Source organism: Pseudomonas tolaasii NCPPB 2192 (assembly GCF_002813445.1).
In the GTDB taxonomy this organism is placed as follows: domain Bacteria; phylum Pseudomonadota; class Gammaproteobacteria; order Pseudomonadales; family Pseudomonadaceae; genus Aquipseudomonas; species Aquipseudomonas tolaasii.
Genome location: NZ_PHHD01000001.1, coordinates 5780692 through 5837503, shown reverse-complemented (window position 1 = coordinate 5837503; position 56812 = coordinate 5780692). Strand labels below are relative to the sequence as shown.

General features: G+C 60.5%; 51 protein-coding genes and 1 pseudogene (2 of these 52 running past the window's edge). 24 read left to right on the top strand and 28 right to left on the bottom strand.

Going from position 1 to position 56812, the window contains the following annotated elements; genetic code table 11:
- From ATI14_RS26525 to ATI14_RS26510, 5 genes and pseudogenes are all read right to left on the bottom strand, one after another.
- Window positions 1-114 carry the 5' end (the start) of a hypothetical protein gene (locus tag ATI14_RS26525; protein WP_016974647.1) on the bottom strand. Its footprint begins 276 nt before the window's first position, so 114 of the gene's 390 nt are visible here — the first part of the coding sequence; its start codon is at window positions 112-114; its stop codon lies beyond the left edge, outside the window.
- A complete protein-coding gene (locus ATI14_RS31275) occupies window positions 114-413 on the bottom strand; it encodes a polymorphic toxin type 47 domain-containing protein (RefSeq protein ID WP_196775050.1) in 300 nt (99 codons plus the stop codon). The genes ATI14_RS26525 and ATI14_RS31275 overlap by 1 nt, the downstream gene beginning before the upstream one ends.
- Before the next feature lie 149 nt (window positions 414-562).
- Window positions 563-700 (bottom strand): annotated as a pseudogene (locus tag ATI14_RS32030) (RHS repeat-associated core domain-containing protein); the annotation flags it as partial.
- A gap of 70 nt (window positions 701-770) precedes the next feature.
- Entirely contained in the window at window positions 771-1175 is a 405-nt protein-coding gene (locus ATI14_RS26515) for an Imm50 family immunity protein (RefSeq protein WP_080520462.1), read from the bottom strand.
- Window positions 1172-5890, bottom strand: coding sequence for an RHS repeat-associated core domain-containing protein (locus tag ATI14_RS26510; protein ID WP_100831522.1), 4719 nt, complete (start codon window positions 5888-5890; stop codon window positions 1172-1174). The genes ATI14_RS26515 and ATI14_RS26510 overlap by 4 nt, the downstream gene beginning before the upstream one ends.
- A 282-nt stretch (window positions 5891-6172) precedes the next feature.
- Between ATI14_RS26510 and ATI14_RS26505 the strand changes: the two genes are divergently transcribed.
- Complete coding sequence (locus tag ATI14_RS26505; protein ID WP_016973443.1) at window positions 6173-7258, top strand: DUF1615 domain-containing protein; 1086 nt, start codon at window positions 6173-6175, stop codon at window positions 7256-7258.
- A 130-nt stretch (window positions 7259-7388) separates the two neighbouring features.
- Here the strand turns inward: ATI14_RS26505 and ATI14_RS26500 are convergent, their stop codons facing one another.
- Genes ATI14_RS26500 through ATI14_RS26490 form a run of 3 tightly spaced genes read right to left on the bottom strand, consistent with a single transcriptional unit; the run spans window position 7389 to window position 9974 of the window.
- On the bottom strand, window positions 7389-8570 hold the full coding sequence (locus ATI14_RS26500; protein WP_016973442.1) for an acetyl-CoA C-acetyltransferase: 1182 nt from the start codon (window positions 8568-8570) through the stop codon (window positions 7389-7391).
- An 11-nt stretch (window positions 8571-8581) separates the two neighbouring features.
- The gene (locus tag ATI14_RS26495) at window positions 8582-9241 is read right to left on the bottom strand and encodes a CoA transferase subunit B (protein WP_010211320.1); all 660 of its coding nucleotides are present in this window, start codon (window positions 9239-9241) and stop codon (window positions 8582-8584) included.
- Between the two features lie 34 nt (window positions 9242-9275).
- Window positions 9276-9974, bottom strand: a complete 699-nt coding sequence (locus ATI14_RS26490) for a CoA transferase subunit A (RefSeq protein WP_016973441.1) — start codon at window positions 9972-9974, stop codon at window positions 9276-9278.
- Window positions 9975-10105: 131 nt separating this feature from the next.
- Between ATI14_RS26490 and ATI14_RS26485 the strand changes: the two genes are divergently transcribed.
- Window positions 10106-11011, top strand: coding sequence for a LysR family transcriptional regulator (locus ATI14_RS26485; protein ID WP_016973440.1), 906 nt, complete (start codon window positions 10106-10108; stop codon window positions 11009-11011).
- Window positions 11012-11083: 72 nt separating this feature from the next.
- Here the strand turns inward: ATI14_RS26485 and ATI14_RS26480 are convergent, their stop codons facing one another.
- The 6 genes from ATI14_RS26480 to ATI14_RS26455 all read right to left on the bottom strand — a co-directional run bounded on the left by ATI14_RS26480 (window position 11084) and on the right by ATI14_RS26455 (window position 18949).
- Entirely contained in the window at window positions 11084-11413 is a 330-nt protein-coding gene (locus ATI14_RS26480) for a hypothetical protein (RefSeq protein WP_016973439.1), read from the bottom strand.
- 604 nt (window positions 11414-12017) lie between these two features.
- Window positions 12018-12863, bottom strand: a complete 846-nt coding sequence (locus tag ATI14_RS26475; RefSeq protein ID WP_016973438.1) for an NAD-dependent protein deacetylase — start codon at window positions 12861-12863, stop codon at window positions 12018-12020.
- Window positions 12864-12871: 8 nt separating this feature from the next.
- Window positions 12872-13312 (bottom strand): CBS domain-containing protein, encoded by a 441-nt coding sequence (locus tag ATI14_RS26470; protein WP_016973437.1) that lies wholly within the window; start codon window positions 13310-13312, stop codon window positions 12872-12874.
- 129 nt (window positions 13313-13441) lie between these two features.
- Window positions 13442-15391 (bottom strand): DNA topoisomerase III, encoded by a 1950-nt coding sequence (locus tag ATI14_RS26465; protein WP_026083050.1) that lies wholly within the window; start codon window positions 15389-15391, stop codon window positions 13442-13444.
- Window positions 15392-15614: 223 nt separating this feature from the next.
- Window positions 15615-17237, bottom strand: coding sequence for an MFS transporter (locus ATI14_RS26460; RefSeq protein WP_016973435.1), 1623 nt, complete (start codon window positions 17235-17237; stop codon window positions 15615-15617).
- A 65-nt stretch (window positions 17238-17302) separates the two neighbouring features.
- Window positions 17303-18949 carry a GMC family oxidoreductase gene (locus ATI14_RS26455; protein ID WP_017254511.1) on the bottom strand — a complete coding sequence of 549 codons (1647 nt, stop codon included), beginning with the start codon at window positions 18947-18949 and terminating at the stop codon, window positions 17303-17305.
- Between the two features lie 283 nt (window positions 18950-19232).
- On the opposite strand from ATI14_RS26455, the gene ATI14_RS26450 reads away from it, so the two are divergent.
- Complete coding sequence (locus ATI14_RS26450; RefSeq protein ID WP_016973274.1) at window positions 19233-20126, top strand: LysR family transcriptional regulator; 894 nt, start codon at window positions 19233-19235, stop codon at window positions 20124-20126.
- 63 nt (window positions 20127-20189) lie between these two features.
- Here the strand turns inward: ATI14_RS26450 and ATI14_RS26445 are convergent, their stop codons facing one another.
- The 5 genes from ATI14_RS26445 to ATI14_RS26425 all read right to left on the bottom strand — a co-directional run bounded on the left by ATI14_RS26445 (window position 20190) and on the right by ATI14_RS26425 (window position 27602).
- Window positions 20190-22049: a DUF3857 domain-containing transglutaminase family protein gene (locus ATI14_RS26445; protein ID WP_016973275.1), complete on the bottom strand. Its 1860-nt coding sequence runs from the start codon at window positions 22047-22049 to the stop codon at window positions 20190-20192.
- 147 nt (window positions 22050-22196) lie between these two features.
- Window positions 22197-23297, bottom strand: coding sequence for a DNA alkylation repair protein (locus ATI14_RS26440; protein WP_016973276.1), 1101 nt, complete (start codon window positions 23295-23297; stop codon window positions 22197-22199).
- Window positions 23298-23320: 23 nt separating this feature from the next.
- Window positions 23321-24667 carry a glutamine synthetase family protein gene (locus ATI14_RS26435; RefSeq protein WP_016973277.1) on the bottom strand — a complete coding sequence of 449 codons (1347 nt, stop codon included), beginning with the start codon at window positions 24665-24667 and terminating at the stop codon, window positions 23321-23323.
- Window positions 24668-24678: 11 nt separating this feature from the next.
- A complete protein-coding gene (locus ATI14_RS26430) occupies window positions 24679-25236 on the bottom strand; it encodes a helix-turn-helix domain-containing protein (RefSeq protein WP_016973278.1) in 558 nt (185 codons plus the stop codon).
- 209 nt (window positions 25237-25445) lie between these two features.
- Window positions 25446-27602, bottom strand: coding sequence for a WG repeat-containing protein (locus tag ATI14_RS26425; RefSeq protein ID WP_016968807.1), 2157 nt, complete (start codon window positions 27600-27602; stop codon window positions 25446-25448).
- 104 nt (window positions 27603-27706) lie between these two features.
- On the opposite strand from ATI14_RS26425, the gene ATI14_RS26420 reads away from it, so the two are divergent.
- Window positions 27707-28015, top strand: a complete 309-nt coding sequence (locus ATI14_RS26420) for an RcnB family protein (protein ID WP_016968806.1) — start codon at window positions 27707-27709, stop codon at window positions 28013-28015.
- Between the two features lie 75 nt (window positions 28016-28090).
- The gene (locus ATI14_RS26415) at window positions 28091-29284 is read left to right on the top strand and encodes an MFS transporter (RefSeq protein ID WP_016968805.1); all 1194 of its coding nucleotides are present in this window, start codon (window positions 28091-28093) and stop codon (window positions 29282-29284) included.
- Here the strand turns inward: ATI14_RS26415 and ATI14_RS26410 are convergent.
- On the bottom strand, window positions 29247-29519 hold the full coding sequence (locus ATI14_RS26410) for a DUF1652 domain-containing protein (RefSeq protein ID WP_016968804.1): 273 nt from the start codon (window positions 29517-29519) through the stop codon (window positions 29247-29249). The genes ATI14_RS26415 and ATI14_RS26410 overlap by 38 nt on opposite strands.
- A 102-nt stretch (window positions 29520-29621) precedes the next feature.
- The gene (locus ATI14_RS26405; protein ID WP_016968803.1) at window positions 29622-31118 is read right to left on the bottom strand and encodes a PAS domain S-box protein; all 1497 of its coding nucleotides are present in this window, start codon (window positions 31116-31118) and stop codon (window positions 29622-29624) included.
- A gap of 175 nt (window positions 31119-31293) precedes the next feature.
- On the opposite strand from ATI14_RS26405, the gene ATI14_RS26400 reads away from it, so the two are divergent.
- The 13 genes from ATI14_RS26400 (at window position 31294) to ATI14_RS26335 (ending at window position 44966) form a co-directional block, all read left to right on the top strand.
- A complete protein-coding gene (locus ATI14_RS26400; RefSeq protein ID WP_016968802.1) occupies window positions 31294-32262 on the top strand; it encodes a hypothetical protein in 969 nt (322 codons plus the stop codon).
- Window positions 32263-32346: 84 nt separating this feature from the next.
- The gene (locus ATI14_RS26395) at window positions 32347-33150 is read left to right on the top strand and encodes an AraC family transcriptional regulator (protein ID WP_031319347.1); all 804 of its coding nucleotides are present in this window, start codon (window positions 32347-32349) and stop codon (window positions 33148-33150) included.
- 185 nt (window positions 33151-33335) lie between these two features.
- Window positions 33336-34154 carry an ABC transporter ATP-binding protein gene (locus tag ATI14_RS26390; RefSeq protein WP_016968800.1) on the top strand — a complete coding sequence of 273 codons (819 nt, stop codon included), beginning with the start codon at window positions 33336-33338 and terminating at the stop codon, window positions 34152-34154.
- Window positions 34151-34915, top strand: coding sequence for an ABC transporter permease (locus ATI14_RS26385; RefSeq protein WP_016968799.1), 765 nt, complete (start codon window positions 34151-34153; stop codon window positions 34913-34915). Before ATI14_RS26390 ends, ATI14_RS26385 begins: the two co-directional genes overlap by 4 nt.
- A 25-nt stretch (window positions 34916-34940) precedes the next feature.
- The gene (locus ATI14_RS26380; protein ID WP_016968798.1) at window positions 34941-35981 is read left to right on the top strand and encodes an ABC transporter substrate-binding protein; all 1041 of its coding nucleotides are present in this window, start codon (window positions 34941-34943) and stop codon (window positions 35979-35981) included.
- A complete protein-coding gene (locus ATI14_RS26375) occupies window positions 35978-36862 on the top strand; it encodes a PhzF family phenazine biosynthesis protein (protein WP_016968797.1) in 885 nt (294 codons plus the stop codon). Before ATI14_RS26380 ends, ATI14_RS26375 begins: the two co-directional genes overlap by 4 nt.
- Entirely contained in the window at window positions 36859-37317 is a 459-nt protein-coding gene (locus tag ATI14_RS26370; RefSeq protein WP_016968796.1) for a RidA family protein, read from the top strand. Before ATI14_RS26375 ends, ATI14_RS26370 begins: the two co-directional genes overlap by 4 nt.
- Before the next feature lie 72 nt (window positions 37318-37389).
- Window positions 37390-38010 carry a transglycosylase SLT domain-containing protein gene (locus tag ATI14_RS26365; RefSeq protein ID WP_080520673.1) on the top strand — a complete coding sequence of 207 codons (621 nt, stop codon included), beginning with the start codon at window positions 37390-37392 and terminating at the stop codon, window positions 38008-38010.
- 241 nt (window positions 38011-38251) lie between these two features.
- Window positions 38252-38596, top strand: coding sequence for an FKBP-type peptidyl-prolyl cis-trans isomerase (locus ATI14_RS26360; RefSeq protein ID WP_016968794.1), 345 nt, complete (start codon window positions 38252-38254; stop codon window positions 38594-38596).
- Window positions 38597-39138: 542 nt separating this feature from the next.
- Window positions 39139-39855, top strand: a complete 717-nt coding sequence (locus tag ATI14_RS26350; protein ID WP_016968793.1) for an MgtC/SapB family protein — start codon at window positions 39139-39141, stop codon at window positions 39853-39855.
- A gap of 302 nt (window positions 39856-40157) precedes the next feature.
- On the top strand, window positions 40158-40784 hold the full coding sequence (locus tag ATI14_RS26345) for a response regulator transcription factor (RefSeq protein ID WP_016968792.1): 627 nt from the start codon (window positions 40158-40160) through the stop codon (window positions 40782-40784).
- Window positions 40785-40790: 6 nt separating this feature from the next.
- Window positions 40791-44411, top strand: a complete 3621-nt coding sequence (locus tag ATI14_RS26340) for a transporter substrate-binding domain-containing protein (protein WP_080520179.1) — start codon at window positions 40791-40793, stop codon at window positions 44409-44411.
- Between the two features lie 132 nt (window positions 44412-44543).
- Window positions 44544-44966 (top strand): ANTAR domain-containing protein, encoded by a 423-nt coding sequence (locus tag ATI14_RS26335; RefSeq protein WP_080520180.1) that lies wholly within the window; start codon window positions 44544-44546, stop codon window positions 44964-44966.
- Here ATI14_RS26335 and dkgB read toward each other — a convergent pair.
- Window positions 44963-45781: a 2,5-didehydrogluconate reductase DkgB gene (dkgB, locus tag ATI14_RS26330; protein ID WP_016968789.1), complete on the bottom strand. Its 819-nt coding sequence runs from the start codon at window positions 45779-45781 to the stop codon at window positions 44963-44965. The genes ATI14_RS26335 and dkgB overlap by 4 nt on opposite strands.
- Window positions 45782-45976: 195 nt before the next feature.
- Between dkgB and ATI14_RS26325 the strand changes: the two genes are divergently transcribed.
- Window positions 45977-46372, top strand: a complete 396-nt coding sequence (locus tag ATI14_RS26325; protein WP_016968788.1) for a carboxymuconolactone decarboxylase family protein — start codon at window positions 45977-45979, stop codon at window positions 46370-46372.
- Window positions 46373-46378: 6 nt separating this feature from the next.
- Here the strand turns inward: ATI14_RS26325 and ATI14_RS26320 are convergent, their stop codons facing one another.
- From ATI14_RS26320 to ATI14_RS26305, 4 genes are read right to left on the bottom strand one after another with little or no spacing between them, the layout of a single operon-like run.
- Window positions 46379-47194 (bottom strand): PP2C family protein-serine/threonine phosphatase, encoded by an 816-nt coding sequence (locus tag ATI14_RS26320; protein WP_016968787.1) that lies wholly within the window; start codon window positions 47192-47194, stop codon window positions 46379-46381.
- On the bottom strand, window positions 47191-48636 hold the full coding sequence (locus ATI14_RS26315; RefSeq protein WP_016968786.1) for a serine/threonine-protein kinase: 1446 nt from the start codon (window positions 48634-48636) through the stop codon (window positions 47191-47193). The genes ATI14_RS26320 and ATI14_RS26315 overlap by 4 nt, the downstream gene beginning before the upstream one ends.
- Window positions 48637-48646: 10 nt before the next feature.
- A complete protein-coding gene (locus ATI14_RS26310; RefSeq protein WP_080520181.1) occupies window positions 48647-49525 on the bottom strand; it encodes a c-type heme family protein in 879 nt (292 codons plus the stop codon).
- A 30-nt stretch (window positions 49526-49555) separates the two neighbouring features.
- Window positions 49556-50404, bottom strand: coding sequence for a hypothetical protein (locus tag ATI14_RS26305; RefSeq protein ID WP_016968784.1), 849 nt, complete (start codon window positions 50402-50404; stop codon window positions 49556-49558).
- A gap of 262 nt (window positions 50405-50666) precedes the next feature.
- Between ATI14_RS26305 and ATI14_RS26300 the strand changes: the two genes are divergently transcribed.
- The 3 genes from ATI14_RS26300 (at window position 50667) to ATI14_RS26290 (ending at window position 52968) form a co-directional block, all read left to right on the top strand.
- Window positions 50667-51365 carry a hypothetical protein gene (locus tag ATI14_RS26300; protein ID WP_016968783.1) on the top strand — a complete coding sequence of 233 codons (699 nt, stop codon included), beginning with the start codon at window positions 50667-50669 and terminating at the stop codon, window positions 51363-51365.
- Window positions 51366-51522: 157 nt separating this feature from the next.
- Complete coding sequence (locus tag ATI14_RS26295; RefSeq protein ID WP_016968782.1) at window positions 51523-52074, top strand: DUF3455 domain-containing protein; 552 nt, start codon at window positions 51523-51525, stop codon at window positions 52072-52074.
- Window positions 52075-52200: 126 nt separating this feature from the next.
- Complete coding sequence (locus ATI14_RS26290) at window positions 52201-52968, top strand: outer membrane protein (RefSeq protein WP_016968781.1); 768 nt, start codon at window positions 52201-52203, stop codon at window positions 52966-52968.
- Window positions 52969-53056: 88 nt separating this feature from the next.
- Here ATI14_RS26290 and ATI14_RS26285 read toward each other — a convergent pair whose 3' ends face one another.
- Together ATI14_RS26285 and ATI14_RS26280 are read right to left on the bottom strand one after the other, a co-directional pair.
- Window positions 53057-53635, bottom strand: a complete 579-nt coding sequence (locus tag ATI14_RS26285; RefSeq protein WP_080520182.1) for a helix-turn-helix domain-containing protein — start codon at window positions 53633-53635, stop codon at window positions 53057-53059.
- Window positions 53623-55578: an oxidoreductase gene (locus ATI14_RS26280; protein WP_080520183.1), complete on the bottom strand. Its 1956-nt coding sequence runs from the start codon at window positions 55576-55578 to the stop codon at window positions 53623-53625. Before ATI14_RS26280 ends, ATI14_RS26285 begins: the two co-directional genes overlap by 13 nt.
- A 131-nt stretch (window positions 55579-55709) precedes the next feature.
- Between ATI14_RS26280 and ATI14_RS26275 the strand changes: the two genes are divergently transcribed.
- Together ATI14_RS26275 and ATI14_RS26270 are read left to right on the top strand one after the other, a co-directional pair.
- Entirely contained in the window at window positions 55710-56468 is a 759-nt protein-coding gene (locus tag ATI14_RS26275; RefSeq protein ID WP_016968778.1) for a class II aldolase/adducin family protein, read from the top strand.
- A 41-nt stretch (window positions 56469-56509) separates the two neighbouring features.
- A protein-coding gene (locus ATI14_RS26270; protein ID WP_016968777.1) for a TetR family transcriptional regulator C-terminal domain-containing protein crosses the window boundary here: on the top strand, window positions 56510-56812 show its beginning. 336 nt of this gene lie beyond the right edge of the window; 303 of the gene's 639 nt are visible here — the first part of the coding sequence; the start codon lies at window positions 56510-56512; its stop codon lies beyond the right edge, outside the window.

The following is a 56812-nucleotide window of genomic DNA, read 5'->3' as shown; positions in this document are numbered from 1 at the left end:
GAACGTTTTGGTCAAGGCCTTTATTAAAATGATGAGCTCTTTAGCCGCTAACTGCCTGGAGTCGATTTTCAATGCAATGAAGGCTTCGTTTATTTCCTCTTCCAGATAATTCATCAGGGAATACCTATTTTTGCTCGACTGACGGGTACCAGCTCGAGAAGTATGTGACCTCTCCTGGCACCTCCGCCAGCTCTCTTTCCTGGTGTTTGATAACCAATATGTGGTGATTTTTGGCCTTCTTTACTTGGAACAAGCATTGGGTCGTCAATATTCACCTCAGCCCCTCTATTTGGACCCCTTTGTACGCGCCACTCTGTAGGAAATGACTTTTCATTTCGATCCATTTCGATCTTTATCCCATTTGGATACGCTGAATTCGTCTTTGGAAATGCCTGTTCTACGGAAGGATTCATCTAATCCCCTCATGCACTTTTTTCGTAACTGCTGCCGCTCTGTATTCGCCAGTCCAAGTCCACTTCGGGATTAAACATCTCAAATGTTTTTGGCGCGTTATTGAGCGCAGTTTTCAGACGCAAGGTAAACCCGGCGGATCCACCTATTCCGTAGGGTTAGGCACGTACTGGTAAGCATTGACCCTACCGGCCAGCTTGAGCGAATCCGGCGTCACGTAGCGACCCAGATTCGGATTGTAGTAGCGGTGGCGGTTGTAGTGCAGGCCGCTTTCGGGATTGAAGTATTTGCATGCCCTTTTGGCACGAACATAATCTAACTAGCTTGGGTTAATCAGACTATGTGCGCATCTTCTTGTGTTAATAGCAAGCTGAGTCCGGATCATTGATATATACAGAGGGGCCGCAAAGCGAAATATACTTGGCTCTGAATTCAATGGCTGATGTTTTGGAGTTGGCTTGTAAGTGATAAAAGTTTTCGTATTTGGTTATCACCATTCTCAGCGGTTCGTCGGTAGGAACATTAATAATTTTTATATCGCTGAGTCCTCCGCAGTCCAAGCCTATCCGGCATGTATTGAATCCTTCCGTAACCCACTTCTTTGGTGGTGCGTCAGGAAGCTCGGAAATATCGAACCCTAAACCGATATTGGGTCTGTCATTGTCAATAGTTACAGAGAAAAGTGTTATTTTTCCTATTTCTACTGGGTAGGTAAATACCTTGTTAAAAAAAATAGCGTTCTCTAGTTCGTTCCAAAATTTCATGTTTTACCTCGAAAGTAGTAGTGATCTTTGGCACCCTCTAATTTGCCATTTTTTGGCCTTTCTTTTGGTCGAAGATTGAAATGTGGTGGTTGATCGCCATGTCCTTCAGGTGCAAAGAATTTATGTCCAGCACCGTGATCTTGAATCAACACTTTAGTGCCGTTGGCGCGAGTGAATTCATACTCTCGCGTCATTACTGGCATGCCTCGCTCATTTACAACTTCATTATTTTGCTTGTCCCTCATAGAAACCAATGAATATTGTCTTGTTTTCCCCAATCTAGGGTCAAATGCCGGGTCAGGGTGTTGCGTGCGCGGAATTCCCGCGTCGGCTTTAGCTTGTTTGAAAGCACCATTCCTTGAAACCTCCGGAGCATAAAGTTCTTCAGGTCTGTCACATTCTAGATTTTTCCTACCTTTCGGTGGGCAGTTTGCGCTCAACCCCAGCGGATCCACCCACCCCGTAGGATTAGGCACGTACCGATACGCATTGATCCCACCCGCCAGCTTCACCGGATCCGGTGTCAGGTAACGGCCCAGATCCGGATTGTAGTAGCGATGGCGGTTGTAGTGCAGGCCGCTTTCGGGGTCGAAGTATTGGCCCTGGAAGCGCAGCGGGTTGTCGATTTTTCCGACGTCCAACCGGCTGATTTTGCCGTAGGCCTTGTAGTGGGCGGACCAGACGATTTCACCGTTGGGGGCGGTGAGTTCCTGTGGGGTGCCGAGGTGGTCTAGCTGGTAATAGAAAGGCTGGGTGGCTTTTGGGCCGAAGCCGTCGAGCAGGGCCAGCGGGCGGAAGCTGTCGGGTTCGTAGATATAGCTGCGATGGCGATCGGCGTGGTGTTCGGCGATGAGTTTGTCGCCTTGCCAGAAAAATTCGGTGGTTTTGCCGTCGACGGTTTTGCTGATGCGTCGGCCGAACGGGTCGTATCTGTAACTGGCGGTTTGGCCGTCTGGTCGGGTGATGCCGATCAGCCGGTGTTGGCAGTCGTAGCGGTATTCGGTGATTAACCGATGTTCACGCCCGCGCCGTTCGCGGATCAGATTGCCGAACGCGTCATAGTCGTAATGATGATCCCCCTGTATCGCCAGCCGATTGCCCGCCACGATGTCCGGGCCGGGGCGGTCCTGCATCAGCAGGTTGCCCGCCGGGTCGTGGCCGAAGCGTTCCTGTCCGTCTTGTGTGTGATCGACGCGGGTCAGGCGGGCGAGGGGGTCGTATTGGTAACGACGTTCGCCCTTGCGGGTGTCGAGGATGCGGCTGAGGTTGCCGGTTTTGTCGTAGTGGTAGTGGCGCTCATAGAGATCATGTCTCTGCTGAGTGACGGCGTGGGCGTGCAGGCGGTTTTGTTCGTCGTAGCCGTAGTGGCTGATGAGCTGGCCTTGCTGGCGCTGGCGCTCGCGGCCTGCCTTGAACAGGTGGGAGGTGAGCGGAGTGCCGTTCAGGTCGACGGTACTGAGGTCGCCGCCTTTTCCGTGGTGGAAGGTGAGCCGGTTATTGTCCGGCAGGCGCAGGTTTTTCAGTTGGCCGCAGGCGTCGTAGCCATAGCGCAGGGTGCCCCAGCCCTGGTGTTCGGCGGTGAGGCGATTTTGACTGTCGTACTCGTAGGCCAGCGCCCAGTGGCCGTCGTTGACGCCGAGGAGGTTGCCTTGGCGGTCGTAGGTGTAATCGACGGTTTTGCCATCGGGGAGGGTTTTTCTGACAAGGCGGCCGGCGTGGTCTCGCGTGTAGCGGGTAACCAGCTGACTGCCATCGTCGCCGTGTTCGGTTTTTTCCTGCAGGTTGCCGTTGAGGTCGTAGAGGTAGGCGGTGCGCTGGCCGTCAAAGCCGGTTTCCTGCTGGATCAGGCCGTTGGGGTGGTAATTCAGGCGATAGGTTTCGCCGACTTCGTTTTCAATCTCGGTCAGCAGCAACCGAGTGTTGTCGTAGCGATACTTGACCTGGGTGCCGTCCGCGTTGATGCGGCGGCTGATCAGGTGCAGGCCGTCGCCGTATTCGTAGCGGGTGACATGCCCCAGCTCATCGCGTTCGGCGGTGATTTTTCCGTAGGGGTTGTAGCTGTATTCCCGCGTCGTACCACCCGGCAGAACCACACGAATCAGCCGGCCCACACTGTTCAGCTGGTACTGCGTCAGCGCGCCGTATTCATCCTCCCGCCCAACCTGCCGCCCCAAATCGTCATAGCGATACCGCCTGACCCCACCATTGGGCAGCTGTTCCTCAACCAACTGCCCACGCTCATTCCACACCAACCGATGACAGCTGTGGTCGGGGTACCAAACGCCGGTCAACTGCCCGTATTTGTTGTAGCTGTAGTCGGTAACGCTGCCATCAGGATCGATCTTGCGCGTGACATCGCCCTGATCATTACGCTCGTACTTCCACGCCGCCTCCCCACGCCGCACAACCCGTACGAAACCGTTGTCATGCTCGTAGGAAGTCGGCTCGTCGTCGCCGGGAAACAACGCCACCAAGCGCCCGGCGTCGTCGTATTGATACGCCGTCACCGCGCCCAGCGGGTCTTGCTCGACCGTCAGCCGGCCCTTGTCGTCGTAGGATTTGAAATGCTCGGCGCCATCCGGATCGATACGCTGCACCAGCCGCGCGCGGCTGTCATGCACGTAGACTTCCGTGCTGCCGTCGGCGTTGTGGACGGTGACCTGGCCGTCATCACCCCAGGCATAACGCGTGTCCATCTGCGAAAAACTGGCCCAATGCCGGACACATCGGGCCGCCTTGCCGGACCTTTCCCACGCCCAAAAGAAACTCGCCCCACCGGCCAGTTGGCGTTCAAGAATGACGTGCTGGTCGTCGTACCGGTAAACCTCGCTTTCGCCTGCTGCGTTGGTCGCCGAAACCAGTCGTCCGGCGTCGTCATAGGCGTAGGAAACGACGGTTTGCTCTGTCCTCCAGACAAACTCGCCCGGCCCCTCGGCGCGCTGAATCTGATACTCCACTGCCACAATGCGGCCATGTTTATAGCGCAGAAACAGCGATCGCCCGACGCCGTTGTCCAGCCGCTCAACCCGGCCCGAATAACCCCGCAAAACCTGGAGGCGGTTGTCATACGCATCGCTGATCGCCGTCAGCGTGCCGTCGCGAAAGTGATAAAAGCGTGAGTCCTGGGCCAGCACCAGCTCATCGGGAGACGAGCCCAGATAAATCGCCGCCTCAGCCAGGCTATTGGTGATCGCCGGGCGGGAATCCGTGGGCAGTGGAAGCTCGGTGATGCGGTTTTCGTGATCCGTCCACACCACCGAATCACCGGCCACCGCGAGCCGGTGCGCCAGCGAGTGGCTCCAGCCAAACCCCAGGCCACAATCGATGTCCACGGCACTGGTGCGGTACAGTCGCGTCCATTCGAACGGCAAAATGCCGTCCAGCGTGCCGTCGGTGAGGGTCAGCAGTTCCTCGCCGGTGACCATCGACACCGGGCAGCCGTTAGTGACGGTTTTATCGGCCGGCGCAGCGGCGTCGCCTGCGGGGTTTTTGCCCGAGGCAGGCACGTCGTCTATGTGTTCTTGCCGAACCAGCGCCGTCCGCTGAACCCGCTTATTTCGAACCGCCGGAACGGCATTCGAAATCACCTTATCGCCAGCCTTCAAAGGCGCATCAGGAATCACCTTGATCGGTGTCGCCATACTGCCGAGCAACAGCGGTTTTACTGTCTTGGCATGCGCTCCCAGCTTGGGGCCGACAAACTGATCGGCCAGCATCTCCAGCCACTTTCGCGCCCGCCCGGACTTGATATGGCCTAATACCCGTGCACCTAATCGAATCTGCAGGCCCATGCCACGGGTTGCCCAGATCAGAAACAGATTGATCAAGATCTCGCCGGTGATTTCCCCCAGTAATTCATACATCTCTGGCGGCGGTAACAGGCGTATCCAGCTGATCATCGCGGACAAGTAAATGAACAGCAGCGGCTCATCGCTGAGGATGAGCAAGCCCTGGGCAATCGCGTCGCTACTGAGTTTCAGCAGTGCATCGAGTTCGACTTGAGAGATGTATCGCAGCAATTTCTCGCTGTTGGGCTTGATGTTCCTCAGCAGGTCAAACAGTTGAGTGATGTTGTCCCAAAGGTTGTAAAGCGCCTGAAAAATCCCGGCTGAAAGCGCGGCACCCTGCATAAAGCTGCGTTTGAGCGGTTTGGCTTTTGAAAAGTCCTTCCATTGCGCCTTGAAGGTCCTTTCCCACTCATCACGCAAGCGAAATTCAAGCCCGGCAATCAACGATTGATAAGACGCGTACAGTGCTTTGATGTGATGTGTGGAAACGTTGGGGTAGAAGGTGATTTGGTAATGCTGGTCGCGGGTACAGTCCCGAATTTCAAGAATGCCACTGGGCCCGATGGTTCGATGAATGGGCATGCCGGTCGGAGTGCCGTCCGTGGTGATGGCTTGCAACATCACCGGCGTATTGCCGATGGGCACGAACTGGGTGCTTTCGAACATATGCACCAGGGTCAACGAGCCTTGGGCTTTGCACTGGATAACGGTACGGCTTGGAGTCTTGGAGGAGGCCGGCGCGACAAGCGCAACCTCTTCTCCCACTTTGAATACCTGCTCGACATCCAGTGTCGAGCCGCCCCAGAAGCTCTCGGCCCATTCGTCAAAAGTGTTCAGGCAACCCCTGAAATCACGAAGGACGCCTTCAACATCGGGCGCGTTGGCATTCATGGGCACCAGGACAAACCTGGCAATAACCGGAATCAAAACGCAGCCCTCACGGGCAAGGTATTAACGCAGTAGCACATCGGCGGTCCCTCGCACTGATTGATCAGGCGAAAGACTTTGGAGGGGCGGGTGAGGAAAAGAAGTCAGCAGAATCCGCCAGTGAATGTGGGACGTTTCTGTGGTCTTTGTCCGTTTGGTCAGTCAATGTCAGCAGCGGTTACGTTCGGTAGTAAGTCGCGCCTGCACCCGGTTGGCGAACCCCGGTTAGACTTACCTGTCGATATCCGCAATGCCCGGCCCGTTGCCACCCAAGGAAGCCCCATGTTTTCAAGCCGACTGATTGTTTGTCTCGCAACTTTGCTGGTTATGGCCGGATGCTCCACCACGCGTGGCCCGCAACAGCCTGAGCGCAGCGAGGCCGAGGTGAAGGCGCAGATCGTGCGCCTGTTACCCGCCACGGTTTCGGATCGTAATGGTTGGGCGCAGGACATCTACACTGCTTTCGACACGCAAAAAATCTACCCCGGCACCGAAAATATCTGTGCTGTGCTGGCGGTGACCGAGCAAGAGTCCACGTATCAGGTCGACCCACCGGTGCCGAACATGGGCAAGATCGCTCAGGATGAAATCCTGCGACGTGCCGGCAAAGTCCATGTGCCGGCCTTTGTCGTGCGCACCACGCTGCAATTGCGTTCACCCACGGGCAAGTCTTACGCCGACCGCCTGAATGCCGCGCGCACCGAGAAGGACCTGAGCGGGATTTTTGATGATTTCATCAGCATGGTGCCTCTGGGCAATACGCTGTTCGGCGGCTTCAACCCGGTGCATACCGCAGGCCCGATGCAGGTCAGCATCGAGTTTGCACAAAAACAGGCCCGGGGTTATCCGTATACCGTGGATGGCTCAATCCGGCGAGAAGTCTTCACCCGGCGCGGCGGCATGTACTTCGGCATCGCTCACTTGCTTGGTTACCCGGTGAACTATGACCAGCCGTTGTACCGGTTCGCCGACTTCAATGCCGGTTGGTACGCCAGCCGGAATGCTGCGTTCCAGGCAGCTGTCAGCCGCATTACAGGTACCGAACTGGCACTGGATGGGGATTTGATTCGCTACGGTTCATTGTTGCCGGGTACCACCGAACTGGCGGTGCGCTCCCTGGGGTCGAAACTGGATATGCGCAACCCGAGTATCCGCAGTCAGTTGGAGCAGGGTGAGCAACTGGACTTTGAGGAAACGACACTCTACAAGCGTGTGTTCGCCCTGGCCGACAAGGCTGCAGGCAAGCCTATGTCACGGGCGATCTTGCCGGGCATTGTGCTCAAGAGCCCGAAGATCACCCGTAACCTCACTACTGCGTGGTTCGCCAAGCGCGTGGATGAGCGCTATCAGCGTTGCATGAAGCGTTAGCTGATCATCTGTAATCGGTGGACGGAAAACACAGCTCCCACAGTGGAGCTGTGTTTATTCCGCAATAATACAACGCAAAGAAAAGGCCCGGTTTTCGTGGAACCGGGCCTTTTCCATGTTGCTCTTTGAATCAGTTGCGTTCGAGGGCGAGGGCTACACCCTGACCGCCGCCGATGCACAGTGTCGCCAGGCCTTTTTTGGCATCGCGCTTGATCATTTCATGCAGCAAGGTCACCAGCACACGGCAGCCTGACGCGCCGATCGGGTGGCCGATGGCGATCGCGCCACCATTGACGTTAACCTTCTCTGCATCCCACTCAAGCTCTTTGCCCACGGCCAGGGATTGCGCGGCGAAAGCTTCGTTGGCTTCGATCAAGTCGAGGTCGCCCAAACTCCAACCGGCTTTGTCCAGGCACCGGCGGGTGGCCGAAACCGGGCCGATGCCCATGATCGCCGGGTCAACGCCCGCATTGGCGTAGCTGGCGATGCGGGCGAGTACCGGCAGGCCGAGGGCCTTGGCCTTCTCGGCACTCATCAGCAGCACGGCAGCGGCGCCGTCGTTGAGGCTGGATGCGTTGCCGGCGGTGACGCTGCCGTCTTTCTTGAACGCAGGCTTGAGTTTGGCTAGGGATTCGGCTGTAGTGCCGGCGCGTGGCTGTTCATCCACAGTGAAGGCGACCGGATCGCCTTTGCGCTGGGGAATCAGGATTGGGGTGATCTCATCCACAAAGCGCCCAGCCTCAATCGCCGCGGCGGCTTTTTGCTGGGAAGCGGCTGCAAACGCGTCCTGAGCTTCACGACTGATACCGTACTTGTCTACCAGGTTCTCGGCAGTAATACCCATGTGGTAGTCGTTGAATGCATCCCACAGGCCGTCGGTGATCATGCTGTCGATCATCTTGGCGTGCCCCATGCGCAAACCGGTGCGCGCGGCGGGCAAAACGTAAGGCGCAAGGCTCATGTTTTCCATGCCGCCTGCGATGATCACGTCTGCGTCGCCGCAGCGGATGGCCTGGGCACCGAGGTGCAGGGCCTTCAGGCCTGAGCCGCAGACCTTGTTCAGGGTCAGGCTCGGCACGGCGTGGGGCAGGCCGGCGAGAATCGAGGCCTGGCGTGCCGGGTTTTGGCCGCTGCCTGCGGTGAGCACCTGGCCGAGGATGACCTCATCGACCTCGGCCGGATTCAGGCCGGTTTGCTCCAGCAGGCGGCGGATGACGGCGGCGCCCAGTTCCGGTGCCGGGATATTCGCCAGCGAACCCTGGAAGCTGCCCACGGCGGTGCGGGTGGCAGCAACAATCACGACGTCTTGCATGGAATCTGTCCTCACTGGAAGTGCATTTCTGGAACGTGGTCCGGGACGATCAGTTTACCGGCGGTCTTGCTCACAATCTCTTCAACGCTGACGCCAGGTGCGCGTTCCTTGAGGACAAAAGCGCCATTTTCGATTTCCAGGTACGCGAGGTCGGTCAACACACGCTTGATGCAGTGGGCGCCGGTCAGCGGCAAGCTGCATTGGCTGAGCAACTTGGACTCACCGTCCTTGGAGGCGTGGGTCATGATCACGATGATATTTTCCGCACCGGCCACCAGGTCCATGGCGCCGCCCATGCCCTTGACCAGCTTGCCGGGAATCATCCACGAGGCGATGTTGCCTTGTACGTCCACCTCAAATGCGCCGAGCACGGTGAGGTCCACATGGCCGCCACGGATCATCGCGAAGGATTCGGCCGAGGAGAAAATCGAGGCACCGATACGCGCCGTTACGGTTTGCTTGCCGGCGTTGATCATGTCGGCATCGATGGTTTCTTCGGTAGGAAACGGGCCCATGCCAAGCAGGCCGTTTTCCGATTGCAACATCACTTCCATGCCTTCGGGAATGTAGTTGGCCACCAGGGTCGGGATGCCGATGCCCAGGTTGACGTAGAATCCGTCCTGCATTTCGCGGGCGACGCGTTGAGCCATTTGTTCGCGGGTAAGAGCCATTGTATGAGTCCTTATTGTTCGGGCTGGGGGCGGATTATTTGCGCACGGTGCGCTGTTCGATGCGCTTCTCGAACGTGCCGCAGATGATCCGGTCGACGTAGATGCCAGGGGTGTGGATCTGCGCCGGGTCCAGCTCGCCCGGTTCGACGATTTCCTCGACTTCAACCACGGTGATCTTGCCGGCGGTGGCGGCCAACGGGTTGAAGTTTTGGGCAGTGTGGCGGTAGATGACGTTGCCGAAATGGTCGGCTTTCCAGCCTTTGACGATGGCGAAGTCGCCGGTGATCGACTCTTCCAACAAGTAAGGGCGACCGTTGAATTCACGGGTTTCCTTGCCTTCAGCGACCGGGGTGCCGACGCCGGTAGCGGTGAAGAAGGCCGGAATGCCGGCGCCTCCTGCGCGCATTTTTTCTGCCAGGGTGCCTTGGGGAGTCAGTACCACTTCGATTTCGCCGCTGAGCAATTGCTTCTCGAACAGGGCGTTTTCACCGACGTAGGAAGCGATCACTTTGCTGATCTGTTTTTCTTCCAGCAGCACGCCCAAGCCAAAGCCGTCGACGCCGCAGTTGTTGGAAACCACCGTCAAATCGCGGGTGCCTTTGCGTTTGATCTCGGCGATGAGGTTTTCCGGAATGCCGCACAAGCCAAAACCGCCGGAGAGCACGGTCATACCGTCTTCCAGACCTGCCAGCGCCTCTTCGTAGGACGCCACGCGCTTATCAAAACCTGCCATATGCACCTCTTTTATTGTGTGTGGTCCAGCCAGTGATCCGAGTGTTGCGCTGAAGGATTGATTTGTTAAGTTGTTTTTTAAGGTTGATTGATTTAAAAAACAGCATAGTCCAATCCCTCCGGAGCAACGCCATGACCGTCAAACAAATGCGGGCCTTTCTGGCCGTGGCCCAAAGTTTGAGTTTCGCTGCGGCCTGCGAGCGTTTGCACCTTTCCCAATCGGCGTTGAGCCTGACCATCAAGGGGCTGGAGGAGGGGCTGGGCGGGCGCCTGTTCAGCCGTAACACACGTAACGTGGCACTGACGCCTGAAGGTGAATCCCTGTTGCCCCTCGCACGCCGTTTGATTGCCGACTGGGACAATGCCGAGGATGAACTGCGTCAGCGCTTCACTTTGCAGCGCGGCCGGGTGACGGTGGCAGCAATGCCGTCGTTTGCGGGAAACCTGCTGCCACCGATCCTGAAGATATTCCGCGCACGTTACCCTCAGGTGAACGTGACGGTGCATGACCTGATCAACGAGCAGGTGCTGGAAATGGTTCGCGACCGGCAGGTGGAACTGGGCGTGGCGTTCGAGCCGTCCGAAGGTTCGTCCCTGGCATTCACGCCGTTGTATCTGGACCGTTTCGTCGCCGTGGTGCCGGGGGATTCGGCCTTGGCGCAGTGCGAGGCGATCGACTGGAAAACCCTGCTGGAGCAACCGTTCATTACCCTGCAACGACCGTCCACGGTGCGGGTGATGCTGGAAGAGCATTTGGGCGCTTTGCAGATGAAATTACCGGTCGCGCTGGAAAGCCATCAACTGGCGACAGTGGGCAAGATGGTTGCCAGCGGTTTGGGCGTGAGCGCCGTTCCCGCCTTGTGTGCTCGGCAGATGGAGGAGGCGGGCGCCCATTGCATCACCTTGAGTGATCCGGTGATCGAGCGGCCGATTGGCGTACTGACCAAACCTGGGCATGAATTGTCTGCGGCAGCGCAGGTGTTGTTTGATATTTTCCGTGATGAAGCGAGTAAAGGCCGGTTTCCCGCTTTGTTATAAAGTTAATCAGCATTGGATATTAAAAAGCCCGCTCGAATTAACGAGCGGGCTTAAATGTTTAATGCGGTGTTATCAGCAGTATCTATCAATCACTTTAACATTCGACTGGCCTTTGAGGTTCTGCCATTCGGTATTCAGTGTGTGAAAGACCTGTTCGATAAAGTTACGGTCGGCTGCGGCTTTTTTGCCGACATAGCCCTGGCCGCGACGGTAGACCCTCAGGCGTGCCGCCAGCTCGCGGGTGTTGCGGTCAAACTCGGCTTCCGGGGTATTGGGCTCCAGGCAGTCAATTTGGACTTCGCCCGATTTGCCAATCCACAGGATATGGTCGTCGAGTGTGTCTTTCTGCGCTGCGAACATCTCAGCCAATTCATCGATAGTTGGTTGGTTGTTCAGATTCATGTGTAAGCCCCTTGACCAGTTGGCGATCTATCAGTTGGTTCGTTAAAACATCTTTAGTTGTCTCCGGTTGCGAAAACCGGGCGTCAGTAAAGGTCTGCCGAATACGGGCAGGGTCTTGAACCTGATGCATGTAGTCTTGCTGATGAACTGCTACGCAATGCTTTCATAACGAAGACAAGCAGCATTCGAGCTCCTTGTACCGAACCTTTCGGGCCGGTCAGCTTCATCAATCCGCCTTGTGGGCAGTGCACATCCGGAAAAAACAGCTCGGCGGTCAGACGAGCTCTTTCAAAACGCTTGTTACCAACGCTCCCGATCCGGGAGACGTCTCGATAATGCAAGGACAAAAAGGTTACGTCAACGATTATGTAGTGATTATTTTTGATCACTACATAAAGTGCTGTGGGGACGGGAGAATGCCGAAAAACGTGACTTGGGCGTCATTTTCTGTGCGCTGGGTCGCAGGATATCGATGGGGGATTCAACACAGAAAACCTGTGGGAGCTGGCTTGCCTGCGATGGCGGTGTGTCCGTAACCAAATACCTGGCTGGCCCACCACAATCGCAGGCAAGCCAGCTCCCACATTGGGATGAGTTGTGTTCGTTAGTGCATTCGCTCGACTAACAACGGTAATAGCCGTTCGCACGATGCTTCGATCTTCACCTGCAACAACTCATCTGCGCGGGTCTTGCCCAGGTTGATGGCGATGACGGGCTTGCCTTGCTCGACCATCGCCTTGCACAGACGAAAGGCCGAATAGGCCATCAGGGACGAACCCACCACCAGCAAGCCGTCGGCGTGCTGCACCGCAGCCATGGCACGCGCTGCGGTGGCTGGCGCAACGTTTTCACCAAAAAACACGACATCCGGTTTCAGCCGCTCGCCGTTGCAATGCGGGCAGCGCGGAACCTGAAATTGCTCTTCAAAGGTCGGGTCGAGCAGGGTATCACCGTCGGGCGCCTGCACGGCGTGCACCTGCGCGAGATACGGGTTATCGATTTCCATCTGGCGCTGAATCACATCGCGTGCACTGCGCAGTTGGCAGTCCAGGCACAGCACCCGATGCAGGCTGCCATGCAACTCGATCACGCCCTGGCTGCCCGCCTGGTCGTGCAAAGTGTCGACGTTTTGTGTAATCAGCCCGCTGATGCGCTTACGTTCCTGCAGTGTCGCCAATGCCAGATGCGCCTTGTTCGGCTGCGCAATGCGTACCCGTGGCCAGCCGAGCATCGCCCTGGCCCAGTACCGGCGTCGGGCTTGCGGGGTGGCCAGGAACTCCTGGTACATCATGGGGGCCTTGCCCCGACGCACGCCCTCGCTGTCGCGGTAATCGGGTATGCCCGACGACGTGCTGATTCCCGCACCGGTCAGCACCAGAAAGCGCCGTTCGGCCATGGCCCGGTGCAGAGTGTCGAGGTGGTCCTCTTGATGTTCCAGGGTGTCGAGCATGGGGTTTCCTATTCGCCGCGGATGTATTGCTCCAGTTGCCTGATCATATCGGCCTGTTCGGCAATGGCTTCTTTCACCAGGTCGCCGATGGACAACAGCCCCAGCAGTTTGCCGTCTTCGACCACCGGCAAGTGGCGCAGGTGACTGTCGGTCATGATGTTCATGCATTCATCGACCTTTTTATGGGTGTCGACAGTGATCACCGGAGAACTCATCACCTCATGGACTTTGGTGGTGACCGACGACAGCCCCTTGAGCATGATTTTCCGTGCGTAATCCCGTTCACTGATGATGCCTACCACGACACCGTCCTTGACGACCGGCAAGGCTCCGACGTTTTTCTCCGACATCCGGACCAGTGCTTCAAACACGGTGTGGTCGTGTTTGATGACATGGACCTCCTGATTCTTCTGGTCCTTGGCTTTGAGCACTTCTGCGACGGTTTTCATGGCGGCCACTCCGGTGTTGTTGTTAGTAGACACGGTCCCCTACAGAATCCTAGACGGCCTGTGGCGGAGCAAGGTCCAAAGCGGCATCAAACCCGTCGAAAAACGTCATTTACCGGATTTTTTCGATGTTTACCCGGCGTTCGGCGGCTTTTTCGCGCGCTTGGGGCTGGCTGCCGTCTTGCGAGGGGCCGCCTTGCGTTTCTTTTTCCACGGCGCGGCACCCCGACCTGCCGGGCTGGCAGGGCCGGTGATGGTCATGCGCATGCCATTGCAGCGTGCCACCTGCTTGCTCATCCAGGCGGCTTGTTTGGCGACGAACTCCTCCAGGCTCATTTCGCCGCTTTGCACCATGTCCAGTGCCTGTTCCCAGATCGCGGTGGTGCCAGGGTCGGCAATGGCACGCGGCACCGCATCGATCAGGCTGAACGCCGCCGGGGTGGCGGATAGCGCCTTGCCGTTTTTCACCAGGTAACCACGGTCCAGCAGCCCCTGAATGATCCCGGCGCGGGTCGCTTCAGTGCCAATGCCGGTGGTGTCCTTGAGTTTTTGCTTGAGCAGCGGATCTTCCACCAGTTTGGCGACGTTCTTCATTGCCTTGATCAGGTCGCCCTCGGTGAAGGGTTTGGGCGGTTGAGTCCAAAGGTCTTTGAGATTGACCCTGGCTACCTCGTAATCCTGGCCTTGAACCAGCATGGGCAAGGCTTGCGGTGCTGGAGCTTCACGCCCTTTGGCCGGTGCCAGCGCCTCGGGTAAGGCGCGTTTCCAGCCTGGCTCGATCACGACTTTGCCGACGGCCCGCAGCGCATGGCCGGCGCAATCGAAATCCGCCTGGGTGCGATCGTATTCATGGTTGGGCAGAAATTGCGCCAGATAGCGCGCGCGAATCAGTGTGTAGACTGCGCGATGCTTGCCGGTCAGCTGGCTGACATCCTTGCCCGCGCCGGTGGGGATGATGCCGTGGTGGGCGCTGACCTTCGCGTCATTCCAGGCTCGCGAGCGGCGCTGGGCGTCGATATGCGGCATCAGTTCATTCACCGCCGCATCGGCGCGGCCCAGCGCCGCGAGGATTTTTGGCGCCTCGCTGTGCTGGCTCAGCGGCAGATAACCGCAATCGCTGCGCGGGTAGGTGATGGCTTTGTGGGTTTCGTAAAGAGACTGGGCGATGTCCAGGGTTTCCTGGGCGCCGAGGCCGAGCTTTTTCGAACAGATTTCCTGCAGGGTACCCAGGTCGAAGGGCAGGGGCGCTACTTCGCGCATGCGCTCGGTGCGCAGCTTGATCAGCCGGGCTGTCGCGGCGCGTGTCATGGCGTCGGCTGCGTCCCGCGCCAGTTGCGGGTTCAGGCAACGGCCCTGGTCGTCACAGGCATCCTCGGCCGCTCGCCACTGGGCGGTAAAGGTCATGCGCTCGTGTTGCAGGTCCACATCAATGGCCCAGTAAGCCACCGGCACGAAGTCGGCGATGCTGCGGTCGCGGTCCACCACCAGGCGCAAGGTCGGGGTTTGCACACGGCCCACCGGCAACACGCCCTGATACCCGGACTGGCGTCCGAGCAGAGTGAACAAACGGCTCATGTTCATGCCGATCAGCCAGTCGGCGCGCGAGCGACCCAGCGCCGAGTGGTACAGGCTGAAGGTTTCGACGCCGGGCTTGAGGGCAGCGAGGGCCTTGCGGATGGAAGCATCGTCCAGCGCCGACAGCCACAACCGCTGGATGGGCCCGCGATAACGGCAATGTTCCACCAGCTCGCGGGCGATCATTTCGCCTTCACGGTCGGCGTCGGTGGCGATTACCAACTCCTGGGCTTCTCCCAGCAACCGTTTGACCGCCTTGTATTGGCTGGCGGTCTTGGGCTTGACCAGCATCTTCCATTTTTCCGGAACGATTGGCAGGTCGGCCAGTACCCAGCGCTTGTATTTGGCGTCGTAAGCGTCGGGCGGGGCGGTTTCCAGCAAATGGCCGATGCACCAGGTGACGGTGACCCCATTGCCCAGCCAGCACCCGTCGCCACGGCGGCTGGCGCCGAGCACGGCCGCAATGTCCTTGGCCTGGGAGGGTTTTTCACAGAGGTACAGCTGCATGCTCATCACATCAGATCGGGTTGATGCCTTGCAGGATGCTCAGTCGGAGAGCTTAGATCAATCATTATCTGTATGGATGTACAGCAAATTGTGTGGGTGGCCTAAAGCAAAATGTAGGAGCGGGCTTGCCCGCGATGGCGTCCTGTCAGTGCAAAATCTATCGACTGACACACCGCTATCGCGGGCAAGCCCGCTCCCACAGGGGATCTTCAGGGTTGGAAGATCAGTTATTGTCGATGTTCACGTGACGGGTTTCTTTGAGGCAGAACAACCCGACGAGCAGGCTCACGCCGGTCACCGCCACCGGGTACCACAGGCCATAGAAAATGTCGCCGGTGTACACCACCAGGGCAAACGACACGGTCGGCAGAAACCCGCCAAACCAGCCATTGCCGATGTGGTAGGGCAGCGACATCGAGGTATAGCGGATACGCGTCGGAAACAACTCCACCATCAACGCGGCCAGCGGGCCGTAGCACATGGCGGCGATCAGGATCAGCGCCACGATCAGCACCACCACCATGGTTTTGTTGACCTGGGCCACGTCCGCCGAACTCGGGTAACCGGCCAGGGTCACGGCACCGCGCAGGGCCGCTTCGTCGAAGCCGTCGATGCGCACGTCACCCACGCTCACCTGCACCGGGCTGCCGGCCGGTGCGGCAGCGCTGCTGTAGGGCAAGCCCTGCTTGACCAGGAAGGTCTTGACCTTGTCGCACGGGCTGTCAAATTTCGCCTTGCCCACCGGGTCGAACTGGAAGGTGCAGGTGGCCGGGTCAGCCAGCACGGTGATCGGCGCCTGATGGCTGGCCTGGTCCATTGCCGGGTTGGTGTAGTGCGCCAGGCTTTTGAAGATCGGGAAGTACAACGCGGTAGCCAACAGCAGGCCGAGCATCAGTACGGGTTTGCGCCCAACCTTGTCCGACAGCCAGCCAAACAGAATGAAGAACGGTGCGCCGATCACCACGCTGATGATCAGCAGCATGTTGGCCAGCGCCGGGTCCATTTTCAGGAACTGGGTCAGGAAGAACAGCACATAGAACTGCGCGGCGTAAAAAGTCACCGCTTGGCCGCCGTTGATACTGAACAGCGCGATCAGCACGATCTTGAGGTTTTCCCATTTGCCGAATGAATCGCGAATCGGCGACTTGCTGGCTTTGCCTTCCTCTTTCATTTTCAGAAATGCGGGGGACTCATGCAGGCTCATGCGGATCCAGGTGGAAATGCCCAGCAAAACAATCGAAAACAGAAACGGAATGCGCCAGCCCCACACCTCGAACTGGTCGCCGGTGAAGTAGCGGCAAGCCAGCACCACCAGCAGCGACAGCAGCAGGCCGAGGGTCGCGGTGGATTGAATCCAGCTGGTGTGGAAGCCCCGTTTGCCCGGCGGCGCATGCTCGGCCACGTAGGTGGCGGCACCGCCGTATTCACCGCCCAATGCCAGGCCTTGCAGCATGCGCAACACGATCAGGATGATCGGCGCGGCAATGCCGATGCTCGCGTAGGTCGGCAACAGCCCGACACAAAACGTGGCAACGCCCATCAGAATGATGGTGACCAGAAAGGTGTATTTGCGCCCGATCATGTCACCCAACCGGCCGAACACCAGCGCGCCGAACGGCCGCACCACAAAGCCTGCGGCAAAGGCCATCAAGGCAAAGATAAACGCGGTGGTGTCGTTGACCCCGGCAAAGAACTGCTTGCTGATCACCGCCGCCAGCGCGCCGTAAAGGAAAAAGTCATACCACTCGAACACCGTCCCCAGGGACGAGGCGAAGATGACCTTTTTGGAGTCGTTGCTGGCACTCGCGTCGAGCGCCGAGCCCAGAGGTTGAGCATGTTCTGACATCGGGTATCCCTCACAGTGATTATTTATTGTTGTTCCACTGTCGACGCCGGGTGGGGCGCCGCTATTCAGATTGCGTGAGCCGGTTCTTTCTCGGGGGCAAGGTTCCTTGTGTTCGGCGACAGGATCAGGTGCGCGGCTTTCTCCGCGATCATCAGTGTAGGTGAGCAGGTGTTGCCGGAGGTGATACGCGGCATCACCGAGGCATCGGCAATGCGCAGGCCGGGCACCCCGTGCACGCGCAGTTGGGCATCGACCACCGCGTCCTTGTCATTGCCCATGCGGCAGGTGCCCACCGGATGGAAAATCGTGGTGCCAATGCGCGCGGCGGCCTCGTGCAGTTCCTCTTCGGTTTGCAACGCATCGCCGGGCAGGTATTCCACCGGTTTGAATTGGCTGAGCGCCGGGGCGGCCACAATGCGACGGGTCAGGCGGATCGCATCGGCGGCCACGCGCAGGTCTTCCGGGTGGCTGAGGTAGTTGGGCCTGATCAGCGGCGCATCCGCCGGGTTGGCCGAACGGATATCAATGCGCCCCCGGCTTTGCGGACGCAGGTCGCACACTGATGCGGTAAACGCCGGAAACGCGTGCAGCGGCTCGCCAAAGCGCTCCAGCGACAGCGGCTGCACATGGTATTCAAGGTTGGCCGAAGGCTGTTCCGGGCTGGAGCGGGCGAACGCACCGAGCTGGCTGGGCGCCATCGACAACGGGCCACTGCGGTCATACAGGTAGCGCAGGCCCATGCCCATCTTGCCCAGCAGGGTGCCGGCGATCTGGTTGAGGGTGCGGGCATTTTCCAGCTTGTAGATCAGCCGCAGTTGCAGGTGGTCCTGCAGGTTGCCACCCACACCGGGCAGCTCGTGCAGCACCTCGATGCCCAAGGGTTTGAGCACATTCGACGGGCCGATCCCCGAGCGCTGCAAAATGCCTGGCGAGCCCACGGAGCCTGCGCACAGCACGATTTCCTTGCGCGCCTTCCAGCTCACCTGTTGGCCGTGCTGACGCCCAACCACTGCTGAAGCCCGGCCGTTTTCCAGCACCACGCGGTCGACTTCCACTTCAGTCAGCACCGTAAGATTCGGGCGATGACGCACCGGTTTGAGAAACGCCTTGGCGGCATTCCAGCGCACCCCGGCCTTCTGGTTGACCTGGAAGTACCCGCAGCCTTCGTTATCGCCTTGGTTGAAGTCGCTGACCGGCGCGATACCGCTTTGCGCCGCCGCGTCGCGAAAGGCGTCCAGAATCGGCCAATGCAGGCGCTGTTGCTCGACGCGCCACTCGCCGCCATCGCTGTGAAATTCCGAGCCCCCGGCGAAGTGGTTTTCGCTCTGCTTGAACAACGGCAGCACGTCTTTCCAGGCCCAGCCGGCATTGCCTTCCGCCGCCCAGCCGTCGTAGTCACGGGCCTGGCCGCGCATGTAGATCATGCCGTTGATCGACGAGCAGCCGCCCAGCACTTTGCCGCGGGGGTAACTCAGGGCGCGGCCTTGCAGGCCTTCCTGGGCTTCGGTCTTGAAACACCAGTCGGTGCGCGGGTTGCCGATGCAGAACAGGTAGCCGACGGGGATATGGATCCAGGGGTAATTGTCGCGGCCACCGGCTTCGAGCAGCAGCACGCGGTGAGCGGGGTTGGCGGACAGTCGATTGGCCAGCAGGCAGCCCGCGGGGCCGGCGCCTACTACCACGTAATCGTATTCAGCAGCTGCAATGGGCATCTGAGGTCTCGCTTGTTTTTCTTATGGGGTCCATCCTAGTTGTTAGTTTTCGTCTTAAAAATGTTAGTTTTTACCCAGCTGCTGTGCGTTTTTAAACAGCACGGCCCTTTGTGGCGAGCGAGCTTGCTCGCGCTGGGGCGCGTAGCGGCCCCTTGAAGGGGCGCCGCCGTCTTTCTGAAATATTGGAGTCTCAGGTTTCAGGGCCGCTACGCAGCCCAGCGCGAGCAAGCTCGCTCGCCACAGAGGGCTCGGGAAGTGCGCATTTCCAAGGGAGTGAGGCGACATGTTCGACTGGAATGACCTGCGGTATTTTCTGGAGTTACAGCGCAGCGGCCGCCTGTTGACCGCCGCGCAGCGCCTGAAAACCACCCACGCCACCGTGGCCCGGCACATTGAGGCCATCGAGAAAAGCCTCGGCACTGCGCTCTTCGTGCAGCACGCCCAGGGTTACGAGCTGACACCCGCCGGCGAGGCTCTGCTCAAACATGCCGAAGCCATGGAAAACGTGGCATTGCTGGCTGAAGACGAACTCACTCATTGCGCGGCGCCGCTGGGCAAGATCCGCCTTGGCGTGGCCGAAGGCTTGGGTGTGATGTTCCTCGCCAGCCGCATGGGCGGGCTGTTTGAGCGCTATCCGGGGCTGGAAGTGGAACTGGTGGCCGTGCCGCGTTTTGTGAGCATTCTTAACCGGGAGGCGGAAATCAGCATTCACCTCGAACGCCCCAGTGTCGACCAACTGGTCACGCGCAAACTCACCGACTACCGCCTCGCGCTCTACGCCAGCCGCGCCTACCTGGACCGCAACCCGCCCATCGAAAAGCGCGAGGACCTCGCGGCCCATGCGTGGATCGATTACGTGGATGACTTGCTGTTCAGCCAGGAGCTCAAATTTCTCAGCAGTTTTTGCCGCAACCCACGGGTGGTGTTTCACAGCACCAGCGTGATTGCCCAGCATCAGGCCGCGCGCTCGGGTTTGGGCATCGCGGTGTTGCCATGCTTTATGGCGGCGGGCGACCCGGATCTGGTGCCGTTGCTGCCGGGGGAGGGGATTTCGCGCAGCTACTGGATCAGCTCGCGCCGGGAGTTGCACAAGTCGGTGCGGCTGCGGGTGTTGTGGGATTACGTAGTGGAGTTGTGCGCGCGGGAGCAGGGGTTGTTGCTGGGCGAATCCAACTGACAAAACCGGATTAAAAATGTGGGAGCAGGCAAGCCAGCTCCCACCTATAAACCGCGTCGGGGGTTAGAGCTTCACCACCTGATGCACCTGTTCCGCGCACGCCCGTGCGTCGTCAATCATCTTGCCGAACGCCTCGCTGGCGATTTCAGCATGGGTCAGCCAGCGTTTTTTCTGGGTGAGGAGGTAGTGGTAGCGCAGTTCGCCGTCCTTGCGTTGCCCGTCCAGCACCAGGTCGTACCACGGCGAGAGCACTTGGCAGCCGGTGACGGGTTTTTCCATCTGGCCGCCGGTGAGGGTGATGGTGTAGTCGGTGGTTTCGGGGTTGCCCAAATACAAGTCAGCCTGTTGGCCCTGGCGGCGGTAGTTGATGAAGCCGTCCCACTGGTCTTTCAACAACGGGTCGGTGTAGACGAAGTCGTTCGCCAGTTTTTCCACGGCGCGCTGGTCATTCAGGCGGGCGTCGACGGTGTAGCCGTCGTGCACCACAAACCCGGTGGGCTGGCGGGTGATGTGGCAGTCGCTGATATCGTTGCCGAAATTGGCGCAGATGTTCTGGTCGGTGGCAGTGCTGCCCTGCTGGCGGTCGGCGACGCTCAGGCGCATCAGCGGCAGGCGGCTGAAGGTGATGCTGGCCTGGGTTTCGCCATGGCCTTCTTTGTCCAGCTTCACGGTTTTATTCAGGCGCAGAGTGGTTTTGGGGCGTTCCAGTGGAATGTGTTCCTCGCGGACTTCGCCCTGGGCGTTGTTGACCAGCACCCAGCGGTCCTGGATGTCCGGCATCACCTGGCCAGGGGCGAATACCGGGTTGGTCGGGTCGAGCCACCAGACCTGGCCGTTTACCTCGGCACGCACGATCGCGTGGTTGGGCGCATTGGTGCCGGGAATCAGCAGGGATTCCACCACATCACCTCGGCTGACCCACGCGGTTTCGGCGTGGATGCCGGCTGCCTTGAGCAGCGCGGTGAGCAGAATCGCCAGGTCCTTGCAGTCGCCATAACCATGCTGCTCGATTTCCGCCAGGTTGAACGGCACGTAGCCGCGCTCCGACGCGCGCCAGTCGCCCAGGTAGCGGTAGTGATCGTTGATGTGCTGCATCAGCGCAGCCACCTGGTCAGCCGCTGGCAAGCCGCGTGCGGCGACCACGGCAGCGGCGCTTTGCGGCGGCAGGCTGGCGCCGAGGATCTGGTTGTAACGCTGGGCGAAATCACCGAAATAAGCCTGGCGATCCAGGGCGCTGCCCACTTCAAGACGCGGGATGACGAGCAAGGCGGCGATGGACGATTCGTTAATGTAGTTGAAGTAGGTCGGGGCTTTTTGCACCACGTCCAGCGTCTTGCCGTTGGCCGATGGCGTCACCTTGAAGTCGTCGAACAGCTCGCTGCGCCACTGGATCGGCCGCTCGGCGGTAAAGCGCGCCTTGAAACGATCACGGCGGGCCGGGCTGGCACCGAATGTGAGGGCGTAGTGGAACTGGGTCATCAGCGGTTTGGCGGCACGGTGTTCGCGCACGGTGTAGCGAACCTGGGTGCCGACGCGCAGGTTGGGAAAGGCCAACGACGTCTGCTTGTCGCGGCTGAAACCCTGGTCGGGGTTGGGCGCGGTGCGTGTGTCGATTTGCGCGGCCCCCAGCTTGACCGGCTTGGCGCCGGGCTGGGTGGACTCGGCGCTGATGACCTCAAGGGTGTCGCCTTCGGAGTAGTCGAAGTTGATGCGCGAGAGCATCTCGCGACCATTGGGTTTGAGAATCGTGTAGTGGTAGGTGGTGGTGCAGTCGGTGCTGGCGTCGCGGTTGAAGTGGCAATGCAGCTCGGTGTCGCTGGCCAGCGGGGCTTCGGCCAACGGTTGCAGCGCGGCAGATACGCACTGGGACACAAGCCCCAGGCTGATGACAAGCAAAGGGCGGTGAAACGAAAAACGGTACATGGGCGCCTCGGGTGACACATTGAAACAACTACCCGTCGGGTAGTGAGAAGGCGCCGGATGATAATGGATCTCAACTGAGAATGCCAGGATTGTTCGACAATCCTTAAGGCTGAAAGGCCCGTTCCAGAGCCTTTCCTTTGATTCAGGTCAGGGTGTGAGCAGTTCGAACTCGGCGCTGGCGAGCTTTTCGCCGTTAATCAAAACATGCACTGCGTGCTTGCCGGGGTAGTGCTTGCGCGTGGTCAATTCACGGATATGTTGTTCGCGCCGAATACGCTGATGCTCGCCCGCGCCGAGGCTGAACGCCTTGAGCTTGAACACTTTGGCGGCGCTGTGCCCGGCACTTTTTACGTAGTCGATGGCGTAGTCCACCACCAGTTTTTGCGCAGTGACGGCGGTGGACTCGAGGGTGAAGGCCAGGGTGATGCGCTCGCCCAGCCGGATCACCGCCGGCGTGACCTCAAGGTCGTGAACCTTCACTTCGGCCCTGGCCCCGGCGCCCATGATCGTCAGCGCGCGGGTATTGCCTCTCTTGATCAGGCTGCGCAGTGCGTGGCGGGCGATCCAGGCGGTGTGCGGGTTGTCCAGAGACCAACCTTCGATCAGACCCAGCACCCAGTCCGGGTGGTCCTTGGTGATGTCGTTGAGGTGGTTGGCCACGGATTTACGCACGTACAGGCTGGGGTCGGCCTTGAGGTTGTCGAGGATCGACGCGCACAGTTCGGGGTTGGCCTGCACCTCGGCCAGCCGAAATGACCAGGGAAGGCGAGGGCGCGAACCTTCACTGGCCAGTCGGCGCACGTGTTCATTGTCATCCCGCGACCATTCCTGCATCACCGCCAGGGTGCGTTTGAAGTCATTCACCAGGAAGGGGCGGATGGCGAATTCAGCCGAACCGAACGTGGTGAAGTACTTGAGCGCGGCCATGGAGCGCTTGAAGTCTTGGCGCCCATAACTCGCCACGTAGTGCGGCAGGAACAGGCTGACAAACCCGCTGTTCAGGCGCGGCGCCAGGGCGTAAAGCAGCTTGAGCGTCTGCGGATAATCCAGCGGGATCACCGCGTGCAGGCTCTCGCTGACCCGCGCCATGCGCTGCATCACCGACAGCTCGGCCAGCCCCGCCTTTGCATGTTTGAGAAATGCTTTGGCGTCGAAGGCCGGGTACACCGCCGTCATCTCGGTAGCGATGTGCTGCAGACGTTCGACGTTGAAGATTTCCTTGAGGGCCGGGGCGCTTTGGTCGGTCATCGGTGAGTCCATGGAGAGTGGGGTTAGAGAAACCAGCGGTATTCCCGCGCGTTGATCTCTTGCTGAAAGGCCAGATGATCCTGGCGCTTGTTTTCGCAATACACGTCGACAAATTCGCCGCCCAGCTTCTCGCGCAATACCGGCTGATGTTGCATGGCGCGTACGGCGTCGAGCATTTCCAGTGGGAAATCGGTGCCGCTGCTGCGGTCCTCGTTCAATGGGGCGATGGGCTCGCGCCTGGCTTCAAGGCCATGTTCAAGGCCGACAAGAATCGCCGCCAGCACCAGATAGGGGTTGGCGTCGGCACTGGCCAGGCGGTGCTCGATGCGCAGGTTGCGCGGGTCGGATTCGGGAATGCGCACGCAGGCGTCACGGTCTTCAAAGCCCCAGCTGGCGCGGGTGGCGGCGTTGACTGTGCCACCCAGACGGCGGAAGGCGTTGTGGTTGGGCGAGAAGATCGGCATGCAGTGGGGCAGCAATTCCAGGCAACCGGCCACGGCGTGGCGCAGCGGTTGTTGCTCGTGCGCAGCGAGCAGGTTATTGCCGGCGCCGTCATACAGGCTGACGTGCACATGCATGCCGCTGCCGGGGTATTGCAAGTAGGGTTTGGCCATGAAGCTGGCGCGGTAACCGTGCTTGAGGGCCACGCCACGCGTGCTGCGGCAGAACAGGGCGGCCCAGTCGGCGGCGCGCAGGCCATCGTCGAGGTGGCCGAAGTTGATCTCGAACTGGCCGGGGCCGATTTCGGCGGTGATCACGGTGATGTCGATGCCCTGGTCCCTGGCGGTTTGCGCCATGTCATCCAGCACGTCGCCAAAGCGCGACAGGCGTTCGATATGCAGGTTGGGCTGGTCGTCGGCATCTTCGCTCAACGGGTCGCGGGCGAACTGCGGCAGGCCGCCTTCGAGTTTTTTGTCGAACAGGTAGAACTCCAGTTCGAACGCCACCACCGGGTGAATGCCCTTGTGGTGCAGGCGTTCCAGCACCTTGGCCAGCACTTCGCGGGGTTCGAATTCGATGGGTGCTTCGGTGCCATCGGAGGTGATCAGCATCTGCCCCAAAGGCTGCGATTCCCAGCTCACCGGCTTGAGCGTGCCCGGCACCAGGCGGCGGTTGGCATCCGGGTCGCCGTCGTTGAAGCAATAGTCGCCAATCTTGAACAGCCCGCCCTGAACCCCCAGCAGCACAGCGTTTTGCGGCAGCTTCAAGGGGCTGCCGGCAGCGACCTTTTCCAGCATCTCCACCGGGTAGCGCTTGCCGTAGAAATGCCCAGGGATGTCCAGGGAGATCAGGTCAACGTAACGCACGTCGGGGTGGTTCTGGCGAAAGGTCCGTACTTCGGCCAGCAACGTGGAGGAATGGCTTTTCACGGGTGTTGCTCCTAGTTGTAAACCCACAGTACGCGGGCGGGCAGTTCGGTCAGGTTGGCGTAGCGGCAGTGGGCGAAACTGGCCAGGTGGAAGCTGTCGCCGGCTTTGAGCGTCACCGAATCGGCTTGGCCTTCCACCCACAGCGTCAATTCACCTTCGAGCACAAAACCGGCCTGCTCGGCGCGGTCGCTCATGGTCTGCTCGCCGCTGTTGGCGCCGGGCGCCAGCAGGCTGTCGAGCATTGAAAACGCGCCGTTCATGCTGGGCGAGACGAGGATGTCAGTGATGCCATTGGCGTAATACACCGTGCGCCGTTCGTTGGGGCGCGTGACCCAATCCACCGCCTTGGGTTTGGGCAGGCTGTAGAAGTAGGTCGTCGGCACATCAAGGGCGTGGCTGATGGCCGTGAGGTCAGCCACGGTGGGGCGTGACAGGCCACGTTCAACCTGGGACAGAAAGCCCACCGAACGCTCGATCTTCTGCGCGAGCTGGGCGAGGGTGAGCTTCTTGTGCTTGCGCAGGTCGTGGATCAGCACGGCCAGTACGTCGAGTTCTTCCTGAATGTTCATGAAATTTATGTCGAATAATTTCATGAAAAATTACAGGATTTATTTCATGCCAGCAATGGTGTCGAGTTCTTTGTGGCGAGGGAGCTTGCTCCCGCTGGGTCGCGAAGCGGCCCCAACCGCTTCACTGCGTGCGTCCAGGTGGTCCCAGGTCGCAGCATTCAGGGCTGCTGCGCACCCCAGCGGGAGCAAGCTCCCTCGCCACAGGGGGATTATTCGCGCTCGTAGCTATCGACCTGCATCCCGTCGGCATCGAACACATTCACGCGATTCTCCTCCGTCTGATCCCAGATGCTGTACCTGGCGTCATTGCTGTTGGCCGGGATGCTGTAGGTGGTGTACGCGCCGAGTTTTTTCACCACGGCGCTGTTGCGATCAATCAACACCAGGCCCTTGAAACCCTCCATTTCCGCCGAGGCGAGGTTTTTCTGGAAGGCGTTGAGGGTGGTGTATTTGAGCGGGACGCGCAGCTTGCCTTCGGTGTCGACGGCGCCGTAGCGGTTGCCTTTTTTCACCACGGCCATGCCATTGGAGAAGGGCTCGACCTCGTCGAACGGCAGGTTGATGGCCAGGGTCTTGCCTTGAGGGTTGATAAAGCTGAATGCGCGGCTTTTGACGGCTTGCACCAGCTGCGGCTGGCCCTGGATAAACGCGCCGACGGCGGTGGTGCCCGGCGGGTTGAGTTTTTGCAGGGTGAGGGTGTAGACGTCTTTTTGCTGGCCGTCCCTTGAGGTGGTGTAGAGGTGGTCATCGATCACTTCAATACTGGAGTAACGCGGTGCCAGCAGTTCCTTGCCGGCCAGGTTCCACACGCCGTAGTCCGAATCGCTTCCGTAGGTTTTCAAGCCGGGACGGGCGATAAACAGGTCGCCCACTACCTCCACGTTGACATATTTCATGGGGACCACGACCTGCTGTTTTTTCACGTCATACACGCCGTAAGGTCCGTTGGTTTCCCGTTCGACGATCACCAGGTCATCGTTTATCGGCTTTTCGATAATGTCGAACGGCAGCTCCTTGAGCACGTGGGTGCCGGGCGCGAAGGCAAAGTACTTGAAGTGCAGCTCGCTCCAGCCGTCTTTTTGGGCGGTGCTGCCGACCTGCATGTGATACACGTTCGGCATTTCGGTGTACTCGATGCGCTCAAACCGCGGCTTGATCACCCACTGGCCCTTGTTGTCGATAAAGCCGCTCTTGTCCGAGGCATTGTCATAGGCGATATAGCGAGCCTGGGCCGGCACGCTGTTGCGCATCTCCAGCATCACGGTTTGGGGCTGCGCGGCGTCGAGCAGGTAGATGACGATGCTCGCCGGGGTGTCTTCGAAGCGGTAGGTGGCGTGCACATTCGTCAGGGCGCCGGCCGTGTCGGGCAGGCCTTTGACGAATTGTTCGAGGTGCTCCTGCACGGCGGCGCTGGTGGCGTAGCTGGAGAAGCTCGCCTGCATGCGCAGCAGTTCATCGTAGTAGGTGCGCAGGTTGGCCTTTTGTTCGGCGGTCGGTGAGGAATTGGAACTGCTGCCGTCGCTGTAGAGGGTTTTGCCGTCGGCGGTCAGGCCCTGGATCACGAAGGTCTTGTCCTTGGGCGTGGCCAGCAGCAGCGAGGCGCGGCCCTCCGCCAGGGCGGTCAATTTGTAGCTGTCGCCGTCTTCGCCGCTGGCTTTGGGGTGAGCGGAGTCGAGCACGATCTTTTTGAAGGCCGGGTAGGCGGGATAGGTGAGAGCGACATTGATGCGCTCAAGCGGCTTGTTGGTCTTGAGTTCGGCCTTGGTGGTGTCTTCGGCGTCGGCTTCTTCCACACCCGCTTCGGCGAAGGGCTGCTGCGTGCCGTCGCGCCAATGCAGGGTCTGCACGGCGTAGCGTTCCTCGTGGCGCTGGTCGGGCAGGGCGCCACGCTTGAGCACGTCACGAATCGGCTCCACCTCCAGTTTCAGCCCCGACCGGTTGTCGAAGAACAGTTGCGCGAATGCCGGTGGCTGTTGCTTGAGATTTTCCAGCGCAGCTTTCAGCTCGGCAGCCGCAACGGGCACGAAAGGTTCGTCATAGCGCAGCTCTTTTTTCTCGACGCCCGCTTTGTCGGTTTTCGACGCCGGGGAGATTTCCAGGCGCAGGCTTTCCATCATTGCGATCTGGTTGATGCTGTCGCGTACATCCAGCACGAGGTAATTCAGGCGTTTTTTCGCTTCCGGCAGGGTCAGTGTGTGGATGTCTGCCACATCGCCTTCATTCAACTGGTCTTCACTGTACTCGGTGCCGCCCACCAGGCCTGTGACCACATGGCGGTCGACCAGGTAATACGCAGCGCCACCGATCACGGCAGCGACCACCAGGGCGCTGGCGAGGAGCTTGGTTCGGGTCAGGGCTGTTTTCATTGTTGTCGGACTCGAGAATTGGCTGGCGCAAGGTTAGCAGGCTGAATGATTCCGCGCGCCTGTGGTCGGAACCTGGGTACGCGTCAATCATTGAAGGAGCACCCATGAAATCCAGAAATCTCGCTGCCTGCCTGCTGGTTGCCGCCAGCCTGTCCACCGCCAGTTTTGTCGTGCAAGCCGGCGATACGCCCCAGGAAACGGTGAAGCCTTCAAACATCAACACGCGTGACCTCAAGGAAGGCGACCGCGCCCCGGATATCCTGATGCGCAAGGAGTCGGCTGTCAGCGACTGGAAAAAGCGCGGCCTGAAGCAACCTGAGGCCGACAGCCAATGGGCACGGGTCGGCGACCGGTTTGTGCTGGTCAAGACCACCAACGGCACTATCCTCGAGATCACCCCGGTCAAAAAGTGACACGCGTTTTTCCCTGTCTCTGGGTTAAGGTAAGCGGCTGTAATGGCCGCGTTACCGTCAACCGTCGAGAGCAGGATGCTTGCCACCATCAGAAACTACCCGCGAACCGTGAACCTGTTGCTGGGCGCTACGTTGCTGCTGACGTTGGCCAAGGCGATCACGTTCCCGTACCTGGTGATTTACCTCTCCCGCCACTTCACTCTCGACATCACCCAGGTCGGGCTGGTGATCGGCAGTTCGTTGATCGTCGGCTCGCTGCTCAGTGTGTATGGCGGCTTTCTGGTCGACCGCGTCAACAGCTATCGGCTGTTGCTGGCCCTGAGCGCGCTGTTTGTGCTCGGGTTTGTCGGTACGGTACTGGCGCATGATATCTGGCTGTTTTACGGCTGCCTGATCCTGATCAACCTGGCCTACGCGGTCATCGATATTGCAGTCAAAGCCGGTTTCGCCAGCCTGTTGCCTTTCGAGGCGCGCAGCGAAGTGTTTTCCATCAAGTACACCCTCACCAACATCGGCTACGCAGTCGGGCCGGCCTTCGGGGCCGTGGTGGCCAAGGGGGACATCAGCCTGCCGTTTATCTTCTCGGCGTTGCTGGGCGGGGTGTTCTTCCTGCTGTATTGGCGCTGGGGCGACCGTACCCTGGCGACCGTCGACGTGACGCAAAAGCCCGTCTCTTTCCTCGCCGTCGGCCGGGTGTTGCTGCGCGACCACCGGCTGGTGTGCTTCACCATCGGCGGGTTGCTCAGTGCCGTGGTGTACGGGCAATTCACCGCCTGGCTGTCGCAATACCTGGTGACCACCACCACGGCGGACTACACCTACACCGTGGTCAGCGCCGTGCTGACCACCAACGCCGTGCTGGTGATTGCCTTGCAGTACGTGATTGGCCGGCGCATCTCGCACCGTCACTTGAGCCGCTGGCTGATCGCAGGCCTGGGCATGTTCATGCTGGGATTGGTGGGCTTTGCATTGTCCACCAGCGTGGGGTGGTGGGTGCTGGCGATGACGGTGTTTACGGTGGGGGAGATTATTGTGTTTCCGGCCGAATACATGTTCATCGACCGGATTGCCCCGGACCACCTTCGCGGCATGTATTACGGGGCGCAGAACCTGTCCAACCTGGGCGCGGCGCTGGGGCCGGTGCTGTGCGGGCTGGTGCTCGCCAGCCTGCCGGCCTACAGCATGTTCTACATGCTGGGGGCGTTTATCGCGGTGGGCGGGGTGTTCTATTTCATTGGGGCGTCGTTGAAGGCAAATCATCCAGAGTGAGCTTGCCCACATTGTTGCTTTGCAGCTCATAGCGCAGTTCTTCGACCATCTTTTCCACGTCCTGCGGGGTTTGGAGGCGGTTAGTGCTGATCCCGGTGACGACCAGGTCAACGCGGCCGGTTTCGGCGTCGAATACCTTGAGGGTCAGGGACGCATCCCGGCACAGGGTGAATTCGCAGGTCAGTGGAGAAAGGCCTTCTTCAATGCAGTTTCGCAATTGGGACACGGTAAACATGCGGGTTCCTTCAGGGCATCAGTGTGATGCCTTGAAGGGTATGGCTTGCCCCGCGTTGCAATAAGGCGAATTCGCACTAGCCGCACTAGTGCATTTGCACTTTCAGGGCTTGTTTTTCAGGCGCAATTCACCGGCAAACAGCCCGCGTTCACGGGCCCAGACGATGGCCGCGCTGCGGCTGTGCACGTTCAGCTTGGAATACACCGTGGCCACATGGTTACGCACCGTGTTGGGCGCGAGTTTCAGGCGCGAAGCGATCTCCTTGTCGGCCAGGCCCTCGCAGATCAAGCCCAGCACGTCACGCTCGCGGGCAGTGAGGTCGGTGAAGGCCACGTTCGGCAGGTTGGGGCTGTTGACGCTCTTGGCGTTGGCCAGTTTCTCGATCAGGGTCTGGCTGAACCATGAGGCGTCCTGCATCACTTCCTCGATGGCCGCCACCAGCTCCAGCTCCGAGCGTTTGCGCTCGGTGATGTTCATCATCACCATCAGGTAGCAAGGCACATCCTCGATAATCACCGTGTCGGCCGAAACCACGCAGTCGATCACCTCATTGCCTTTCTTGCGCACCTTGAGGTCCTGGCCGTCGAGGTTGCCGGCTTTTTCCAGGTTGGCGAACAACTGCTCGCGTGTCTGGGCGTTGTCGATAAAGTCGATGTCTTCGATGGATTTGCCGATCAGTTCTTCGCTGATATAGCCGGTGATGCTCATGAAAGCGTCATTGATATCCACGACTTGGCGGTTGCCCGCGCTGCACACCAGAGTCGGCACCGGTGTCAGGCGGAACGACTTGGCGAAACGCTCCTCGCTCTGGCGCAGCGCAATCTCCGCCTTGCGCCGTGGCTCCATGTCCATGAACGAAAACAGCATGCAGTCCTCTTCGTTCATGTCCAGCGGCTGACCGGCAACAATCACCAGTTTGCTGCCGCCCTCGGGCAGTCGCAGTTCGGCCTGCATCTGCGGAATGGTCGCGCCTTCGCCCAGGCGCTGGATGGCCAGATCCTTGCGTTCAGCCTGTTCCAGCACATCCAGTTCATAGACAGACTTGCCGATCACCTGGTCGCGGTTGTAGCCGGTCATCTCCAGGAAGCCCTGATTGACCTTGATGTAACGCAAATCGCTCAAGCGGCAGATCACGGCAGGTGCCGGGTTGGCATTGAAGGTCTTTTCAAAACGCTGCTCGGCGCTGGCCCATTCGGTGGCGTCGCTGAGGATCAGCACCAGCAGTTCCGGCTCGCCGTGGGAATCGGTGATCACCAGGCTGCGAAGGCGGTGCACCCAGGTTCGTTCTTCATCGCTCAACGGCGTGACTTCGACCACCACATCGCTGAACTCTTCGCCGGCCGCCGCCCGGGCGAGGGGGTAGTTTTCCGGCAGCACCGGGTGGTTGTTGCGATAGCGCAGGGCAAAGCGTTCGGCGTACTCCAGCGTATTGGCACCCAGCGCCATCACGGCCTCGACGCCGTGCATGGTCAACGCTGCCTCATTGGCCCACAGAATGGTTTGGTCGACTTCGGCCAGGATCACCCCGTCAGACAGCCCGGAGATGATCTGCTGCAATTGGCGACGGTTGGTTTCTTTGGCAAGAACATCCTGGGTCATAGGTTCTCCGTGGGTGTGAGGGCATGAAAATTACGACACCCCGGCTTCAGGATAGTGCAGACAAATTCCCCGGCGCGGGGTGCGAATGCACCAGATGGCCTGGTGCATTTGAGCGGGGACGGCGCGCGGCAGGCTCGCCAGACTGAAACGGTCAATTACTGTCAAAGGATCGAACATGACCACTGTCTATGAAACCAATCGTTCGCTGTTTCGCGTGTCCTGGAGCGCTGTATTGGCCGGTAGTGCAATTGCCCTGGTCACCTACCTGGTGCTGAGCGTGCTGGGCACCGCCATTGGCGCCAGCGCCGTCGACCCAATGAAAGCCGGCAACCCGCTCAGCGGTTTCGGCACGGGCGCCGGGATCTGGCTGTTCGTGTCCACGCTGGTGTCGATCGGCCTGGGTGCCTTCGTGGCCGGGCGTACCGCGCCGGATCGTGGCGGTTTGCACGGGGTACTGACCTGGACCCTGACCACTTTGCTCACTACCTGGCTGCTCGCCGGGCTGGCCGCCAGCGTGGTCGGCACCGCCGGCAATGTAGTGGGCAAAGGCCTGTCGGCCGCCGGTAGCGGCATTGCGGCGGCAGCGCCGGGGATCAGCGACAGCGTCAAGCAGCAACTGAACGAGCAGGGCATCCAGCTGGACTGGAACAGCCTGCAAGGCCAGCTCGACACCTTGCTCAAGCAAAGCGGCAAGCCTGAGCTGGACCCGGCCAACGTCGAGCAGAAAACCGACCAGGCCACCGCCGATGGCAAGCAGGTTGCCACCGATGCGGCGACTAACCCGACCCAGGCGGCCGACCAGTTGAAGCAGTGGTTCGAGCGCGTCAAAGCCTCCGGCGAACCTGCGCTGAATGCGGCGGATAAAGACGCCCTGGTCAACATCGTGGCCGCCCGCACCGGCAAGAGCAAAGCCGAAGCCACGCAGATCGTCGACAACTATGCCCAGGCCTATCAACAAGCCATGCAGAAGGTCGCCGAGCTGAAACAGCAAGCCGAGCAGAAAGCCCGCGAAGCCGGTGAAGTGGCCGCCAAACAGCTCTCCCGCGCGGCGTGGAGCACCCTGGCCATGTTGTTGCTGGGGGCTGCGCTGGCGTTCTTTGTCGGCCGCTTTGCGCTGACGAGCCGTCGCGTGCCATTGGCTTAACAGCGTTTGCAGCAAGGACGCTGCTTTTCACTGGCACCAAACATGCTAGTGTCAGGTTTCAACCCCCAGCGGCAGTGCCTGGCCATGCGTGATATCTACAGCGTGTTCAACTCCAACGGCGCCTATGAAACCGGGGCCCACGCCCACGACGAGTTCATGCTGATGGTGCCCGAGCACGGCCTGCTGCGCTTCAAGGATGAAGACAGCGGGCGCTCCACCTCGGTGGTCGACCGCCAGTTCGTGCTGGTGCCACCGCAGTGCAGTCACTCCTCTTCGTCGCTCACCCCCAGCCAGGGCCACCTGGCGTTCTACGTCGACCCCGACTACATGCACTACGCCTTGCGCGACCTTTCCGGGGGCGCCAACCGCCTGCTGCGTGTGCCCACCCTCGGCATCTGGCAAACCTCGGCGCCGCTGCACCATTTGCTGCTGGCGAAAAAAGCCTTCAGCCAACCCGACCCCTATGTGGACCGCAGCCGCCAACTGGCTCAGGCCGACCATTTGCTGCTGCTCGAATGCCTGGCGATTTCCCTCAGCCAGCCGAGTCTGCAACGCTCCTCCACCGAGCGCCACGGCGCCATGCTGGTGCGCGACGTGAAGGCGTATGTCGAAGGCAACCTGGAACATGCGCCGGGGCTGGATGACATTGCGGCGGTGTTTCATCTGTCGCGCCGGCATTTGACCCGCTTGTTTGCCCAGCACACCGGCGAGACGGTGCTGGCGTATGTGCAGCGCTTGCGCCTGGAGCGCGCGCAGACGCTGTTGCGGCATACGCGCATGTCGGTGCTGGAAGTGGCCAATAGCGTGGGGTATGAGTCGCCGTCGCATTTGGCTCATGTGTTCCGGCGGGTGCTGGGCATTTCGCCGGATGAGTGGCGCCGGTCCTGACTCCCCCAAACCCTGAACAACACCAGCTCCCACAGTTGATTCGGTTACTTCTGTTGGATTGCCAATCATCCATGTCCCGATCCCGCGCGTGATCCGGCCCGATCCCGTGCGCCACAAATCTGTCATGCGTTCATCCTCTGCTCACCAACAACAAACAAGTCCGGCTTACCGGACGAGGAGGGGCGGTGAGCGCAAGACCCTTTATCCATTTCTCGGGCGTGCGAAAAAGCTTCAAAGTCGAGGGCCGCGCATTTGTGGCCGTACGCGATGTATCGCTGGATGTTCAGCGCGGCGAAATCATTACCCTGGTCGGCCCGTCGGGCTGCGGCAAGTCCACCTTGCTGAACATGACCGCCGGGTTGTTCGGCCCCACCGAAGGCCAGGTGCATTACGACGGTGCCGAAGTCAAAGGCGTGAACACGCGGGTTGGCTACATGACCCAGGCCGACCATTTGCTGCCGTGGCGCACTGTGGCCGGCAACATCGCGGTGCCGTTGCAGATTCGCCGCATGCCCAGGGCCGACGTCGAGGCGCGGGTTGAAGAACTGATGGCCCTGGTGGGCCTTACCGGTTTCGGTGACAGCTACCCCAACCAGCTTTCCGGCGGCATGCGCAAACGCGCAGCCATGGCGCGTTTGATGGCCAGCGACCCGGAAACCCTGCTGATGGACGAACCCTTCGGCGCCCTTGATGCACAAATGCGCCTGACCCTGCAGACCGAACTGCTGCGCCTGTGTCGCAAGCTCAACAAAACCGTGCTGTTCGTGACCCACGACGTCGATGAAGCCATCGCCCTGGCCGACCGCTGCGTGGTGTTCGCCGGACGCCCCGGCACCATCGACCACATTATCGACATCCCGCTGACCGGTGAACGCAACCTGGTGCAAATGCGTTCCGACCCGCGCTACGTGGAACTCTGCGCCGAACTGTGGAAACGCCTGGCCCCCGACGTGGCAGGCGCGGCCGATCCCGCTTCATTGGCTCACTCGCTGGAGGTCGTATGATCCAAGTTTATCGCTTGCTGTTTCTGGTGTTTCTGATGCTGTTGTGGGAAGGCGTTTCGCGTCTGTTCGGCGTGGAGTTCTTTATCAGCCGGCCTTCTGCGGTGGCGCAGAGCCTGTGGAAAATCCTGCTTAACGGGGTGTTTTTCTATCACGCCGGCATCACCACGCTGGAAGCCGTGCTGGGCTTTTTCTTCGGCTCACTCGCGGGCTTGATCGCCGGGTTGGTACTGGGCCGCGCCAAGCTGCTGGCTGACATCCTCGACCCATTTTTGACCGCGTTTTACAGCTTGCCGAAAGTCGCGCTGGCGCCGCTGTTCATCCTCTGGTTCGGCATCGGGTTGCCGATGAAGGTCATCCTGACTGCCGCCGTGGTGTTCTTTCTGGTGTTCCTCAACACCTACAGCGGCGTGCGCAACGTGTCCCGCGAGCAACTGACCATCCTGCGCCTGATGGGCGCCAGGGAGCGCGACCTGTTGACCATGGTGGTGATCCCTTCGGCGTTTACCTGGGTGTTTACCGGCCTGCGTTTGTCGGTGCCTTACGCGCTGATTGGCGCGCTGGTGGGCGAGATCATCGCGGCCAACCGTGGGCTGGGCTATTTGCTCTCGGACGCGGCCTCGCAGTTCGACACTGCCGGCGTGTTCGCCTCGCTGGTGGGCATCATTGCCCTGGCGCTGATCCTCAACACCGCCGTGAAGCTCGCCGAACGCAAGCTGATGCCGTGGAAAGCCAACGAAGCCGAACGTGAAGTCGCGGTTTAACCCCCTCTATTGCTGGAGTTTGATCATGCTTAAGCGTCTCGTGATTGCCGGTCTGTTGTGCGCCTCGTTTTTACCCGCCGCACAGGCTCAGGATCTGACCAAAGTGACCCTCGCATTCCCCAGCGAAGGTTTCCTGTATGTGCCGATTTATGTGGCGCAGAAGCAGGGTTACTTTGCCGCCGAAGGCCTGGATGTGGAGGTCATCGTGTTTCAAAAAGGCGGGTCGGCGGCGCTGACCGCCGTACTGGGCCGTGACGCCGATGCCTACGTCGGTCTGCCCGCCGTGGCGGTGCGTGCGCGCACCAAAGGCCAGAATGTACAGGCCTTCGCCGCTGTGCAAACCCAGTTCGGCAGCACCGTGGTGATCGACGGCGAGTCGGCCCGCAAAGCCGGTGTGACAGCCACCTCGCCGGTCGCCGCCCGTGCCCAGGCCCTCAAAGGCTTGAAAATCGGCGTGACCGGCCCCGGCAGCACCACCGACATGCTGGTGCGTTATCTGGCCAAGGATGCGGGTTTGAACCCCGACAAGGATTTCACCATCATGCCGGTCGGCGGCGCGCCGAACATGCTCGCGGCGTTTTCCCAGGGCAGCATCAATGGCTTCTCGCTGTCGCCACCGACCATCACCACCGCCGCGCAGCAGGGCGGGTTTGTGCTGATGGACCTGGCCAAGGGGGAATACAAACCGCTGGATGGTTTCCTGTTCACGGCCATGATCGCCCGTGAGGACTGGCTGAGCGCAAACAAGGCCACCGCCGAGAAACTGGTGCGCGCGCTGTGGAAAGCCGAACACCTGATCGCCACCGAGCCGCAAAAGGCCCGTGAATCGGTGCGCCCATACTTTGCGCACACCGACAACGCGATTTTTGATGCCGCCTGGACCGCCTCGCTGCCGTCCTATCCGGCTACGCCGCGTGTGGAGAGGGACGGCGTGGAGAAGAACATCAGTTTCATGAACGCCGTGGAGAACGACCCCGTGTCGATCGACCCGCAGCAGGTCTACACCAATGCCATCGTCGACGCCGTGGCGCCGACTGTTTCCACCCTCAAGGGAGAGGCGAAATGACGCCCGAGGTTCACCTGGTCAATGTATTTCCCGCCACTCCCCGTGGCGGCAACCCGGCGCCGACCGTGGCCGTGGCGGACGGCATGAGCGACGCCGACATGCAGCAAGTCGCACGGGATTACGGGCATGAATGCGGCTTTGTCTTTGCCGCACCCGCCGGCAGCGACTTTGATTTTGCCCTGCGTTTCTGGGTGCCCAACCATGAGATGGAAATGTGCGGCCACGCCACCGTCGGTGCGGTGTGGTTGCTCGACCAACTGGGCATGTTGCACAAGGATCGCCTGGCGCTGTGGACCCAAAGCGGGCGCGTCGATGCACGAGTGACCGGCGCCGGTACGCCGCAGATTCAAGTGGAAATCAGCCAGCCCAAAGGGCAGGTCCACACCTTGAGCGACCCGGAGGTGGAGGCCGAAATTCTGTCGGTGCTGGGCATCACCTCCAACGAACTGGCACCGCTGCCGATCCAGAACGCGTGCACCAGCCGCGTCAAAACCCTGATCGCGCTGAAAAGCGTGGCGGTGCTCGACAGCCTCAAGCCGGACTACCGGCGCATGGAGCAACTGTGCGAGCGCATCGGCTCCACCGGTCTGTACCCCTACGCGCCGTCAGACCTTGAAGGTCGCCAGTTTGACGCGCGGCAGTTTCCCAAATCCTCGGGCTACCCCGAAGACGCGGCCACGGGGATCGCGGCGGCGGCGCTATCGTTCGGCTTGCTGGAAAATGGCCTGGTCACGGCGGATGAGAGGCCGGTGCATATCCGCCAAGGGCGCGCCATGGGCCGGCCGTCGCAGATTTCCCTGCGTTTTCGCCGGGACGAAGCCGGGCAGGTGCAGGGTTGCTGGCTGGGCGGGCATGTGGAATTTGCCGAGGGGCATTCATGAGTATTCGCGAAACGATCAGTGCCTTGGGTTTGGTATTGCCCGAGACGCCAAGCCCCAAGGGTGACTATGTGCCTGTGACGATTCATGGCGGGGTGGCGTACGTGAGTGGCCAGGTGTGCCGAGTGGGCGAGGGCGTGATCAGCGGCCCGGTGACCGACCTGACTTCCCCGGAAGTGGTGCTGCAGGCCGGGCAAACCTGCGCGCTGCGGGCCTTGAGCGTGCTGGACCATGCAGTGGGGCTGGAAAATGTCGAGCGCATTCTGTTTGTGCGCGGGTTTGTGTATGGCGGCGAAGGCTTCCAGAACTTTTCCAAAGTGGTCGATGGTGCGTCGCAAGTGTTCATCGACGTATTCGGCGAACAGGGCCGGCATGCACGCTCCGCGGTTGGCGTGGCCGGGCTGCCCGGCGGCGGCTTGCTGGAGCTGGAAGTCACGGGGGTGATCAAAAAACACTGATGACAATTCGGCATCAGGCAGCGTGAACGCGTAAAATGCCGGCTTTTTACGCGTATCACGCAAAGGTGCCCCTTGAGCGCAGGCAAAGCCGTCGGTTTGTTGTTACTCACCTCTGTGTTGGCGGCGTGCGGCACCTCGCCGCCACGCACGCCAAACGACATTTGCGGCATTTTTCGTGAAAAGGACGACTGGTACGACGCCGCCAAGGTCACGCAAAAGCGCTGGGGCGTGCCGATTCAGGTGCCGTTCGCGATCATGTATCAGGAATCCGGCTTCCGCCAGAACGCCCTGACGCCGCGCAAATATCTGCTGTGGATCATCCCCTGGGGCCGCGTCTCCACCGCCGCCGGCTACGCCCAGGCCAAGGATGAAGTGTGGAAGGACTACCAGAAAAGCACTGGCCGCACCGGCGCCAGTCGCCAGGACTTCGACGACGCCATCGACTTCGTTGGCTGGTACATGGACAAGACCTACACCATCAACGGCGTCTACAAATACGACGCCTACGGCCAATACCTGAACTACCACGAAGGCTGGGGCAGCTACCGCCAGCGCACCTACGCCGCCAAAGCCTGGCTGCCGCCGGTGGCGAGCAAGGTACAGGCCCGCTCGCAAATGTATGCAGCGCAATATGCCGGGTGCAAAGACAGTTTGGGGCGCGGGTTCTGGAGCCGGTTCTGGCATTGGCTGTAAGCCTCGCCCCCAAACCTGTGGCGAGCGGGCTTGCCCCGCGTTGGGCTGCGCAGCAGCCCTGATAAGAACATCACTGTTTTTCAGATAAACCGCGCCGGCAGGTTTTGGGGCCGCTTCGCAGCCCAACGCGGGGCAAGCCCGCTCGCCACAAGAACCCACCGATTGACCCTGCTGCTGACACTTGCCAAACCCACCCGATTCTGGGAAAACCCCAGCCTTTGCGCATTCAACGAGAAACGCCATGAGCAGCGACGAACTCCAGATCACCGACATCCGCCAGGGCGACGGCAAAGCCGTGGTCAAGGGGGCGCTGATCACCACCCAATACACCGGCACCCTCGAAGACGGCACGGTGTTCGACTCTTCCTGGGCGCGCGGTAAACCTTTCCAGTGCGTGATCGGCACCGGGCGCGTGATCAAGGGCTGGGACCAGGGCTTGATGGGCATGCAGGTGGGCGGCGTACGCAGCCTGTTTGTACCGGCGCACCTGGCCTACGGCGAACGCTCGATGGGCGCGCATATCAAGCCCAACAGCAACTTGCGGTTCGAGATCCAATTGCTGGAAGTGCTGACGCGGGATGACTGAGGCACGTTGTCGTCAAGAGTGCACACCGCCACCTGTGGGAGCTGGCTTGCCTGCGATGCGAACAACTCGGTCAACCAGTCGGGCCGAGGCGATGCCATCGCAGGCAAGCCAGCTCCCACACACGCCAGCCTCCACAGTTGATCTTCGGCGGATTCGGCGAATCCTTTTCTGAACCTGCCCTGAAGAATCTTCCCAAACCTTGCGGGTAAATTTCCTACGGTTTACTCGCTTGTCATCGAAGCGTAAGCTTCGCGCGTTTTCATCCATAGCGGAGTCCCTCAGTGGGTACTTGTTCGAGTGACAGTCGTCGGCCGGTTTCGGTAACCGGCATAATCCTGGCAAGGTAACGCGCATTGTTTCGATGCCGTTGTCTCGCCTCATAAAGCGAGAAGCGGCATCCCGGCAGCGGCCAGCCCTGGCACCTGCCCGAATCCCTCTCATCGACGCTGACCGGCACCTGGCTTATCCCCGGGTGCTTTGGACACGCCTGCCTGACGGTTCTTCATGTAATCAGCTTGCTGCTGCATTCAAGGAGACTTTCCATGCAAGCCATCAACAACATCAACCTCAATTCCCTGGTCGACACCGTGGTCAGCCTCACCGCTGCGTTCATTCTCGGAGGACTGATCGGTTTCGAACGCCAATACCGTCAACGCACGGCAGGTTTGCGTACCAACGTGCTGGTGGCGGTGGGCGCGGCGATTTTTGTCGACATGGCCAACCGCTTGGGCGGCGCAGAAGGCGCGGTGCGTGTGGTCGCGTATGTGGTCTCGGGTATCGGCTTTCTGGGGGCCGGTGTGATCATGCGTGAGGAGGGCAATGTGCGTGGGCTCAACACAGCGGCGACCCTTTGGGCCTCGGCGGCCGTGGGCGCCTGTGCCGGTGCCGACCTGATTCTTGAAGCCCTGCTGGGCACGCTGTTTGTGCTGGCGGCCAACACGCTGCTGCGGCCGATCGTCAATAACATCAACCGTCAGCCTTTGGATGTGGTGTCGGCAGAGGTCACCAACATTCTTTATGTGATTGCACGCCGTACGCAGCAACAGGCGGTGATGGTGCTGCTGGAAGCCGAACTGGCGCGCTGCAACTACCCGGCCAGCGACGTGGATGTGCGGCCGTTTGGCAGTGAAGAAGTGGAAATCGAGGCCACCCTGGCGGCGACCTCGGTGGACGGCGACGAGCTGGATGCGCTGGTGGCGCGTATTTCCACCTCAACCCTGGTGGTGCAGGCCTTCTGGAGCCCGAGCACGACGGACTGACCGGTTCGCGCAAAGCCTGATCAGGCACTAGATTGGTGGTGTGCTGTGAGGAAAAGTCCTACAGCGAGTCGGGATTATCCCTTCGGTAGAAACGTCATTTCGTTGTTAACGTTGCGCGCTTGCAGCTAGCCGGTGGCAAGGGTTCGGCTGTATGCGTTCAAGCTGTTTTCAACCGAAGGGACCAGGCCATGCCTGATGATCGTTCTGAGGGCGTGCAGTGCCGCTGGTCGGTACTGTCATTTCTTACAGGTGCCTGTGTCCCGTGTGATGTGCAAGGGTATCTGTCCTCTCAGGGGAGTTTTATGTTTACAGCGTTAATAGCCGATGATCATCCGTTTATCCGCCAGACCGTCCAGTTTCTATTGAAGAAGGAAGAGTTTGGCGAAATCTATCAAGCATCCAACGGTGCCGACGCCATGCAGATTGCGCGCGAAAAGCGCGTGGATTTGATCATTCTCGATTTGGGAATGACCAAGCTCGGCGGGCTTGAGGTGATCAGCCGGATCAAGGCGCTGGGCCTGCCGTGCAAGATCCTGGTGTTGACCGGGTTTTCCGCTGAGCATTTTTCTGCGCGTTGCATGCGCGCCGGTGCCATGGGGTTTGTATCCAAAACCGGTGAGCTGGACGAGCTGCAAAAGGCGATCAAGGCCGTCATGTCCAACTACAGCTGCTTTCCGAGCCTGCCGAGCAGTTCGGTCCGCCGTGACGATTTGCAGTCTTCCGAGGGCGAACTGGTTGAGTCGCTTTCCGATCGCGAACTGGCGGTGTTGCAGATGCTCGCGCTGGGGCTGGGCAATAACGAAATAGCCAGCCGCATGCTGCTCAGCCACAAGACTATCAGCACTTACAAGACGCGGCTCAAGGAGAAGCTCAATATCGACTCGGTGGTACATATGGCCAAGTTTGCTCAGCGCAATGGCTTGATCTGATCCGAAATGATCATGGCCCTGATTCGAAGGCTCACCCTGGTGCTGTGGGTGACCCTGCTGCCGTTGGCGGCGGTGGCTCTGGATGAGCCTCATCCCCTCAAATTACTGGGGCACTCCAGTTTCAAGGGCCTCTCCGTGGAGCTGGGGGATGCTGACTGGCACTGGTTGCGCGGGCGGCGTGTGCTGTTGATGGGGATATCCGCCCCGGATTATGGCCCCTTCGAGTTGACGAACAACAACGATGAACTGGAGGGCATCACCGCCGATTATGCGCAATTGCTCGCCCAGGCGCTGAACATCGCCGTCGAGGTTCGACGCTACGACACCCGTGATGAAGTCATTGAGGCGCTCAAGGGGGGACACGTTGACCTGGTGGGGTCGGCCAACGGTTTTGAAGCCGCCGACCCGCAATTGGTGTTGTCCCGTTCCTACGCCAATGATCAGCCGGTCCTGGTTACCCGCACGGGTGACAGCCAGTCCCTGATGGATGATCTGGCAGGCAAGCGCGTCGCGATGCTTTATCACTACATGCCCCCCGACGTGGTGCGTGCTTTTTACCCCAACGCCAAGGTCGAGCTGTTCCCTTCCATTTTCGAGGCCATTGCCGCCGTGGCCTTTGGCCGGGCCGATGTTTATCTGGGTGATGCAATCACCGCCAGCTACCAGATCAGCCGCAACCACCTTAACAACGTGCAGATGGCGGACTTTTCCGAGCTGGAGTCCAACTCCTTCGCCTTCGCTGTTCCCCGGGACAACACCCGGTTGCTGCGCATTATCAACACGGCGCTGAGGGCGATTCCGGCAGATGAGCAGATGGACATATTGCGCCGCTGGAGCGGCGGCAACCTGGGCCTTCTCGGTGCCGAGCGGCTGCACTTGAGCACCAGCGAACAGCGCTGGCTGGAGAAACACCCGCGGGTTCGGGTGGTGGCGTCCGACCAGATGCTGCCGCTGTCGTCTTTTGCCGCGCAAGGGCAGCAGGAGGGTTTGAGTGCCGACGTACTGTCGCGGATCAGCTTGCGCACGGGCTTGAAGTTCGATGTGGTCGCGGGCGGGTCGATGGCCCAGCAAATCAATGCGGTCAGCGCCGGCAGGGCCGACATGATGGCGGTGGTGACGCCCAGCATTGAGGGTTCCGATCAGGTGCGCTTCACCCGGCCTTACCTGACCACGCCACTGGTACTGGTTACTCGCATCAATGATCCCGGGACCATGACGCTGGAAGACATGATCGGCAAGCGCCTGGCAGTGCCCCGTGGCAATGCGGTGCGTGAGCTAATCAACCGCGATTTTCCCGGTATCAACTTCGTGGAAGCTGAAAATCCGTCACTGGCCATGGCGCTGGTGGCCAATGGTGGCGCCGAAGGCGCGGTCAACTCACTGGTCAATGCACGGTATCTGATCGCGGTGCAATACCGCGACACCCTGCAAGTCAGCAGCACCGTCGGTTCCGAGCCTGCGCGCATGACGTTCGGGGTCAACCGTGGCCAGCTGGAGCTTTTTTCGATCCTGGACAAGGCCTTGCTCAGTATTCCTCCACAGGAAATGGAGGAGTTGATCAGCCCGTGGCGTACGGATGTGGTCATCGAGGACCATTGGCTGCGCCATCGCAGCGCAATTATCCAGGGCTTTGGTCTTGCGGCGGTGTTGCTGCTGATCACCCTGGGCTGGGCGATTTATTTGCGCCGGCTGATCCGCAAACGCACCGAGGCCGAGCGGGCCTTGAGCGACCAGATGCGTTTTATGCGCGTGTTGATCGACGACACGCCTTACCCCATTTATGTGCGCGACCGCCAGGGCCGGTTGATGGCCTGCAACAGCGCTTACCTGGACGTGTTCGGCTTCAAGCTCGAAGGGGTGATCGGCAAGACGGTGATTGAAACGGACACCGGCAATACGCCGCAGGCGCGGTCGTTCCATGAGGATTATCTGCGGTTGATGGACCGCGGCGAACCGGTGATTCATGACCGGATACTCAAAGTGCCTGGCGGCAAGGAACTGACCATTTACCACTGGATGCTGCCGTACCGTGATGGCGATGAAAACGTTGTGGGCATGATCGGTGGCTGGGTAGACGTCAGTGAGCGCCAGCAGTTGTTGGGGCAGTTGCAGGAAGCCAAGGATGAAGCCGACGCGGCCAACCGCGCCAAGACCACGTTCCTGGCGACCATGAGCCACGAAATTCGTACACCCATGAACGCAGTGATCGGCATGATCGAGCTGGCGCTGGCCAACGCCGAGCAAGGCCGCGTTGACCGTGACGCACTGGAGGTGGCGTCGGTGGCCTCGCGCGGCATGCTGGAGTTGATCGGCGACATACTGGATATCGCCCGGATCGAGTCCGGCCATTTATCGTTGACCCTGGAGCCGGCCAACCTGCACGAGTTGCTCACCTCGGTGGCGCGGGTGTTCGAAGGTCTGGCACGGGAAAAGGGCCTGGCGCTGCAGGTGGAGCTGGACCCGCTGATCGATTGCCCGGTGCTGATCGACCCGCTGCGGTTCAAGCAAGTGGTGTCCAACTTGCTGAGCAATGCGATCAAGTTCACCGGCAGCGGCCAGGTGCGGTTGGGCGCCAAATGCTCACCGGCTTCGGATGCTCACGCGCTGGGCGTGCGCCTGTGGGTGGAAGACACGGGCGTGGGCATCAGCCCGCAAGACCAGCGGCGGCTGTTCAACCCGTTTATCCAGGGCACCAACACCGAACAGTCGGCGCGCAGCGGCTCGGGGCTTGGGTTGGTCATCAGCCGCAACCTGTGTGAAATGATGGGCGGGGAGCTGAACCTGAGCAGTGTGCTGGGGCAGGGCACGCGGGTGGACGTCACGCTGGCGCTGGACAGGACACAGACGCCGGCGGTGGGCACTTCGCCCCCTTCCACCAGCGTTCGGCCGACACCCGCGCTGGACATTCTGGTAGTAGACGACTACCCGGCCAACCGTTTGTTGCTGGTGCGGCAATTGAGCTTTCTGGGGCATCGCATTACCAGTGCCGAAGACGGCGAGCAGGGCTTTGCACGCTGGAAGGCCGAGCACCCCGATGTTGTCATTACCGACTGCAACATGCCGCTCAAGGATGGCTACACCCTGGCGCGGGATATCCGTACGAATGAGCAGGCCCAAGGCCTGAAGCCCTGCCTGCTGTTGGGCTTTACCGCCAATGCGCAGCCGGAGGAGGCCGAGCGCTGCCGTCAGGCCGGCATGGACGGTTGCCTGTTCAAGCCGGCCGGGCTGGACGATTTGCGCTCAGCGTTGGCCCCGCTGACGCTCGCCCCAAGCGAGCCAAAAGCTGAGGCGGCATTTGATTTGAGCACACTGATAGCGCTGACCGAAGACGATCATGCCGCGCTCAAGGAACTGTTGACGTCATTGCTCGACAGCCTGGAAGCCGACCGTGCGCTACTGCCGTCGTTGCGGGGCCAGGGCAACGTGCAAACGCTGCATGACCTGGCTCATCGGGTCAAAGGCGGCGCGCGAATGGTCAAGGCCAAGGTACTCATCGCCTGTTGCGAGGCACTGGAAGAGGCCTGCGAACAGCAAGCGTACGACACGCTGGGCGTGAGCGCCGAGGCGGTCAGCCAGGCGCTTGGCGATCTGCATGATGGCCTGAGTGCTTATTGCAACAAGCGTTGACCCGGTTGCACGCCGTTTGGAGGGTTTGGGAGAACTCCTACACGAAGGGGGAACAAGCCTGATTTTGTCTGCGGGGTATGTCTGGAGAATGGGCGGCGCTCACTGACGAGCGCTGCCTGCCAGGGGTTTGCCATGCCAAACAAAGCACTGACCATCCTGATTGCCGATGAACAGCACCTGCAACGGCTGTACATCGAGAAAATGCTCAACCGGTTGGGGTATCACCGGATTGTTCCGGTAGAAACGTTCGAAGAGGTACGGATTCTGACGGCAATCCCGGCCGAACCCTTCGATGTGCTGATCATCAATGCCGGGCTGGTCGCCGATGAGTGCGGAGCCCAACCCCAGGTGCGCCATGTGCTGGTCTACGATCATCTGGAACCCGGCGCACTTGCCGGCGCGATGCCGGCGGTGCTGGTACGGCTGCCCGGCGTGCCGGACAACATCAACCTTGAACACTTCATGGACATCATCGACCCACCCCAGGACGCAAGGGCCCTGCGGGTGTTGCCGTGGCTGCGGGAGTTATCCCGCATGCCGGCGGCCGGGGTTTAGTCCCACTTCGGTGCGAGGCCTTTGGGGCTGGTCAAGCGGTGGCCGCGCTCAAGGCTGGCGATTTGCGCCATGTCGGCGGCGCTCAAGGTCAGTTGCCGGGCCTTGAGGTTGCTTTCCAGGTTGGCGCGCTTGGTCGACGACGGGATTACCGCATAGCCCAGTTGCATGGCCCAGGCGAGGGTAACCTGCGCCGGTGTGGCTTGATGGCGTTCGGCGATCTGCCCGATCACCGGGTCTTTCAATACTTCGCCGTAGGCCAGGGTCATGTAGGAGGTGACCTGGATACCGTTGGCCGTGGCGAAATCCACGACTTTGCGGTTTTGCAGATAGGGGTGCAGCTCCACCTGGTTGGTGGCGATATTGTCGGCACCGACGGCGGCAATCGCCTGCTTCATCAGCTCGACCGTGAAGTTGGAAATACCGATCTGGCGGGTCAGGCCCTGGCGCTTGGCTTCCAGCAACTGGCCCATGAACTCGGCGACGGGCACCTGGTCTTCCGGCGATGGCCAATGGATCAGGGTCAGGTCCAGGTAGTCGGTCTGCAGCTTGCGCAGGCTTTCCTTAAGGCTCGGAATCAACTGGCCTTCGGCAAAGTTGGAGACCCAGATTTTGCTGGTGATGAACAGCTCGTCGCGTGGCACGCCACTGTCGGCAATCGCCTGGCCGACCTCTGCTTCATTCTCGTAAATCTGTGCGGTGTCGATGACGCGGTAGCCCAGTTCCAGGCCGGTGCTCACGGAGTCGATCACCACCTGGCCTTGCAGACGAAAGGTGCCGAGGCCAAAGGCCGGGACGTTTTGGTTTGGGGTAGACATCAGTAACTCCTGAAAGGGTGTGAACAATGGAGTCGAGTATCTGCCTGTCGTTCCTTCGGAAAAACCGCCGGATCCGAAAAGGACTTTTGACCTCAAGTCACGAGTGTGGAGCGCGTCAAAAAAACTGCGGCTTCACTTGCCTTGAACAGGTGTTGCGCGGTATTTCAGAGCACCACCCTCAGCCCGGAACCCGCCATGAGCCAACACCTTACCGAATACGCCGATGCCAGCCCGGAAGTGCGCGCCGTCTATGACGACATCATGCAAACGCGCAAGGTCGACCAGGTGAACAATTTCTGGAAATGCCTGGCCGCCCACCCGCCGACCCTGCGCCGTACCTGGGAAAGCCTCAAGGAAATCATGGCGCCGGGAGCGCTGGATCCGTTGACCAAAGAGCTGCTCTACGTGGCGGTCAGCGTGACCAACAATTGCCCGTATTGCATCGCCTCCCACACGGCGGCGGCGCGCAAGGCCGGCATGACTGACGCCATGTTCGGCGAACTGCAAGCGGTGGTGGGCATGGCCAATGAAACCAACCGCCTGGCCACCGGCTATCGCGTGCCGGTGGACGAGGCGTTCAAGCTGCCGTGAGGCCAATCAGCGATCGAACCAGCCCAGCAGCACGGTCACGTTATCGCGCCCGGCATATTCGCGGGTCAGGTCGACCAGCCGCTGGCAGGCGATTTCCAGCGTGTCACGACGTGCGATAGCCAGCACCTGGAGCATTTCCAGGTGCGGCACGCAGCCATGCAGGCCGTCGCTGCACAGCATCAGCAGGTCGCCGGGCTGCACCGGCTGAACGCGCACTTGCGGTTCGACCCGTGGGCCTGGCCCGATAGCCTGCAATAACAGGTTACGGGCCGGCAGGCGGTCCACTTTGCCGGCCTCGAGTGCTTGCTGGTACCAGGTCTGGTCGCGGGTCAGCAGGCTCAACTCACCTTCGCGGTAGCGGTAGAGGCGGCTGTCGCCCACATGAAACACCAGCAGCGGCCCCTCGGGCTGCGGGCGCCATACGCCGGTCAGGGTGGTGCCCATGCCGCTGCCTTCGCTCATGTGGCGCGCGACATTTTGTTGATAAACGCACTGGTTTACCTGGTCGATGGCGTTGTGCAGGCGGCTGGCGGCCTGCATGTCCGGGTCCGACCAGGTGGCATCCGGGTCGGCGTCGGTGTTTGCCGGGTTGATCGAATGGGCTTTGAGCGCCTCGCGCAAGCTCATCAACGCCTGGGCGCTGGCCAGCGCACCGGCCTCGTGGCCGCCCATGCCATCGGCCACGGCCAACAGGGCCAGGGCGGGCTCCACCAGAAAGTTGTCTTCATTACTCTGGCGCACCGAACCGACATCACTGGCCCCATAGGCAACCGCAAAGGCCAGATCGTGGGGCCCGCAGGCGCTGAGTGGGGTATCGGTCATGGAAGAGGCTCGAAACTGTTGAGGAATGCCAGGCGTTGGGCCTCGCTCTCGATCGACTCGGCCAGCCGCTGCAGGAACGGCTGGCGCTGGGAGGTGGCGCGCAAAGCACGGCTGACGATAATTCGTGCGATGGGGCCGATCACCTCGGCCAGGCGCCGCTCGGCTATGTGCGCAAAACCCGGGTCGATCTCGGCAGCCGTCGCCTGGGTCACGTGCGTAGGGTCGGCGGGCGCCTCGATGGCCGTGGGCTCGCTGATGGGCGCAGGTTCGGGCGCGGCGGTCGGCGGGTTGAGCCGCTGAAACATCGATTGGCTGGCGCTGGCAAACTGTTCACGCCCGCGTTCGGAGGGAATGTGCGGCAGCAGCGCCGCACAGATCGCCTCGAAATCATCCGCACCGTTCAGGCTTTTGCGCACCAGAAAGCGCGCCAGCGGGCCGATCTGGTGGGACAGCAGCGATTCCAGTTCGGGCATCACCGCCAGCTTCCAAGGCGTCAGGGTTTCCACGGCTTCAGTGATTGCCAGGGTCGCCGGTGGCAGCGAGCTGACGCCGCTGCTCAGCGGCTGGTTGGGGCGCATCAACACCGTGCGATCGTCGTCGATTTCGGCGTTGATCCACGTCCCCGTGGTGGAGCCGAGCAAGGCCTCCAGGTCGTCGAGAAACGCTTGGGCCGACGGGTAGCGTTCGGCGGGGCGCTTGGCCAGGGCGCGTGCGATCACCGCGTCGAGTGCCGGATCGAGGGCCAGGTTCAGGGTGGAGGGCGCCACCGGTGTCTGGTTGAGGATCTGCTGCATGACCATGGTCGCGGAGCCAGAGAACGGCCGTTCCCCGGTCAGCAACTGGTACAGCACGATGCCGGCGGAAAACACATCGGAACGACCGTCGATCAACTCGCCGCAGAACTGCTCGGGCGACATGTAACTGGGCGTGCCGATCATCGAACCCGTCTGGGTGAGGGTGGAAGAATCCAGGCGCGCGACGCCGAAGTCGGTGACCTTGACCTTGTCGTCGGCCGTGATCAGCAGGTTGGCCGGTTTGATATCACGGTGCACCACGCCCTTGGAGTGGGCGTATTCCAGGGCCGACAGCAATTGGCGCATCCAGCCCAGGCTGTGGCTGAGGTCGCGAGGCGTCTGCGCCGCCAGCAAGGTGTTGAGCGGCGTGCCTTCGACGAACTCCATGGCAATGTAGGCCGAACCTTCATCTTCGCCATAGTCGTACACACCGACAATGTTGGCGTGCATCAATCGCCCGGCCGCCTGGGCCTCGTTTTTGAAGCGGCTGACCAACTCGGCGTGCTGACTGTCGCCGAACAGCTCCTTGCGGATGGTCTTGAGGGCCACCGTGCGCGCGATATTCGGGTCGAACGCCTTGTACACCGTGCCCATGGCGCCTTTGCCGAGCACACTGTCGATGCGGTATTTGCCCAGTTGTTCAAGCATGATCGCGGACCTATTCCTCAAGCATCTTCATGGCGCTGACCAGGCTGGTGCGCATGCGGCCGAAGGACTGGCCCAGCCGCGCCAGCTCATCCTTGCCGCTGACGTCCATTTCCGGCACATCGGTTTCGCCCAGGCTGACCCGGTCCGCCAATGCCGACATCTGCCGCAGGCGCCGGGTGACAAACAAGTGCACGGCCACGTTCAACGCCACAAACAGCACCGCAAAAATCCCCAGCATCGACAGCATGTAGCTGTGCAGCATGCTTTTGGCCCGTTGCAGCGGCAGGTCGAGCGGCACGGTGACCAGTTGCGCGCCAATGGTGTCGTTGAGCTTCCAGCCGAAACCGTTTACCGCACCGTAAATATCGACCATGGTTTTCGGTGCCGCGTCCGGCGTGCTGTGGCAGGCCAGGCAAGCACCGTCCTTGATCTGGATGGGGCGGGCGATGTACAGCGCGGCGCCTTTGTCGTCATTGCGCTCGCCAACCAATTCCTCGCTTTGCGGCTGGCTGCGCAGGTTGTTGATCAGGGACTTTTCCCAGTCGTTGGCCAGGTCACGCGGGTTTGTAGGGTTGAGGGTCGCTTCTTTATAGGTGTAGTCGGGGTAGGACTTGAGCAATTCCTGCAGGTGCGAAATGGCCGCGAAGTCGGGTACCGATTGCGGCAGGAACTGGAATTTCAGACGGTTTTCCAGCAGCGGCACGATCTGCTCGGCCGTGTAGGTGCTGGCGGCGGAGGCCGAGCGCATCAGCATGCGTGCGGTTTCCAGGGTTTCCCGGCGCGCACTTTGTTGCAGCATGTAATTGGTGGAAAGGCTGGTGGCGATAAACCCGACAGTGAAAACCGCCAGGAACACCACGTTGAATTTAACCGCGAGCGACAATTTCATAAGGACCTTCGGGTGCAGGCGTGATGAGGCTCAGCGCGCATTTTTGCGGCGTTCCAGGCGAAGCAATTCCAGCTCCCACGCCAATACACCACCCCGGTTGACCTTCACCGCCTGCAGGAAGGCAGGGTCGTTAAGGCGCGGGGCAAAGCGGCTGGCGAGCATTTGCTGGTTCAAGTTCAGAGGGCTGACGACCCAGGGAGCGATGTCTTCGTAGGTGACATCACGTTCTTTGACCGGCTCGGGCGCCTTGGGTGTTTTTTTGCCCAGGGGCACCAGCGGGTCGAGGAATTGAGGGGGCAGGGCGTCGATAAACGCTTGCTCGGGGCGCGGCACGATCTTCAACTGTGCATCGCCGACCCGCTGCGCGAAGTCTTCGTGGTCGAGGGTGACGCTGTGGTCGGTCTTGCCGTGGGCATCCAGCTCGCTGACCACCTGGCTGCCGTCTTCGACGAATATTTCGGTCTGGCGTTTGCCCACGTGGATCACGCTGGCGCTGTTGGTCAAGGTGAACCCCAGGCCGCCGGTGGTGACGGCCAGGTTGGCGTGGCCGTTACCGGCCACCGGCTGCAGTTTCAGCCAACCATTGAGCAGGTTGATCTGGGTGTCTTTGTTATGGGTGGCGATCAGGATGCGCGTGTCTGGCCCCAACGCCAGGTTGGCCGCCGCGAGGCCTTCGATCTGGATGCCGGCGGCGCCGGTTTGCAGAATGTCGCCGCCTTGCAGTCGCGTCCCCGGCCCTATGGTGTAGAGGGTGGTGGCGCGAATCAGCTTCAGCGGTTTTTCCGCATAGGCGATCACCGCAATCGGGGCGGATGCTGCATGAACCAGCGGCAGCTGGAGCAGGCCGGCGAGGAGTAGGGCTATCGAACGTTTTTTCACGGGGGCGCCATCTATCGAGCACTTGGGGTCAGGCACCGATGCTGTTTTTCAGTCGGTGTTCGTGCGTGCGCAAGGCATCGCAGGGCCGAAGGCTACCGGCTGAAAGGGGGTAGGGCGAAGACAATTATCTGCATGGCAAAGGCCGATTTCGATTAAGCGAAATCATGGAATAAAGCAGCGCAGGAGGGTGTTCTTCTGATGTTCGAACGGCGTTTTCAGGGATCGGCAAGACGTCCGCCTCTTCCCCTGCCTGGAGTTCCCTATGACCACCAAGTGCATGAACCAGTTTTCATCCACCAAGACTTTCCTGCAGCAGCACTTCATGACCGCCAAGCGCATTCCTACCAGTGTGCTGGCCGGCCTCAATGTATTCGACGTCAATGATCACAAGGCCGGCGGTTATCGTCTGGCCACCCTGGACAAGCCGGGTGAGCACGGCAAAGTCGAGCGTCCGCTGATGGGGCATTGGGTGCCTCAGGGCAGTTTTTGCGACATTCCGGCCAACCCTGGCGCAACCGGTTACGTGTTTACACCGGACTTCAGCGGCTGCTCGATCCTGATCGACCATATCGACGACACCACTTACCGGGTGTTCCACGTGCAGGGCGGCAGCGATTACCTGAACAAGGAATACCTCAACCGGTTCGACGGCCACGGCTTGGGGTTGGCTACGGCGATGACCTTTGACGACTATGGCGAAGACGCCTACCCGCGAGGGTTTGCCTTCATGAAGTTCGAAGAGGGGCGTTGGTGGATCTACTTCCAGCGCCAGAACGGCGTGGGGCTGAACTTCGCCTACGGCAAGTTCCAGATGAATGGCGCGCAAACCGTGCGCGGTGGCGGGCGGATCCCTGTGCCTAATCTCAAGCGCGAGTCGCCGCGTCATGGTGTGGTGCACAGTGGCAAGGCGCTGGCGATGCCGGCCAGTCAGCGCCCGGAGCTTAAGGTGGAGGTCTGGTAGTCGAACGGTTTTGCCCCGGGTTGGAAAATAGTCGGGAATAAAAACTTCGGGTCGGTTGTTCATCCTGCAGACGCTGATAACCAGCCGTTATCGACTATTGATGGGATCCATTGTGATGAATCAGACCCTTCTCGACTCACCTCCTGGCAGGCGCAAAATGAGCAGCACCGACCCTGATGTTGAGGCGCGTCGTAATCGCCTCGCGCTTCTGGTTTTGCAGGTCATCGGCCTGATCGTACTGGTGATCTGCGCGTTCGATGCCCAGCGCGCACAGGCGCAGGATTTGCCTGAGCCTGCCGACGGCAGTGCAAAAAAGGTGCTGATGACCGTTCAGGCTACCGGCGCGCAAATCTACACCTGTGCCAAAGACAACAGCGGCCAATTGACCTGGCAGTTTCGCGAGCCGCTGGCGACATTGGTGATCAACGGCAAAACCGTAGGCCGACACTTCGCGGGGCCGACCTGGCAGCTGGATGACCGCAGTGCGGTGGTCGGCAAGGTCATCGCTCAGGCGCCAGGCCAAAGCGCAAAAGACATCCCGTTGCTGCGCCTGGACGTGGTGACGCATCAAGGTACCGGCGGGTTGGCGCAGGTCGTGGCGGTTGAGCGCCTGCATACCCAGGGCGGTGTGTTCAGCGGCAGTTGCGAACAGGCCGGCGAGTTGCACGTTGAGCCGTACAGCGCCGACTACCGCTTTCTCGGCCAGTAATACCCCACCGGGCCGCTCGGCTCGGTAGCAACACCCCCTTGATTTGAGTTTTCGCTTCGTGCCGGTAGCCATCGGCGTGCGGCAACGCTGTGCCTGACATAAACCCAAAAAACTTAGGAGCTTCACATGATCACTCGTTTACTTGCCCTGACCGCACTCACGGTTGTTGCTTCGTCGGCGGTTCAGGCGGCAGATGCCTATTCGTCCGAAGGCCCCACCGACTGGACCGGTTTTTACGGCGGCTTGAGCGCCGGTTACGGTTTTGGCGGCGATGACGACGTCAACACCAAAGGCCAGGCCGCGCCGAACATCGCCAATATCAATGGCGGCGCCCGCCCGGGGCGGGTCAACCTGGACCGCAACGGCCTGCTCGGTGGTGCGCAAATCGGCTACAACTACCAGTTTGGCCAGTGGGTGGCGGGTGTCGAGGCGGATATTTCCCACACTGACCTGCAGGACAGCCGCAATATCGGCACGGCCCAGCTCAACACCCATTTGGCGCTGAACAACAAATTTGAATCGAAGATCAAATACCTCGGCACCCTGCGTGGCCGCTTCGGTTATGCCTTTGACCACACGCTGATCTACGGCACCGCCGGTTTGGCCTACGGTGAAACCAGCCAAAGCGTCGACATGTTTGGCCCAACCGGCAATACCCAGTTCAGCGGCGACCAGAGCCACTTCAAAATGGGCTACACCGTGGGCGCTGGTATCGAGCAGTCGATCACCAAAAACCTGTCGTTCAAGACCGAGTACCTGTACTACGACCTGGGCCAGGACAAGTTGAACGTTGCGGTAATTCCAGGCAGCGGCGGTGCCGGTACCGGTTACGATTCCAAGTTCAAGAATGACGGGCAGATGCTGCGCGTGGGTTTGAACTGGAAGTTTGATTAACCGAACTGTGAAGCCTCATGCAGAGATGCATGGGGCTTTTCGCTCGTTCATGCTCAACGGATAGAAACGTCTGCATTTGCCCGATCGGCTAAAACGTCGGCGGCGTAATCACCCAGATCACCACCGTATCCACGTTGCCCGGGTTGCCATAGCGATGAGGTTCGCTGCTGGCAAAGCTGAAACTGTCGCCCTCATCCAGCAGGAAATGCCGCTCGCCGATCCACAGCTCGAACCGGCCACTCAACACGTAACCTGCCTCCTCGCCGTCATGACTGTAACTCTGCTGGCTGTAGGTGCCCGGTGGAAAGCAGGAATGCAACATTTCCAGCTGGTTGTTGGGCAGGGGCGTGAGCAACTGGTCGACAATGCCGTCTTCATACCGAATGCTTTGGCGGTTGTCCTTGCGTACCACGTAGCCTTCATCCGCCGGGGCGGCAACGTTCTCGCTGGCGAAGAACCACTGGATGGTCACGCCGAGGCTGCGGGCGATAGTGAACAGCGCGGGAATCGACGGATACGCCAGGTTGCGTTCCAGCTGGCTGAGGTAACCGGCGGTCAATTCGCTCATTTGCGCCAGCTCAGTCAAGGTCATGCCGCATGCCTTGCGCAGGCCGCGAATGCGCGTGCCGAGAAATAGCTGCTGAGGTTCGTCTTTCACAGGTTCCACGCTACCTTGAGTCCTTCATAAATCGCCTCTTCGGCGGTGCGCGGGGCCAGGCAATCACCTATGCGATCGAAAGGCACCAGGCCTTGCAACTGCGCGCCGAGAGTGTCCACCGGCTGGTGCCCCTGGCACAACACCAGCGTGTCGATATTCTCCAGCAACATCGGCTCGCCGCTGGCGGTGTGTTGCAGGTAGACGGTCGTGTCGTCGCTGCCGTAAAGGCGGGCATAGGGGATGATCGGAATGCCCAGCCGATGCAGCTCGCCCGCCAACTGGTCACGCACGTACAGCGGCAGGTTTTCCCCGCAGTGCGTGCCATTGACGGCCAGTTGCACCTGATGCCCGGCACGCACCAGGCGTTCGGCAATGCCCGGGCCGATCCAGTCGCAGCGCCAGTCGACCACCACCACCGAACGCCCCGGAATCACTTGCTCGCGCAGCACCTGCCAGGCGTCTGCCACCTGCAGTTCACCGCCTCGTTCGAAGGCGGGCCAATACGGCTCGGCGCCGGTGGCGATAATCACATGATCAGGCTGCACCTGCTCGACCAGGGCGCGGTCGACTCGAGTGTTGCGCACCACGCGCACACCGGCCAGTTCCATCTCCCGTTGCAGGTTGGTGCTGGCGCCGCCGAACTCGCTGCGCCGTGGCAGCAGTTGCGCCAGCAACACCTGGCCGCCAAGTTGCCCATTGGCTTCATACAGCGTCACGTCATGCCCGCGTTGTGCGGCGACGGCGGCGGCCTTCATCCCCGCCGGGCCATCGCCGACCACCATGATTGTTTTGCGCTTCAACGCCGGGTGCAGCTGGCCGAATGTCAGTTCGCGACCGGTCTCGGGGTGTTGAATACAGGAAATCGGCAAGCCCTTGTGAAAGTGGCCGATGCACGCCTGGTTGCAGGCGATGCAGGCGCGCACGTCTTCAGCGCGGCCCTCAAGGGTTTTGGCCGGCATCAGCGGGTCGCAGATCAACGCGCGGGTCATGCCGCAGACATCGGCCTGGCCACGCGCCAGGATCAGTTCGGCTTCCTGGGGCTGGTTGATTCGCCCGGTGACAAACAACGGGATCGACAGGCCGGCCTTGAACCGCGCCGCCTCATCCGCCAGGTAAGCCGGGGCGACCGCCATGGGGGGCACGATGTGGATCGCGCCGCCCAAAGACGCCGAGGTGCCGGCAACGATATGCACGTAGTCCAGTTGTGTTTGCAGATGTTGAACCGCCTCCAGCGACTCGCTTTCAGTCAGCCCCTCGGCATCACGTTCGTCAGCGCAAATGCGCAGGCCGACGATGAAGTTCGCATCGGTTTGCGCCCTGACTGCTGCGATGATTTCCTGCAGAAAACGCAGCCGGTGTTCAAGGTCTCCGTTGTAGCCATCCTCGCGCCGATTGACCCGAGGGTTGAGAAACTGCGCGGGCAGGTACCCGTGGCTGGCGACCACTTCCACGCCATCAATTCCGGCTTGATACAAGCGCCTGGCGGCGGCCGCATACCCCGCGACGATCTCGTCAATCATCGCCTGGTCCAGCGCCCTGGGCATTACGCGAAAACGCTCGTTGGGCACTCCCGATGCCGAGTACGCCACGGCCAGCAAGCCGTCGGCAGACTCCATGATTTCCCGCCCCGGATGGAAAATCTGCGACAGCACCACGGTGCCGTGGGCATGGCAAACCTCGGCCAGTTCGCGGTAGCCCGCAATGCAGGCGTCATCGGTGGCCATCAGCACGTGGGAGGTGTACCGCGCGCTGTCGTGCACCCCGGCCACCTGTAGCACGATCAAGCCTGCGCCGCCTTCGGCCCGCGCACGGTGATAGGCGATCAATTGCGCGTTGACCAGGTTATCGGTGGGCATCGAGGTGTCATGACCGCTGGACATGATGCGGTTTTTCAGGCGCTTGCCGCGCAGCGTCAGGGGCTCGAACAGACGGGGAAAGGCATGGGGCGACATGGTGCAAATACTCCAGACGCTGTTATTTTTGTTTTTCTATAGGAGGTGAGCGCCAGTAAAAAATCAACTTGTTTTTTTACTGGCGTCTGCATTAGCGTCGCCTTCAACCGCCCCGTGCCTGGAGAATAAAAATGACTCACTCCGTCGAACAGCAACTGCGTGAAGAACTCGCGGCCTGCTATCGCCTGATCGCCCATTTCCGCATGAGTGACCTGATTTTCACGCACATTTCAGTACGCATTCCCGGGCCCGAACATCACTTTCTGATCAACCCTTACGGGCTGATGTTTGATGAAATCACGGCCTCCAGCCTGGTCAAGATCGGCCTCGACGGTCGCGCCGTGGAAGCCTCGCCCCATGCGGTGAACCCGGCGGGTTTTGTCATTCACAGCGCCATCCATGGCGCGCGCGAGGATGCCCAGTGCGTGCTGCATACCCACACCCGCGCCGGCTGTGCCGTGGCCGCGCTGGAGTGCGGGTTGTTGCCGGTCAACCAGATCTCGATGGAGTTCTACGGCAAGGTGGCTTACCACGATTACGAAGGCGTGGCGCTGGACATGGATGAGCAACGGCGGCTGGTAGCCGATCTGGGCGACAAGCCGGTGCTGATGCTGCGCAACCACGGTTTGCTCACCGTGGGCACGAGCGTCAGCGAAGCGTTCCTGCGCATGTACTACCTGGAAAAAGCCTGCGATATCCAGATCGCCGCCCAGGCCTGCGGCAAGCTGGTATTACCGTCCGCCGAGGTGTGCGCCCACACCGAACAGCAATTCAACAACCCTGCGCGACCGGTGGAAGAGGGCCAACTGGTGGACCTGGATGCGATGCAGTTGGCGTGGTCCGCCTTGCTGCGCTTGCTGGACAGGGTGTCGCCGGGTTACCGCGACTGATGTAGAGTCGTGCTGCCGACTCAACCGCAGGAAAACGCCACATGACCCAGGAATCCCGGTTTTCCCGGATGGATCCGGAATTGCGCAAGGCCAATCTGGTCCAGGCGACGCTGACGTGCCTCAAGCGCGACGGCTTCCAGGGCGCGTCGATCCGCAAGATCAGTGCCGAGGCCGGGGTGTCGGTGGGGCTGATCAGCCACCACTATTCGGGCAAGGATGAACTGGTGGCCGAGGCCTACCGCACCATCACCGGCCAGGTCATGGGCCTGTTGCGCGAGACCATGGCCAAGGCGCCGCCCAACCCCCGTGAGCGGCTGTCGGCGTTGTTCCGTGGCTCGTTCTCG

Excerpts from the sequence above, each read along its gene's own strand:
- ATI14_RS31275 (WP_196775050.1), bottom strand. The coding sequence starts at position 413 with ATGAATCCTTCCGTAGAACAGGCATTTCCAAAGACGAATTCAGCGTAT.
- ATI14_RS26515 (WP_080520462.1), bottom strand. The coding sequence starts at position 1,175 with ATGAAATTTTGGAACGAACTAGAGAACGCTATTTTTTTTAACAAGGTA.
- ATI14_RS26505 (WP_016973443.1), top strand. The coding sequence starts at position 6,173 with ATGTTTTCAAGCCGACTGATTGTTTGTCTCGCAACTTTGCTGGTTATG.
- ATI14_RS26500 (WP_016973442.1), bottom strand. The coding sequence starts at position 8,570 with ATGCAAGACGTCGTGATTGTTGCTGCCACCCGCACCGCCGTGGGCAGC.
- ATI14_RS26495 (WP_010211320.1), bottom strand. The coding sequence starts at position 9,241 with ATGGCTCTTACCCGCGAACAAATGGCTCAACGCGTCGCCCGCGAAATG.
- ATI14_RS26490 (WP_016973441.1), bottom strand. The coding sequence starts at position 9,974 with ATGGCAGGTTTTGATAAGCGCGTGGCGTCCTACGAAGAGGCGCTGGCA.
- ATI14_RS26485 (WP_016973440.1), top strand. The coding sequence starts at position 10,106 with ATGACCGTCAAACAAATGCGGGCCTTTCTGGCCGTGGCCCAAAGTTTG.
- ATI14_RS26480 (WP_016973439.1), bottom strand. The coding sequence starts at position 11,413 with ATGAATCTGAACAACCAACCAACTATCGATGAATTGGCTGAGATGTTC.
- ATI14_RS26475 (WP_016973438.1), bottom strand. The coding sequence starts at position 12,863 with ATGCTCGACACCCTGGAACATCAAGAGGACCACCTCGACACTCTGCAC.
- ATI14_RS26470 (WP_016973437.1), bottom strand. The coding sequence starts at position 13,312 with ATGAAAACCGTCGCAGAAGTGCTCAAAGCCAAGGACCAGAAGAATCAG.
- ATI14_RS26465 (WP_026083050.1), bottom strand. The coding sequence starts at position 15,391 with ATGCAGCTGTACCTCTGTGAAAAACCCTCCCAGGCCAAGGACATTGCG.
- ATI14_RS26460 (WP_016973435.1), bottom strand. The coding sequence starts at position 17,237 with ATGTCAGAACATGCTCAACCTCTGGGCTCGGCGCTCGACGCGAGTGCC.
- ATI14_RS26455 (WP_017254511.1), bottom strand. The coding sequence starts at position 18,949 with ATGCCCATTGCAGCTGCTGAATACGATTACGTGGTAGTAGGCGCCGGC.
- ATI14_RS26450 (WP_016973274.1), top strand. The coding sequence starts at position 19,233 with ATGTTCGACTGGAATGACCTGCGGTATTTTCTGGAGTTACAGCGCAGC.
- ATI14_RS26445 (WP_016973275.1), bottom strand. The coding sequence starts at position 22,049 with ATGTACCGTTTTTCGTTTCACCGCCCTTTGCTTGTCATCAGCCTGGGG.
- ATI14_RS26440 (WP_016973276.1), bottom strand. The coding sequence starts at position 23,297 with ATGACCGACCAAAGCGCCCCGGCCCTCAAGGAAATCTTCAACGTCGAA.
- ATI14_RS26430 (WP_016973278.1), bottom strand. The coding sequence starts at position 25,236 with ATGAACATTCAGGAAGAACTCGACGTACTGGCCGTGCTGATCCACGAC.
- ATI14_RS26425 (WP_016968807.1), bottom strand. The coding sequence starts at position 27,602 with ATGAAAACAGCCCTGACCCGAACCAAGCTCCTCGCCAGCGCCCTGGTG.
- ATI14_RS26420 (WP_016968806.1), top strand. The coding sequence starts at position 27,707 with ATGAAATCCAGAAATCTCGCTGCCTGCCTGCTGGTTGCCGCCAGCCTG.
- ATI14_RS26415 (WP_016968805.1), top strand. The coding sequence starts at position 28,091 with ATGCTTGCCACCATCAGAAACTACCCGCGAACCGTGAACCTGTTGCTG.
- ATI14_RS26410 (WP_016968804.1), bottom strand. The coding sequence starts at position 29,519 with ATGTTTACCGTGTCCCAATTGCGAAACTGCATTGAAGAAGGCCTTTCT.
- ATI14_RS26405 (WP_016968803.1), bottom strand. The coding sequence starts at position 31,118 with ATGACCCAGGATGTTCTTGCCAAAGAAACCAACCGTCGCCAATTGCAG.
- ATI14_RS26400 (WP_016968802.1), top strand. The coding sequence starts at position 31,294 with ATGACCACTGTCTATGAAACCAATCGTTCGCTGTTTCGCGTGTCCTGG.
- ATI14_RS26395 (WP_031319347.1), top strand. The coding sequence starts at position 32,347 with ATGCGTGATATCTACAGCGTGTTCAACTCCAACGGCGCCTATGAAACC.
- ATI14_RS26385 (WP_016968799.1), top strand. The coding sequence starts at position 34,151 with ATGATCCAAGTTTATCGCTTGCTGTTTCTGGTGTTTCTGATGCTGTTG.
- ATI14_RS26380 (WP_016968798.1), top strand. The coding sequence starts at position 34,941 with ATGCTTAAGCGTCTCGTGATTGCCGGTCTGTTGTGCGCCTCGTTTTTA.
- ATI14_RS26375 (WP_016968797.1), top strand. The coding sequence starts at position 35,978 with ATGACGCCCGAGGTTCACCTGGTCAATGTATTTCCCGCCACTCCCCGT.
- ATI14_RS26370 (WP_016968796.1), top strand. The coding sequence starts at position 36,859 with ATGAGTATTCGCGAAACGATCAGTGCCTTGGGTTTGGTATTGCCCGAG.
- ATI14_RS26360 (WP_016968794.1), top strand. The coding sequence starts at position 38,252 with ATGAGCAGCGACGAACTCCAGATCACCGACATCCGCCAGGGCGACGGC.
- ATI14_RS26350 (WP_016968793.1), top strand. The coding sequence starts at position 39,139 with ATGCAAGCCATCAACAACATCAACCTCAATTCCCTGGTCGACACCGTG.
- ATI14_RS26345 (WP_016968792.1), top strand. The coding sequence starts at position 40,158 with ATGTTTACAGCGTTAATAGCCGATGATCATCCGTTTATCCGCCAGACC.
- ATI14_RS26340 (WP_080520179.1), top strand. The coding sequence starts at position 40,791 with ATGATCATGGCCCTGATTCGAAGGCTCACCCTGGTGCTGTGGGTGACC.
- ATI14_RS26335 (WP_080520180.1), top strand. The coding sequence starts at position 44,544 with ATGCCAAACAAAGCACTGACCATCCTGATTGCCGATGAACAGCACCTG.
- dkgB (WP_016968789.1), bottom strand. The coding sequence starts at position 45,781 with ATGTCTACCCCAAACCAAAACGTCCCGGCCTTTGGCCTCGGCACCTTT.
- ATI14_RS26325 (WP_016968788.1), top strand. The coding sequence starts at position 45,977 with ATGAGCCAACACCTTACCGAATACGCCGATGCCAGCCCGGAAGTGCGC.
- ATI14_RS26320 (WP_016968787.1), bottom strand. The coding sequence starts at position 47,194 with ATGACCGATACCCCACTCAGCGCCTGCGGGCCCCACGATCTGGCCTTT.
- ATI14_RS26315 (WP_016968786.1), bottom strand. The coding sequence starts at position 48,636 with ATGCTTGAACAACTGGGCAAATACCGCATCGACAGTGTGCTCGGCAAA.
- ATI14_RS26310 (WP_080520181.1), bottom strand. The coding sequence starts at position 49,525 with ATGAAATTGTCGCTCGCGGTTAAATTCAACGTGGTGTTCCTGGCGGTT.
- ATI14_RS26300 (WP_016968783.1), top strand. The coding sequence starts at position 50,667 with ATGACCACCAAGTGCATGAACCAGTTTTCATCCACCAAGACTTTCCTG.
- ATI14_RS26295 (WP_016968782.1), top strand. The coding sequence starts at position 51,523 with ATGAGCAGCACCGACCCTGATGTTGAGGCGCGTCGTAATCGCCTCGCG.
- ATI14_RS26290 (WP_016968781.1), top strand. The coding sequence starts at position 52,201 with ATGATCACTCGTTTACTTGCCCTGACCGCACTCACGGTTGTTGCTTCG.
- ATI14_RS26280 (WP_080520183.1), bottom strand. The coding sequence starts at position 55,578 with ATGTCGCCCCATGCCTTTCCCCGTCTGTTCGAGCCCCTGACGCTGCGC.
- ATI14_RS26275 (WP_016968778.1), top strand. The coding sequence starts at position 55,710 with ATGACTCACTCCGTCGAACAGCAACTGCGTGAAGAACTCGCGGCCTGC.